This is a genomic window from Actinomadura sp. NPDC049753, assembly GCF_040674655.1.
Classification (GTDB): Bacteria; Actinomycetota; Actinomycetes; order Streptosporangiales; family Streptosporangiaceae; genus Spirillospora; species Spirillospora verrucosospora.
Map to the genome: position 1 here is coordinate 1 of NZ_JBFARL010000043.1, position 46,546 is coordinate 46,546.

Annotated in this window: 40 protein-coding genes and 1 pseudogene; 19 read left to right on the forward strand and 22 right to left on the reverse strand. The window is 74.9% G+C overall.

Annotated elements, in window-relative coordinates; genetic code table 11:
- Nucleotides 1-760 (forward strand): annotated as a pseudogene (locus tag AB0K37_RS14230) (hypothetical protein); the annotation flags it as partial.
- Between the two features lie 21 nt (nucleotides 761-781).
- Here AB0K37_RS14230 and AB0K37_RS14235 read toward each other — a convergent pair.
- The 3 genes from AB0K37_RS14235 to AB0K37_RS14245 all read right to left on the reverse strand — a co-directional run bounded on the left by AB0K37_RS14235 (nucleotide 782) and on the right by AB0K37_RS14245 (nucleotide 4,085).
- Nucleotides 782-2,869, reverse strand: coding sequence for a hypothetical protein (locus AB0K37_RS14235; RefSeq protein WP_363979902.1), 2,088 nt, complete (start codon nucleotides 2,867-2,869; stop codon nucleotides 782-784).
- 86 nt (nucleotides 2,870-2,955) lie between these two features.
- Nucleotides 2,956-3,891: a pyridoxal-phosphate dependent enzyme gene (locus AB0K37_RS14240; protein ID WP_363979905.1), complete on the reverse strand. Its 936-nt coding sequence runs from the start codon at nucleotides 3,889-3,891 to the stop codon at nucleotides 2,956-2,958.
- Entirely contained in the window at nucleotides 3,888-4,085 is a 198-nt protein-coding gene (locus AB0K37_RS14245) for a hypothetical protein (RefSeq protein WP_363980014.1), read from the reverse strand. Before AB0K37_RS14245 ends, AB0K37_RS14240 begins: the two co-directional genes overlap by 4 nt.
- An 18-nt stretch (nucleotides 4,086-4,103) precedes the next feature.
- Between AB0K37_RS14245 and AB0K37_RS14250 the strand changes: the two genes are divergently transcribed.
- Nucleotides 4,104-4,742, forward strand: coding sequence for a hypothetical protein (locus AB0K37_RS14250; RefSeq protein ID WP_363979908.1), 639 nt, complete (start codon nucleotides 4,104-4,106; stop codon nucleotides 4,740-4,742).
- On the opposite strand, the gene AB0K37_RS14255 is transcribed toward AB0K37_RS14250, so the two are convergent.
- Genes AB0K37_RS14255 through AB0K37_RS14270 form a run of 4 tightly spaced genes read right to left on the reverse strand, consistent with a single transcriptional unit; the run spans nucleotide 4,723 to nucleotide 11,189 of the window.
- Complete coding sequence (locus tag AB0K37_RS14255) at nucleotides 4,723-6,909, reverse strand: DUF3488 and transglutaminase-like domain-containing protein (protein ID WP_363979911.1); 2,187 nt, start codon at nucleotides 6,907-6,909, stop codon at nucleotides 4,723-4,725. The two genes, AB0K37_RS14250 and AB0K37_RS14255, sit on opposite strands and share 20 nt — an antisense overlap.
- Nucleotides 6,906-8,036, reverse strand: coding sequence for a DUF58 domain-containing protein (locus AB0K37_RS14260; protein WP_363979914.1), 1,131 nt, complete (start codon nucleotides 8,034-8,036; stop codon nucleotides 6,906-6,908). Before AB0K37_RS14260 ends, AB0K37_RS14255 begins: the two co-directional genes overlap by 4 nt.
- A 1-nt stretch (nucleotide 8,037) precedes the next feature.
- Nucleotides 8,038-9,033: a MoxR family ATPase gene (locus AB0K37_RS14265; protein WP_363979917.1), complete on the reverse strand. Its 996-nt coding sequence runs from the start codon at nucleotides 9,031-9,033 to the stop codon at nucleotides 8,038-8,040.
- Nucleotides 9,033-11,189 carry a fibronectin type III domain-containing protein gene (locus tag AB0K37_RS14270; RefSeq protein ID WP_363979920.1) on the reverse strand — a complete coding sequence of 719 codons (2,157 nt, stop codon included), beginning with the start codon at nucleotides 11,187-11,189 and terminating at the stop codon, nucleotides 9,033-9,035. Before AB0K37_RS14270 ends, AB0K37_RS14265 begins: the two co-directional genes overlap by 1 nt.
- Nucleotides 11,190-11,458: 269 nt before the next feature.
- Here AB0K37_RS14270 and AB0K37_RS14275 point away from each other — a divergent pair, with 269 nt between their 5' ends.
- From AB0K37_RS14275 to AB0K37_RS14300, 6 genes are read left to right on the forward strand one after another with little or no spacing between them, the layout of a single operon-like run.
- Nucleotides 11,459-12,226 (forward strand): M50 family metallopeptidase, encoded by a 768-nt coding sequence (locus AB0K37_RS14275; protein WP_363979923.1) that lies wholly within the window; start codon nucleotides 11,459-11,461, stop codon nucleotides 12,224-12,226.
- A gap of 57 nt (nucleotides 12,227-12,283) precedes the next feature.
- Nucleotides 12,284-13,696 carry an SWIM zinc finger family protein gene (locus AB0K37_RS14280; RefSeq protein ID WP_363979926.1) on the forward strand — a complete coding sequence of 471 codons (1,413 nt, stop codon included), beginning with the start codon at nucleotides 12,284-12,286 and terminating at the stop codon, nucleotides 13,694-13,696.
- A complete protein-coding gene (locus AB0K37_RS14285; RefSeq protein ID WP_363979929.1) occupies nucleotides 13,693-15,204 on the forward strand; it encodes a DUF5691 domain-containing protein in 1,512 nt (503 codons plus the stop codon). Before AB0K37_RS14280 ends, AB0K37_RS14285 begins: the two co-directional genes overlap by 4 nt.
- A 59-nt stretch (nucleotides 15,205-15,263) precedes the next feature.
- A complete protein-coding gene (locus tag AB0K37_RS14290; protein WP_363980011.1) occupies nucleotides 15,264-16,334 on the forward strand; it encodes an AAA family ATPase in 1,071 nt (356 codons plus the stop codon).
- On the forward strand, nucleotides 16,331-18,529 hold the full coding sequence (locus AB0K37_RS14295; protein ID WP_363979932.1) for a DUF5682 family protein: 2,199 nt from the start codon (nucleotides 16,331-16,333) through the stop codon (nucleotides 18,527-18,529). Before AB0K37_RS14290 ends, AB0K37_RS14295 begins: the two co-directional genes overlap by 4 nt.
- Nucleotides 18,526-19,719, forward strand: a complete 1,194-nt coding sequence (locus tag AB0K37_RS14300) for a VWA domain-containing protein (RefSeq protein WP_363979935.1) — start codon at nucleotides 18,526-18,528, stop codon at nucleotides 19,717-19,719. The genes AB0K37_RS14295 and AB0K37_RS14300 overlap by 4 nt, the downstream gene beginning before the upstream one ends.
- Before the next feature lie 5 nt (nucleotides 19,720-19,724).
- Here the strand turns inward: AB0K37_RS14300 and AB0K37_RS14305 are convergent, their stop codons facing one another.
- On the reverse strand, nucleotides 19,725-21,218 hold the full coding sequence (locus AB0K37_RS14305; RefSeq protein ID WP_363979938.1) for a serine/threonine-protein kinase: 1,494 nt from the start codon (nucleotides 21,216-21,218) through the stop codon (nucleotides 19,725-19,727).
- Between the two features lie 100 nt (nucleotides 21,219-21,318).
- Here AB0K37_RS14305 and AB0K37_RS14310 point away from each other — a divergent pair, with 100 nt between their 5' ends.
- The 3 genes from AB0K37_RS14310 to AB0K37_RS14320 are packed head-to-tail and all read left to right on the forward strand — an operon-like array spanning nucleotide 21,319 to nucleotide 23,841.
- Nucleotides 21,319-22,392: a DUF6777 domain-containing protein gene (locus AB0K37_RS14310; RefSeq protein ID WP_363979941.1), complete on the forward strand. Its 1,074-nt coding sequence runs from the start codon at nucleotides 21,319-21,321 to the stop codon at nucleotides 22,390-22,392.
- A 22-nt stretch (nucleotides 22,393-22,414) separates the two neighbouring features.
- Nucleotides 22,415-22,804: a metalloregulator ArsR/SmtB family transcription factor gene (locus tag AB0K37_RS14315; RefSeq protein ID WP_363979944.1), complete on the forward strand. Its 390-nt coding sequence runs from the start codon at nucleotides 22,415-22,417 to the stop codon at nucleotides 22,802-22,804.
- Nucleotides 22,801-23,841, forward strand: a complete 1,041-nt coding sequence (locus tag AB0K37_RS14320) for a cation diffusion facilitator family transporter (RefSeq protein ID WP_363979947.1) — start codon at nucleotides 22,801-22,803, stop codon at nucleotides 23,839-23,841. Before AB0K37_RS14315 ends, AB0K37_RS14320 begins: the two co-directional genes overlap by 4 nt.
- Nucleotides 23,842-23,866: 25 nt before the next feature.
- Here the strand turns inward: AB0K37_RS14320 and AB0K37_RS14325 are convergent, their stop codons facing one another.
- From AB0K37_RS14325 to AB0K37_RS14350, 6 genes are all read right to left on the reverse strand, one after another.
- Nucleotides 23,867-24,325, reverse strand: a complete 459-nt coding sequence (locus AB0K37_RS14325) for a cellulose-binding domain-containing protein (protein WP_363979950.1) — start codon at nucleotides 24,323-24,325, stop codon at nucleotides 23,867-23,869.
- 124 nt (nucleotides 24,326-24,449) lie between these two features.
- Nucleotides 24,450-25,661 carry a transposase gene (locus AB0K37_RS14330; RefSeq protein ID WP_363979953.1) on the reverse strand — a complete coding sequence of 404 codons (1,212 nt, stop codon included), beginning with the start codon at nucleotides 25,659-25,661 and terminating at the stop codon, nucleotides 24,450-24,452.
- A gap of 41 nt (nucleotides 25,662-25,702) precedes the next feature.
- Nucleotides 25,703-25,888 carry a hypothetical protein gene (locus AB0K37_RS14335; RefSeq protein ID WP_363979956.1) on the reverse strand — a complete coding sequence of 62 codons (186 nt, stop codon included), beginning with the start codon at nucleotides 25,886-25,888 and terminating at the stop codon, nucleotides 25,703-25,705.
- Between the two features lies 1 nt (nucleotide 25,889).
- Nucleotides 25,890-27,392, reverse strand: coding sequence for a cellulase family glycosylhydrolase (locus AB0K37_RS14340; RefSeq protein WP_363979959.1), 1,503 nt, complete (start codon nucleotides 27,390-27,392; stop codon nucleotides 25,890-25,892).
- Nucleotides 27,393-27,536: 144 nt separating this feature from the next.
- The gene (locus AB0K37_RS14345; RefSeq protein ID WP_363979962.1) at nucleotides 27,537-28,424 is read right to left on the reverse strand and encodes an amidohydrolase family protein; all 888 of its coding nucleotides are present in this window, start codon (nucleotides 28,422-28,424) and stop codon (nucleotides 27,537-27,539) included.
- Between the two features lie 20 nt (nucleotides 28,425-28,444).
- Nucleotides 28,445-29,461 (reverse strand): alpha/beta hydrolase family protein, encoded by a 1,017-nt coding sequence (locus AB0K37_RS14350; protein ID WP_363979965.1) that lies wholly within the window; start codon nucleotides 29,459-29,461, stop codon nucleotides 28,445-28,447.
- 169 nt (nucleotides 29,462-29,630) lie between these two features.
- Here AB0K37_RS14350 and AB0K37_RS14355 point away from each other — a divergent pair, with 169 nt between their 5' ends.
- On the forward strand, nucleotides 29,631-30,617 hold the full coding sequence (locus tag AB0K37_RS14355; protein WP_363979968.1) for a diacylglycerol kinase family protein: 987 nt from the start codon (nucleotides 29,631-29,633) through the stop codon (nucleotides 30,615-30,617).
- A 33-nt stretch (nucleotides 30,618-30,650) separates the two neighbouring features.
- Here AB0K37_RS14355 and AB0K37_RS14360 read toward each other — a convergent pair whose 3' ends face one another.
- Nucleotides 30,651-31,217, reverse strand: a complete 567-nt coding sequence (locus AB0K37_RS14360) for a PadR family transcriptional regulator (RefSeq protein WP_363979971.1) — start codon at nucleotides 31,215-31,217, stop codon at nucleotides 30,651-30,653.
- A gap of 61 nt (nucleotides 31,218-31,278) precedes the next feature.
- On the reverse strand, nucleotides 31,279-32,133 hold the full coding sequence (locus tag AB0K37_RS14365; protein ID WP_363979974.1) for an aldo/keto reductase: 855 nt from the start codon (nucleotides 32,131-32,133) through the stop codon (nucleotides 31,279-31,281).
- Between the two features lie 94 nt (nucleotides 32,134-32,227).
- Here AB0K37_RS14365 and AB0K37_RS14370 point away from each other — a divergent pair, with 94 nt between their 5' ends.
- On the forward strand, nucleotides 32,228-32,893 hold the full coding sequence (locus AB0K37_RS14370; RefSeq protein WP_363979977.1) for a DNA-binding response regulator: 666 nt from the start codon (nucleotides 32,228-32,230) through the stop codon (nucleotides 32,891-32,893).
- 5 nt (nucleotides 32,894-32,898) lie between these two features.
- Here the strand turns inward: AB0K37_RS14370 and AB0K37_RS14375 are convergent, their stop codons facing one another.
- From AB0K37_RS14375 to AB0K37_RS14390, 4 genes are read right to left on the reverse strand one after another with little or no spacing between them, the layout of a single operon-like run.
- Entirely contained in the window at nucleotides 32,899-33,291 is a 393-nt protein-coding gene (locus AB0K37_RS14375) for a hypothetical protein (RefSeq protein ID WP_363979980.1), read from the reverse strand.
- Entirely contained in the window at nucleotides 33,291-35,624 is a 2,334-nt protein-coding gene (locus tag AB0K37_RS14380) for a DUF4132 domain-containing protein (RefSeq protein ID WP_363979983.1), read from the reverse strand. The genes AB0K37_RS14375 and AB0K37_RS14380 overlap by 1 nt, the downstream gene beginning before the upstream one ends.
- Nucleotides 35,615-36,865: a DUF4132 domain-containing protein gene (locus tag AB0K37_RS14385; RefSeq protein ID WP_363979986.1), complete on the reverse strand. Its 1,251-nt coding sequence runs from the start codon at nucleotides 36,863-36,865 to the stop codon at nucleotides 35,615-35,617. Before AB0K37_RS14385 ends, AB0K37_RS14380 begins: the two co-directional genes overlap by 10 nt.
- Before the next feature lie 49 nt (nucleotides 36,866-36,914).
- Entirely contained in the window at nucleotides 36,915-39,098 is a 2,184-nt protein-coding gene (locus AB0K37_RS14390) for a DUF4132 domain-containing protein (RefSeq protein WP_363979989.1), read from the reverse strand.
- Nucleotides 39,099-39,194: 96 nt separating this feature from the next.
- Between AB0K37_RS14390 and AB0K37_RS14395 the strand changes: the two genes are divergently transcribed.
- The 5 genes from AB0K37_RS14395 to AB0K37_RS14415 all read left to right on the forward strand — a co-directional run bounded on the left by AB0K37_RS14395 (nucleotide 39,195) and on the right by AB0K37_RS14415 (nucleotide 43,704).
- Complete coding sequence (locus tag AB0K37_RS14395; RefSeq protein WP_363979992.1) at nucleotides 39,195-40,670, forward strand: NAD(P)/FAD-dependent oxidoreductase; 1,476 nt, start codon at nucleotides 39,195-39,197, stop codon at nucleotides 40,668-40,670.
- 24 nt (nucleotides 40,671-40,694) lie between these two features.
- On the forward strand, nucleotides 40,695-41,462 hold the full coding sequence (locus AB0K37_RS14400) for an SDR family oxidoreductase (RefSeq protein WP_363979995.1): 768 nt from the start codon (nucleotides 40,695-40,697) through the stop codon (nucleotides 41,460-41,462).
- Nucleotides 41,463-41,584: 122 nt separating this feature from the next.
- Complete coding sequence (locus AB0K37_RS14405) at nucleotides 41,585-42,532, forward strand: DMT family transporter (RefSeq protein WP_363979998.1); 948 nt, start codon at nucleotides 41,585-41,587, stop codon at nucleotides 42,530-42,532.
- 18 nt (nucleotides 42,533-42,550) lie between these two features.
- Nucleotides 42,551-43,315: a serine protease gene (locus AB0K37_RS14410; RefSeq protein WP_363980001.1), complete on the forward strand. Its 765-nt coding sequence runs from the start codon at nucleotides 42,551-42,553 to the stop codon at nucleotides 43,313-43,315.
- Nucleotides 43,316-43,383: 68 nt separating this feature from the next.
- Nucleotides 43,384-43,704: a co-chaperone GroES gene (locus tag AB0K37_RS14415; RefSeq protein WP_345182246.1), complete on the forward strand. Its 321-nt coding sequence runs from the start codon at nucleotides 43,384-43,386 to the stop codon at nucleotides 43,702-43,704.
- Nucleotides 43,705-44,170: 466 nt separating this feature from the next.
- On the opposite strand, the gene AB0K37_RS14420 is transcribed toward AB0K37_RS14415, so the two are convergent.
- Nucleotides 44,171-44,494: an Lsr2 family protein gene (locus AB0K37_RS14420; protein ID WP_345182244.1), complete on the reverse strand. Its 324-nt coding sequence runs from the start codon at nucleotides 44,492-44,494 to the stop codon at nucleotides 44,171-44,173.
- A 241-nt stretch (nucleotides 44,495-44,735) separates the two neighbouring features.
- Nucleotides 44,736-46,031, reverse strand: coding sequence for an FAD-dependent oxidoreductase (locus AB0K37_RS14425; RefSeq protein ID WP_363980005.1), 1,296 nt, complete (start codon nucleotides 46,029-46,031; stop codon nucleotides 44,736-44,738).
- An 80-nt stretch (nucleotides 46,032-46,111) separates the two neighbouring features.
- Here AB0K37_RS14425 and AB0K37_RS14430 point away from each other — a divergent pair.
- The coding region (locus AB0K37_RS14430) for a GntR family transcriptional regulator (protein WP_363980008.1) at nucleotides 46,112-46,546 on the forward strand (435 nt) is incomplete at its 3' end.

Below are 46,546 nucleotides of genomic sequence, written 5' to 3' on the forward strand. Positions count from 1 at the left end.
GGCGCCCCTCGCCGCGCCGACACCACCGCCGGCGCCTCCGCGGTCGCCATGGGCGCCGAACGCCCTCCCGCCCCAGACGCGCGAGACCGTCCTCCCCCAGGAGGGTCCGCGCCCCGCCCCGGAGGCCGCATGGCCCCCGGCCTCGGCGCCCCGGGCGGGCGACCGGCCCGCGAGCGGCTCCTCCACGTCGCCGCACACCTCACCGCACACAGCGCCGCACGGGGGCCCGCACCAGACCACCTGGGACCAGCCGCACCACGGCCCGCGCCGCGGCCTGATCGTGGTGGGCGGGATCGTGCTCGTCGGCGGGCTGTCCCTCGGCATCGGGGCGCTCGCGCTGTCGGGGGGCGGCGACGACAAGGGCGGGACCGCCGCCACGTCGCCGCCGCCCTCCCAGACCGCCCCGCAGGGGCAGACCACCCACACCGCGCCTCAGCCGATCCCGGCCTCGCAGCTCGCGGCGACCCGTCCGCGCAAGGTGGTCGCGCGGCAGGTCGGCCGGACGGCGGCGCTGCTCTGGACGCTGCCGCCCGCCGCGCGCGGGCTGCCGCTGCTCGTCCAGCAGCAGCCCGCCGGGACCCAGCCGATCGTGTCGGTGAGGGCCGGCTCGCAGTCGGCGACCATGCCGGGCCTGCGGCCGAACACGGCGCACTGCTTCAAGGTCGGCGCGGTGCTGCGCCTCAACCAGGGCCAGGCGCCGGACGTGGCGTGGTCGGCGCCCGCCTGCGTCGGCAAGGCCAAGAAGCGCACCAAGCCGTAGCTCTCGCGGAGGGTCCGCGGGTCAGGGCGCGCACGTCCAGACCGCGGGCCCCGCGAGGCTCCTCCAGTCGCCCGGCGTGTTGACCAGGTACCCGATGACGTAGCCGGTCTTGCCGCTCCACGTGATGTTGGCGTACATGTCGCCGGCGAGGCTGGCGTCCCTGGGGTGCCTGTAGTAGACGCCCTTCTTCTGGCAGTTCACGACGACGAGTTCGCCGTTGTTGTCGGTCATGGTGGCGACGGTCGTGCCGTTGTTGGCGTCGGCGGTGGCCCGGATGTAGGCGTTGGAGTTCCCGTTGCGCTCCACCGGGTACCTGGCCGCCGGCCCGGTGAGACTGGCGTCGAGCGTCGCGGCGGCGCCCGTGCCCGCGTCGTTCACGGCGGCGACGGTGAAGGTGTAGGGCCCGTTCGTCCACACCTCCCCGAGCGTCGCGGTCATGGCCGAGCCCGTGGCCGCGGGCACCGTCCGGGCCCCCTTGACCGGGCCGTCCCAGCCGATCCGGTAGGCGGACGCGCCGGGCGGGGCCGTCCAGGAGACCTTCGTCCCGGACGAGGTGGCCTGCGCCTTGAGGCCCGTCGGCGCGCCGGGCGTCACGCACGGGCGGGCGGGGTCGCTGGGCGCCGACACCTGCTCCCGGATGCGTCCGCGGCCGTCCCGGTAGCGGACGGCGACGCGGAAGCGGTACTCGCGGGCGCAGTCGCCGCCGGTGACCGTGAACGTGAAGGGCCCCGCGCCCGGCGCGATCGCGGCCGGGCTCGCCGCGAGGCCGGGCGGGACGTCCTTCAGCGCGTACCCGATGATCCCCTCGCCGTCCGAGGGCTGGAAGTCGATCCGCATCGTGCCCGCCCCGGGCGTGACCGACACGTTGAGCGGCGCGGCGGGCGGCGCGCCGGGACGCGGGCGGCGGGGGTCCTGCGGTGCGGTCCGCGGCGGCTGCGGCGCGCCGCCGCCGCCGGGCTGCGGGATGGCGCGGCGCGCCGGGCCGCCCGGCACCCTGTCCCGGTACTTGTCGATGCCCTTGCGGCCGCCCTGCCCGTCGATCACGACGGCGCGCGGGCCGGACGGGTCGTTCGCCCACAGCAGGCCGTCGCGGACGAAGACGTCCAGCCTGGCGGGCCGCCCGCTGACCGGGACCGGCGTCTCGAAGCGGTTGCCCGCCGAGTCGTACACGAGCAGCGCCCCGGCCGTCTCGTCGGGGATGTAGACCTTGGGCCCGAGCATCTGCGGCGGCCGGTACCGGTGCCTCGGCATGGCGAGCCGCGTGCTGGAGTACCGCCCGGTGTCGGTGTCCACGGTCACCAGCGACCCGGCTCCGGGCACCAGCAGCGGGACGGTCTTGCCCTCGGTGGCGGGCGGGGCGAGCACGCCGCCGCGGCCCGCCTGCCTGACGGTGGCGGGCAGCCCGACCGTCAGGCGCGTCCCCGACGGCTTGACGACGGTGGCGGTGGCGTTCGTGGAGTTCACGACGACCGGGTCGCCCGCGGCCATGGTGAGCGCGAGGTCGTCCCCCGGCCCGCCGACGCGGACCGGCGGCTGCGAGCGGCCGTCCTTGAACGCCGTGACCTGCCCGTCCTTCGCCACGGGCACCCACAGTGCGCCGCGCGCGTCGATGCCCGCCTGCCCGAGGACGGGCGGGAGCGTCGCGGGCGCGCCGACCGGCGTCAGGCCGACCGGGTCGATCTGCTGGACGACGCCCTTGACGGAGTCGACCGTGTAGGCCTTCCCGGCGCCCGCGAGGACCTGGAGGCCGCGGCCGAGGGGGCGGCTCGCGCCGACGTCCAGCTGGGAGGGGTCGAGCCGGCTGACGACGCCGGTGTCCTGGTCGACGATCAGGACGGTGGCGCCGTCCTGGACGATCCTGATGTCGTGGCCGCGCATCTGCGGGGGCACGCCGGTCTTGCCGTCCACCTTGGCCGCGGGCCCGTTGACGTGCACGACGAGGCCCTTGTCCCGCGCGGTGAGCCAGGCGCCGACATCGGCGATCCGGTACTTGGCGCTCGCGACGCCCACCCCGTAGACGACGGCGGCGATGACGAGCACGCCGGTGAGCCCGACGGCCACCTGCCCCGTCAGCCGATCACGTCGGAAGAAAACGCCCAGGCCCGCCATGTCCTGAAATCCCCCACCCATTTCGCAGGGGACACCGTAGCCGCTCGCGTCCCCTCGGCGCCGGTGTTCCCGCGAAACGGCGGCGCTCAGCCTCCGCCGATGGCGGCGCCGTACTCCGCGGCGGTGATGTTGCGCCCGGACACGACCACCACCAGGCGCCCGGCGGCCTCGACCTTGCCGGCCATGACGGCGGCGACCGCCGCGCCGCCCGCGCCCTCGGCGACGAGGCCGTGCTCGTGGAACAGCAGGCGCAGCGCCGCGCGGATCTCGTCGTCGGTCACCGACGTCAGCTCGGCGGTGTCCCCGATGACCCCGGGGGTGACGCAGCCGGGTTCGAGGTTGCCGGGCAGGCCGTCGGCGAACGTGTCGCCGACCTCGACCCGGGTGACCCGCCCGGCCGCCACCGACGCCGAGACGCCGCGCGACACCGCCGACTCCACGCCCACGACCCGCACGTCGCCGCGCTCGCGCGCCCACAGGCACAGGCCGGCGACGAGCCCCCCGCCGCCGACGGGCGCGACGACCGTGAGGGGGCCGTCCGCCTGCGCGTCGAGTTCGCGCCCGATGGTGCCCTGCCCCGCGATGACCGCCGGGTCGTTGTAGGGCGAGACGTAGCGGCCGGGCAGCGTCATCGCGTGCGCCTCGGCCTCGTCGTAGGTCGTCCCGTGCTGGACGAGGCGCACCGGGAACGCGCGGATCCTGTCGACCTTGACCTGCGACGCGCGGGTCGAGACCACCACGGTGACGTCCGCGCCCGCCCTCGCGGCGGCGTACCCCATGCCGAGGCCGTGGTTGCCCGCGCTCGCCGTGACGGCCGGCTCCCCGGCGGGGAGCGCGGCGACGGCCGCGAGCGCGCCCCGCACCTTGAACGCGCCGACCGGCTGGAACGTCTCCAGCTTCAGCAGCGCGCCCGGCGCCACGCCCGACGGGACCAGCGGCGTGGGGGCGAGCTCGGCGGACACGGCGCGCCAGGCGCGGTCCAGGTCGTCCGGGCCGGGCGGCCGGACGGGGCGCACCGTCATGCCGGCTCCTCCGGCGGCCCGTCCAGCCGCTCGTGGAGGCGCTCGCGGATCTCCTCGGGGGTGTAGGAGCGGCGGCGGCGCTCGGCGCGCACGATCACGGCCCCGGTCGCGGCGACCCCGAGGAACCCCGCGACGCCCAGTGCCTTCCAGAGATTCGATGCCTTCACCAGGCCGGACCCTCGCAACGTGCGCATACGGCTACCGTAGCGACCATGCCGGGCACGAGCATCTCCCTCGCCGAGGCCGCCGAACTGACCCGCACCGGGGACGTGTGGCTGTTCCGCGGCCGGACGGTCGCCGACCGCGCCATCCAGATGACCACCAACAGCCCCGTCAACCACGTCGGCATGGCGGTGGTGATCGACGACCTGCCCCCGCTGATGTGGCACGCCGAGCTCGGCCGCTCGCTGCGGGACATGTGGACCGGCGGGCACCACCGCGGCGCGCAGCTGCACGACCTGCGGGACGCGGTGCTGGCCTGGGGGAACCGCTACGGGCAGCGGGCCTGGCTGCGGCAGCTCGACCCGCCGCCGACCCGGGCGATGGAGGACGCGGCGCTGCGCGCGGTGGCGCGGCTGGACGGCACGCCGTTCCCCTCGACGTCGAAGCTGGCGACGCGGTGGCTGCGCGGGCGGGTGCCGATCCGGCGGCCGGCCGAGCGGGACGCGAACCTGGAGACGGCGTTCTGCGCGGAGATCGTCGCGGTGACGTACCAGTCCATGGGGCTGCTGCCGAAGGGGCGCCGCCCGAACTGGTTCGACCCGGGCCGGTTCTGGAGCGGGGACGACCTGGAGCTGGAGACGGGCGCCGTGCTCGGCGGCGAGATCGCGGTCAGCGTCCCCGCGTCCTGACGGCCCGGCGGTCCCGCAGCGACCGCGGGTGCAGGCGGCGCCGGAACCGGCGCAGCCGCCCGGCCCTGGCGGTGACGAGGCGGCCGAGCTCGTCGGTGTGCCGCCACGCGCGGTCGGCGGCGCCGGGGTCCGGCTGGGACGCGGCGAACCGGCTGCGGTTGACCAGGTCGGCGAGCGGCCCGAGGTGGCCGTGGGCGTCGTCGCCGACGGCGGACGCCCCGAAGCGGGCGACCTCGTGCGCGGTCAGCGTCCGGGCCGTGGACAGGCCGACGTCGGCGAGGTGGTCGAGCGCCTGGTGCCACGCGCCGGTGATGCGGGCGGCGGGCGGCCCGGCCCTCCGGCGCCGCTTCCGCAGGGCGGGGGCGAGGAGGACGGCGCCCAGGTAGCCGACGGCGAGCGCCCCCGCCGCGAGCGCGGCGAACACCCACCACGGCGCGGGACCGCCCTCCGAGGCGGCCGGCTTCCGCGGACCCTTCTGCGTCGTGTCGCCCGGCCCCTGGCCGCGCTGCTGGGAGGCCGCGTTCTTCTGGGCCTGCTCCAGCTTCTGCTCGGTCTCGCCCGCCGCGACGGAGTCGTTCTTCTTGGAGCGGCGCGCGCTGTCGGGCAGCGGGTTGAACCGGATCCAGCCGAGCCGGTCGAACTTGATCTCCGGCCACACCATCACGTCCCCGGACCGGACCTGGACGGTGTCGCCCGCGCGGTCGCCGCCGTCGAAGCCCACCGTGACGCGGGACGGCAGGCCGATCGTCCGGGCGAGCAGGGCGTAGGCGGTCGCGAAGTGCTCGGGCGTGCCGCGCCTGCCCTCGCCGAGGAAGTAGTCGAGCTGCCGGTAGCTGTGCCCGGGCGGGGCGGTGACGTCGTACCTGGCGTACCGCTTGAGGTACTCGGCGAGCATCGCGGCCTTCTGGATGGGCGACACGGCGCCCCGCGTCGCGGCCTGGGCGAACCTGCGGAACTCGGCGATCTGGACGGGCGGCTCCTTCGCGCCCGGCCCCCACGGCAGCTCCCGCGCCGCCCTGGCCTCGGCGTCGCCGGCGACCTCGGCCCCGGCGAGGTCGTCGGCCGTCCACTCGGGGACGACGGAGTCGACGCGGTAGGTCTGGCCGGGGCGCAGCGGCTGCGCGGCGGCCAGCGCGCCGCTGCCGGGGTCGACGACGACGGGGAGCCCGGTGACCTCCCGCGGCCGGTCGGCGGCGGGCACCCACACGCCCGGCAGGTCGCGGATGGTGATGCGCTGCGCGACCTCGTGCTCGCGGTCCGGCTCCGGCCCCTGCGGCACGCGGCTCCCGGTGGGGACGAAGCGGGCCGTGGACGACCAGGTCACCCCGTCGAACCGGTCCAGGACGGCGAGCCGCTCGATCTCGCCCCGCTTCGCCTGGACGGTGAACATCACCTGGTCGGGGCTGAGCAGCCAGCCGCCGACGCGGTCCAGCGGGCTGACGCCGTCGCGCTGCTGCGGCGGCGGCGCCTGCACCTGCTCGCGCGGGTCGTAGGGGTCCGCGCTGACCGGGACGACGGGACCGGCGGCGAACGCCAGCGCCCCGAGGACGGCCGCGGCGGGGACGCCGATCAGCAGGGGCCGCCACGCGACGCCCGAGCCCGGCCCGTCCGCGCGGACGAGGACCAGCACGGCGATGAGCACGACGGTCGCGGCGGCGAGCGGCAGGTTGGATCCCGGGCCGTCCACCCCGAGCAGCAGCGCGACCGCCCAGACGCCGAGCGCGGGCACGCAGGGCAGGGCGCGCAGCGAGGTGCGCAGCGCCAGCTCCGCCGCAGCGAACGCCGCCAGCCACACCACCACGTGGACCAGGACGAGGTACTCCGGCTTCGCGGGGGCGGGCAGCAGCGTGGTCAGGATCGACTTCCACGCGCCGAGCACCCCCTCGCGCAGCGTCTGCGGCAGCGTCCCGTCCCCGAGGGCGGGACGCAGGACGGTCGCCGAGACCGTCGCCGCCCAGGCGAGGACGGTCAGCACCAGCGAGATCCACAGCGGCCAGGGGCCCTTGTCCTTGCGCGGCCCCGACAGCAGCCCGCACAGCAGCGTCGGCGCCGCCGCCGCGACGGCGGCGACGGGCACGACCGGCCCGAGCCCGAAGACCCGCTGGAACGCCAGACCGGCGACGGCGACCAGGCAGGCCGTCACGGCGATCGACGCGTACCGCGTCACCGGGCGCTCCCCAGCCGGTGCCACGCCTCCGCCAGCCCCTCCAGGTCGGCGAAGTCGACGAGCTGGACGCCGGGCGGCACCGACGCGGGAGCCTTCGGGCGGACCCGCAGCACGACGATCCGGTCGAACCGGCTGCGGACGGCCGCGATGCGCCCGAGCTCGGCGGCGTCCGGGGTGATGACGACGAGCGACCCGCCCGGGCGCACGCGGCGCACCGCGTCCACGACCGGGCGCGCCCCCTCACGCGTGCGGACGGAGGTGAGCCGGTCGAGGAGGACCTCCACGTCGTCCGGCCCGCCCCGCGTGTCGGCCACCTGACCGTCGCCGGCGAGGATCCGGACGGGGAAGCTCGCCGACGCCGCCCCGGCCGCGACCGACGCGGCGGCGTCCACGGCGAGCTCGAAGTCGTCGGGTTCGGACCACGAGCCGGGGCGCGCCTCCAGCACGACCGTCGTCGTGGGCAGGCTGGCGTCCACGAGCTGGCGGACCATCAGCGTCCCGGTGCGCGCCGACGACTTCCAGTGGATGTGGCGCAGCTCGTCCCCGATCACGTACTCGCGCAGCGCGTGGAACGTCGCCGTCCCCGCCGGGGACCTGTCGCTGGTCGGGCCCTCCAGGTGGTAGGCGCGCCCGGACGGCAGCAGCGACAGCCGCACCGTCCTCGGCCGGACGAGCAGGACCCGCGGCGTCCCGTACTCGCGCACCCGGCGCGCCAGCCGGAGGGGGTCGGCGCGCACCAGCCGCAGCGGCCCCACCGGGATCTCGCCGCGCCGGGACGTCGGCAGCCGGTAGGTCACGGTGCGCCCGCCGCCCGGGCGCAGCCGCGGGATGTCGACCGCGACAGGCGTGGAGCCCGCCGCGTCCTCGGCGCTGAGCCCGCGCACGCCGCGCCCCTTGTTCGTCACGTGCAGGACCCCGACGGCGGGCTCGCCGCGCGCCACCCGCGCCGGCGCGATCTCCCTGGCGACCTCCAGCTTCGGGCGCGGCAGCGTCCACAGCGCCGCCGCCCCCACCGCGGCCAGGCCCGCGACGGCCAGCACGGCGGGCTCGGGATAGCCGAGCCACCAGCCCGCCGCGTACAGCAGGACCGAACCGGCCGCCGTCCCCCATCCGAGCGGCGTCAGCACGTCACACCCCGGCGGCCTGCGGCGTCGGCACGTCGCCCAGCGCCTCGGCGACCACGTCGGCGCCCGAGCGCCCGCGCAGCTCGGCCTCCGGCGTGACGATCAGCCGGTGCGCGATGACGGGGACCGCGAGCGCCTTGACGTCCTCGGGAACGATGTAGGAGCGGCCGGCCGCCGCCGCCCGCACCCGCGCGGCGCGCAGCAGCGCGATCCCGGCCCGCGGGCTCGCGCCGAGCCGCAGGTCCGGGTGCTCGCGGGTGACCGCGACGACGCGCACGAGGTAGTCGTACAGCGGCGGCGCGACGTGCAGCCGCTGCGCGAACTCGATCATCCGGGCGAGGTCCTCGCGGCTCAGCACCGGCGGCATCTGGTCGAGCACCGCGCCGGTCGGGGCGCCGGCGAGCAGCGCCACCTCGGCCTGGTGGTCGGGGTAGCCCATCGAGATGCGCATCAGGAACCGGTCGAGCTGCGCCTCCGGCAGCGGGTAGGTGCCGTCCATGTCGACGGGGTTCTGCGTGGCGATCACCATGAACGGGCGCGGCACCGGATGCGGGACGCCCTCGACGGTGACCCGGCGCTCCTCCATGACCTCCAGCAGCGCGGACTGCGTCTTGGGCGAGCCGCGGTTGATCTCGTCCGCCACGGCCAGGTTCGCGAAGATCGGTCCGGGGTGGAACTCGAACTCGCCCGCCCCCTGGTTGAAGATCGACACGCCGGTGATGTCGCTGGGCAGCAGGTCGGGCGTGAACTGGATGCGCGCCCACTTGGCCTCGACGGACGCCGCGATCGCCCGCGCCAGCGTCGTCTTGCCGACGCCCGGGACGTCCTCGACCAGCAGGTGCCCCTCGGCCAGCAGGCAGGTGAGCGCCAGCTCGACCTTCTCCCGCTTGCCGCGCACGACCCGCTCGATGTTGCCCGCCAGCGCCGCGAACATCTGCGCGAACCGCCCGGCCAGCGCGTCCGCGTCCACCGCCGCGGTCGTCCCGGGGTTCTCGGTCATCAGGTGCACTCCCACAGTGACGAAGAGAACGTCCCCGAGTTCGAGCCGGGGGTGTTCACGTACAGATCGCTGACCCAGCGCGTCCGGCCCTCGTACTCGATCTTGTCCCAGACGTTGCTGACGAGGCTGGGGTTGTTCTCGTCCCGGACCAGGTCGGATCTCTGCTGGCAGTACACCGTCACCTGGCCGGTGAAGCCCTTGGGGAACTGGCCGTCGCGCGGCGTGCCGGTGCCCGGACCGGTGTGCAGCCACGTGTTGGTGTTGTCGTTGTTGTGGCCGGAGTAGGGCTGGGCGTGCGCGTCCGGGTTGAGATCCGCCGACGCGCTCACCGCCGTGGACGATCCGGCGCCGTTGCGGGCGGTCACCTTCAGCGTGTACGTCCTCGCGTTGGCGAGGTTCCTGACCTGGTGCGAGGTGGCCTTGGTCGAGGCCGATCCGCCGTTCCAGGCGATGTCGTAGGTGACGTCGAAGCCGGACGAGGCGGCCCATCTGAGGTCCGCTCCGTGGTTCACGGGGGTCGCTCTGAGGCCGGTCGGCGGGCCGGGGGCGGTGCAGGCGGTGGCGGCGACCTCGCCGGACTCGCTGTAGGCGGGCTTGCCGTCCTTCCCCTTGTACTCGGCCGCCACCTTGTAGGCGTGGGTGGTCGTGTCGCAGGTCAGGCCGCCGACGGAGAACGTCCCGCCCTGGACGGCCCCGGCGAATCGCGCCGGCCTCGCGCCCGCGACCGGCTTGCCGTTCTGGCCGAGCAGGACGAACCGCGTCACCGGGTAGACGCCCTGCGGCTGTACGGCCGCCGTGAACCGGACCTTGATCGAGCCGTTGTCACCGGACGCCGCGGGCGTGGGCGGGTCGGGCGCGGTGGGGTCCTTCTTCACCGGCGGCCTGGCGGGCCTGCTCGGCGGCGTGGCCGTGCGGGTGCCGCCGTTGCCCGCACCGCCGCCGTTGCGGTTGCCCTGGCCGCCTCCCGGGTTGGCCTGGACGGGCAGCGGGCGCCGCGCGCTGCCGGGGACCTTGTCGTCGTACTTCTCGATGCGCTTGACGCCGCCGTCCGGGCCGAAGGCGAGGGCGGTGGGGCCGTCGGGGTCGTTCACCCACAGCATGTGGTCGCGGACGAGCATCTCGATCGTGCCGCCGGGCCGCGCGGCCGCGACGGGCCGCTCCCAGGCGTTGCGCTCGGTGTTGAAGACCAGCAGCCGGCCGGACGTCCGGTCGGGCAGGTAGACGCGCCGCCCGAGGACGTGCGGGGGCTCGAAGGCGTGGTCCGGCACGCGCAGGGCCACCGAGTCGACCCGCCCGACGCCCGTGTCCAGCAGGTAGAGGGAGCCGCCCGCGCCGAGCATCGGGACGATCTGCCCGTCGGCGACCGCCGGGACCTTGACCCCGTCCGCGGCACGCGCGACGGGCGCGGGCAGGTTGACGCGCTGCGTGCCCTCGGGGCGGACGATCAGCGCCGTGGCGGACGTGCTGTCGGTGATCACGGGCCGTCCGGCGGCGATCGTCAGCGCGAGGCGGTCGCCGGCCTTGCCCGCCGCGACGGGCTCGCCCTGGCGGCCCGACCTGAACGGGACCACGCGGCCCGTCTGCGGGACGGGCACCCACAGCGCGCCGTCGGCGTCGATGCCCGCCTGCCCGAGCGGCGCGGTGAGGGTCGCGGGGCTGCCGACCGGCGCCAGGGTCACCGGGTCGATCTGCTGGACGGCGCCCTTGAGGAGGTCGACGGTGTAGGCGGCGCCGGCGCCGGAGAGCACCTGCATGCCCGGCCCGCCGGCCTGCCGGCTTTTGGTGATCTTGAGTTGGGAGGGGTCGATCCGGCTGACGACGCCGGTCTCCTCGTCGACCAGCAGCACCGTGGCGCCGTCCTGGACGATCCTGATGCGGTGGCCGCGCATCTGCGGCACCACCGGGGTCTTGCCGTCGACCTTGCCGGCCAGCCCGTTGGCGTGCACGACCAGGCCCTTGCCGCTCGCGCTCAGCCAGGCCCCCACGTCCGAGAGCCGGTACCGCGCGCTGGCCGTGCCCACGCCGTAGACGAGCGCGCCCACGGCGAGCACGCCGACCAGTCCGGCGGCGAGCTGGCCCGTCAGCCTGTCACGCCGGAAGAATCGGAAATGACCGCGCGGGCCGGTGGTCCGCGCGGAGGATCGGTCCCCGTTCAATCCCCGTTCACCCTCTCGGCGCGCCGGGAGCAGGGAGCCGCTGACCCGGGGCGCGAAGGCACCTTAACGGCAATACGGGGCGCTCCGGAATGGGTTTGCGGAGATCGGCCTGGTAGATCGATGCCGGTCCGGCGGATTACGGGCGATCCGTCATGACATCGAGCAGATGTGGGGCGGGATTGTGGCTTGCCCCGTCCGTCGGCCTGAGATCCGAACGCGAACGTTATCCGGGACGTCCTAATGTTGGGCATCGCGACGACGACTCCGAGGTGGACGTGGAAAACGTGAGCATCGCCGACCTGTGGCACCGGGTGACGGGAACGCAGCCGGATCCGCCGTGGTGGCTGGTGGCCCTTGTCGGCCTCGTGGCGCTCGCCTCGGTGGTGCACGGCCCGACCTGGCGGATGGCGCGCAACACCGTCACGATCGCGCACGAGGGCGGGCACGCGCTGGTCGCGCTGCTCACCGGCCGCAAGCTGGACGGCATCAAGCTGCACTCCGACACCTCGGGCGTGACCGTGTCGCGCGGCAAGCCGCACGGCCCCGGCATGATCTTCACGGCGATGGCGGGGTACGTCACGCCGCCGCTGCTCGGCCTGCTGTTCGCGCTGCTGCTGGAGGACGGCCGCATCACGCTGATGCTGTGGTTCACCCTGGCCCTGCTCGCCGCGATGCTCATCATGATCCGCAACGCCTACGGGGCGCTCTCGGTGATCGTCACGGGCGCGATGGTCTTCGCGGTGTCGTGGCTGGGCAGCGCCACGGTGCAGGCCGGGTTCGCCTACCTGGCCGCCTGGTTCCTGCTGCTGGCCGGCACCCGCCCGGTGATCGAGCTGCAGCGCATGCGGGCCCGGCACATGGCGCCGAGCTCCGACGCCGACCAGCTCCACCACCTCACCGGCGTCCCCGGGCTCGCCTGGGTGGGCCTGTTCGCCGCCACCGCCCTGCTGGCCCTGCTGGCGGGCGGCGCGCTCCTCATCCCGGACGTCTCGCTGCCCGACCTGCCCACCCCGCCCGGCTTCGGCGGGGTGGGCTGACGCCGGACCGGGGCCGCATGGCGCCGACTGTCCGAGGGCGCCGATAGTTTCGGCTGTGTGAGGGATCGGTGGTCTCGTGAGCAGGTGCTCGGGCTCGCGCCCGACGCGTCGTCCGCCAGAGCGGCGGGCGGCGTCGCCAAGCCCGCCAAATGGGCGGGGACGGGGTGCGACGACGAGGCCGTCTGGGGCGAGTGCCAGGGCAGCGGCAAGTCCTCCTACCGGACGTGCGCCGACCTGACCGGCCCGGCGTTCCGGTGCACGTGCCCGAGCCGCAAGTTCCCGTGCAAGCACGCCCTGGCGTTGCTGTTCCTGTGGGCCGACGGCCTCATAGAAGAAGCCGAAGGCGCTCCGGGGGGTGCGGGGGGTCGTCCCCCCGCAGAGGTAGAAGAAGCCGAAGGCGCTCCGGGGGGTGAGACGGGCCGGCCCCCCGCGGGGGAGGGCGTCGGGGGCGGGTCGCGTCCCGCGTGGGTCGCCGAGTGGCTGGAGGACCGCCGAGAGCGCGCCGGCCGGGCGGCCGAGCGGCGGGCCGCCCCGGCGGCCAAGGTCCGCGATCCGAAGACGGCGGAGCGGCGGTCCAGGCGGGTCGACGACGGGCTCGCCGAGCTCGACCAGTGGCTCCGCGACCAGGTCGCGCATGGGCTCGCGCAGGCGGAGAAGGCCCCCTACCGGTTGTGGGACGACGCGGCGCGGCGACTCGTCGACGCCCAGGCGGGGGCGCTCGCGGGGCCGGTCCGGGGCCTGGCCGCGATCCCGCGCCGGCCCGGCTGGCCCGGGCGCCTGCTGGAGGAGTACGCGCTGCTGCGGCTGCTCGTCCGCGCCTACCAGCGGCGGGAGGAGCTGCCCGAGGGGCTGCGCGAGACCGTCCGCTCGCGGGTCGGGTTCACCGTCCCCCAGGAGGAGGTGCTGTCCGGCGGGGAGCGGGTGCGCGACCTGTGGTCGGTGACCGGGTCGCGCGACACCGCGCAAGACCTGATCACCACGCGCAGGGTGTGGCTCCGCGGGAGCCGCACGGGGCGTCCCGCGCTCGTGCTCTCCTTCGCCGCGCCGGGCACGTCCTTGGACGGTTCGCTCGTCGTGGGTATGCAGATCGATGCGGAGCTGACCTTCTACCCGGGCGCGCAGCCGCTGCGGGCGCTGGTCGCCGAGCGGTACGGGGCGCCCATGCGGGGCACGCCCGCGGGGACGTCCGTCCGGGGCTTCCTCGACGAGCACGCGGCCGCCCTCGCGCTCGACCCGTGGCTGGACCGCTGGCCCGCGACGCTGGAGGACGTCCGCCTGGCGCGCACCGAAGAAGGAGACCTGTACGTCATCGACGGCGCCGGAGACGCGCTGCCGCTGCGGATCGGCGATCCGTGGCGGCTGCTCGCGCTGTCGGGCGGCGGGCCGGTCACCCTGGCCGGCGAGTGGCGCCCGCGCGGCCTGCGCCCGCTGGCCGCCTGGCACGAGGACGAGGGGACGGTGGTCCTGTGACCGCGTGGGACGAGCACGTCACCGCCGCGCTGCTGGGCACCGAGCGCCGCGACCCGCCCGTCCTGGCGGAGGCGCCCGGCGACGGCGGCGACGACAAGGCGGGCCGCCTGCTCGACCAGGCGGCGCTGCTGACCGTCCGGCGGCGGGCGGGGCAGTCCCCTTCGGGCGCGGCGCCCGAGCCGGTGGCGCTCGCCCCGGTGGAGGACGTCCCGGCGGTGCCGAGGGCGGCGGCGGCCCGGCTGCGGCGGATCCTCGGCGGCGAGCAGATCCGGGTGCTGCCCGAATGGCTGGACGCGGCGGCCGCCCGGGGCCTGCGGGTGCCCGCCCAGTCGCTTCCCGAGCTGCTGGAGCGGGGGCGCAGCGACCGGATGCTGCGGCCCTCGATCACGCGGGCGTGCGGGCGGCGCGGCGTGTGGCTGGCCCTGCAGAACACGGACTGGGCCTACCTGGTCGGCTCCGGCGACGACCCCGGCGGCGGCCCCGAGGTGTGGGAGACCGGGACGCGCAACCGGCGGGTGGCCTACCTGACCATGCTCCGCGAGACCGAGCCGGAGCGCGCGCGGGAGCTCCTCCGGGGAACCTGGGCCAAGGAGCCGGCCCCCGACCGCGCGGCGTTCCTCGCCACGTTCGGGCACGGGCTCTCCCTCGACGACGAGGAGTTCCTCGAGGCGGCCTTGGGCGACCGCGGGAAGGACGTCCGGCAGATCGCGTCCGACCTGCTGGCCCGCATGCCGGGCTCGGCGTACGGGGAGCGCATGGCGGCGCGCGCCCGAGCCTGCCTGACCGCCGAGGAGCGCACGGTCCAGGGCCGGAAGCAGACGTGGATCCGGGTGGAGCCGCCGCACGCCCACGACGAGGACATGGCGCGCGACGGCGTCCCGTTCCACCCGACCGGGTCGTTCGCGCCGCGCGGCGGCGGCGCTCCGGTGGGGACGCGCGCCGCGTGGCTGCGCGAGATCCTGGCCCGCACCCCCCTGTCCACCTGGACGGAGCTGTTCGGGCTGCCGCCCATGGAGATCGTGTGCCTGCCCGTCTCCGACTCCGACGGGCGCGACGTCCACATCGGCTGGGCCCGCGCCGCTCTCGGCCAGCGCGACACCGGCTGGGCGCGGGCGCTGCTCAAGGGCGGCGTCATGGTGGACGAGCCGGAGGCCCTCGCCGACCTGCTGTCGGTCCTGCCCGGCCCGGAGCGCGACCCGGCGGCGGCCGACCTGATCCGCTGGGTGGAGGGGCGGCCCGGCCTGCTGCGGGTCCTGGAACGGGTGCCCGGTCCGTGGGCCGGGCCGCTCGCCGCCGCGGTGGTCGAGACGCTGAGCGCGTCCGCCGAGCGCCCCACCCGCCGCGACGAGCACTTGATCACGCAGCTGTGCCGGCTCGCCGACCAGCGGCTCGACCCGGCCGCCGCGGTCCGCCTGGCGGCCCTCGGACCGGCCGCCCCGCGGGCCGTGACCGACCTGGTCGCGACCCTGCGTTTCCGCGACGAGATGCTGAAGGAGCTTGACCAGTGACCGAAGAGGCAGGCCCGGCGGGCCTCGGGGACGGTTCCCCCGCGCCGACCGCGGGCGCCGTGCTGCGGCCGCACGCCGAGCAGGAGCACGCCGGCGAGCTGGCGCGGCTGGCCGAGCACGACGACCGGCCCCGGCCGCCCGGGTGGCGGCTGTCGCCGTGGGCCGTCACCGCGTACCTGCTCGGCGGCGAGCTGCCGGACGGCACGGCGATCACCCCGAAGTACGTGGGGCCGCGCCGGCTGATGGAGGTCGCGGTGGCGACGCTCGCGACCGACCGGGCGCTGCTGCTCCTCGGCGTCCCCGGCACGGCGAAGACCTGGGTGTCCGAGCACCTCGCCGCCGCGATCAGCGGCGACTCCACGCTGCTCGTGCAGGGCACGGCGGGCACGGCGGAGGAGGCGATCCGCTACGGCTGGAACTACGCGCGGCTGCTCGCCGAGGGCCCCTCGGAGCGGGCGCTCGTGGAGAGCCCGCTGATGCGCGCGATGCGGCGCGGCTCCGTCGCCCGCATCGAGGAGCTGACCCGGATGCCCTCCGACGTCCAGGACACCCTCATCACCGTCCTGTCGGAGAAGACGCTGCCCGTGCCCGAGCTGAACACCGAGGTGCAGGCGCGCAAGGGCTTCACGGTCATCGCGACCGCCAACGACCGCGACCGCGGCGTGAACGAGCTGTCCAGCGCGCTGCGCCGCCGGTTCAACACGGTCGTGCTGCCGCTGCCGGAGTCCGTCGAGGACGAGGTCGCGATCGTCGCGCGCCGCGTCGACCAGATCGGCGCCGGGCTGGAGCTGCCCGAGAGCCCGGCGGGCCTGGAGGAGATCCGGCGCGTCGTCACGGTGTTCCGGGAGCTGCGGTCCGGGGCCACGGCCGACGGGCGCACCAAGCTGAAGTCGCCCAGCGGCACCCTCAGCACCGCCGAGGCCATCTCGGTGATCACCAGTGGGCTGGCGCTGGCCGCGCACTTCGGCGACGGCGTGCTGCGCGCCGCCGACGTGGCGGGCGGGATCGTCGGCGCCGTCGTCCAGGACCCGGTGTCCGACCGCGTCGTGTGGCAGGAGTACCTGGAGGCGGTCGTCCGGGACCGCCCCGAGTGGCGGGACTTCTACCGCGCCTGCCGGGAGGTCTCTTGAGCCAGGTCGAAGTCTTCGGCATCCGGCACCACGGGCCGGGGTCGGCCCGCGCGTTGCGGGGTGCGCTGGAGGACTTCAAGCCGGACGCGGTGCTCGTCGAGGGGCCGCCCGAGGCCGACGCGATCGTGGAGCTGGCGGGCGACCCGGGGATGGTGCCGCCGGTCGCCCTGCTCGCCTACTCCCCCGCCCCCGCCGACGGCGACCGCAGGGCCGCGTTCTGGCCGTTCGCCGAGTTCAGCCCGGAATGGCAGGCGATCAGGTACGCGCTGTCGGCGGGCGTGCCCGTCCGGTTCTGCGACCTGCCCGCCGCGAACCAGCTCGCCGCGGCGGAGGAGGAGCCGCCCGAGGAGGGCGTCAGGCTCGACCCGCTCGGCTGGCTGGCGAAGGCCGCCGGGTACGACGACGCCGAGCGCTGGTGGGACGACGTGGTCGAGCACCGCCACGGCGGCCCGTCCCCGTTCCCCGCCATCGCCGAGGCCATGGCGGAGCTGCGCGGCGAGCTCGGACCGGCCGCCCGGGAGGAGCAGCGCGAGGCCCACATGCGCCGGACGGTCCGGCGCGCCCTCAAGGAGGGCCACGAGCGGGTCGCCGTGGTCTGCGGGGCGTGGCACGTCCCGGCCCTGCGCGCCAAGGTCCCGGCGAGCCGCGACGACCAGACGCTGCGCGGCCTGCCGAAGACCAAGGTCGCCATGACGTGGGTGCCGTGGACGCACGGGCGGCTCGCCGGGCGGTCCGGCTACGGCGCCGGTGTGCGCTCCCCCGGCTGGTACCACCACCTGTTCGCGGCCCGCGACCGCCCGATCGAGCGCTGGCTGACCGCCGCCGCCCGCGTCCTGCGCGAGGAGGACCTGCACGTCTCCTCCGCGCACGTGATCGAGGCCGTCCGGCTCGCCGAGGCCCTGGCCGCCCTGCGCGGGCGCCCCCTCGCCGGGCTGGACGAGGTCACCGAGGCGACCCGGGCCGTCCTGTGCGAGGGCGCCGAGCTGCCCGTCCGGCTCATCCAGGACCGGATGGTCGTCGGCGAGCGGCTCGGCGCCGTCCCGGATCGGACCCCGATGGTGCCGCTGCAGCGCGACCTCCAGGCCGAGCAGCGGCGGCTCAGGCTCAGGCCGAGCGCGCTCGAGAAGGAGCAGGACCTCGACCTGCGCAAGCCCACCGACCTGGAGCGCAGCCGCCTGCTGCACCGGCTCCGTATGCTGGACGTGAACTGGGGCGTCCCGTCGGAGAGCCGCTCCAAGGGCACGTTCCGCGAGACGTGGACGCTGCTCTGGCGGCCCGAGTTCGACGTGGAGCTGATCGAGGCGAGCGCGTGGGGCACCACCGTGCGCGGCGCGAGCACCGCCCGGGCGCGGGAGGCGGCCGAGAGCGCCGCCGCCCTCCCCGACCTCACCTCCGTGGCCGAGCGCTGCCTGCTCGCCGACCTCGGCGACGCGCTCCCCGCGGTCATGCGCGCCCTCGCCGACCGCGCCGCGGTCGACACCGACGTCGCGCACCTGATGGCGGCGATGCCCGCGCTGGTGCGCGCGCTGCGCTACGGCGACGTCCGCGGCACCTCCACCGGCCCGCTCCGCACGGTGGTCGACGGCCTCGTCGTCCGCGTCTGCGTCGGGCTCCCGCCCGCGATCACCGGGCTGGACGACGACGCCGCCCGCGAGTTCCTCGGGCACGTCGACGCCGTCCACGGCGCCCTGTCCCTGCTCGCCGACGAGGGCCACGTCGAGCGGTGGCGCCGCGCCCTGGAGGGCCTGCTCGACCGCCCCGGCACCCTGCACGGCCTCATCGAGGGGCGCCTCACCCGCCTGCTGCTGGACGCCGGGCGGCTGCACGACGTCCCCGACCGGATGGCGCGGGCCGTGTCCGTCGGCGCGGCGCCCGACCGCGCCGCCGCCTGGGTCGAGGGCTTCCTCGCCGGCGGCGGCCTCCTGCTCATGCACGACGAGGCGCTCCTGCGGCTCGTCGACGAGTGGATCGCCGGTCTGCCCGCCGACTCGTTCACCGACGTCCTTCCCCTTCTGCGCCGCACGTTCGGCGCCTACCCCGCCGCCGAGCGCCGCGCCATCGGCGAGCGGCTCCGCCGCCGGGGCCGCGCCCCCGCCGGGCGGGACCGGCCGCCGGAGGACGACGTCGACGAGGCCCGGGCGGCCCCGGCGGCCGCCACGGCCCTGCGGATCCTCGGATGGGAGAGCCCCTCATGACGAACGAGAGCGCGACCGAGGAGGGCGCGGACGACCGGCTGCGGCGCTGGCGGCTGGTGCTGGGCGGCGACCAGGCCGACGGGACCGGCGTGACGCTGGACGGCGACGACGTCCGCATGGACGGCGCGCTGGAGCGGCTCTACGGGGCCGGGGGCGGCGAGGGGCGGCCGCGGCCGGGGCGGCGCGGCGCCGGGCTCGGCGACTCGGCGCCCTCCGTGGCCCGGTGGCTCGGCGACATCCGCGCCTACTTCCCGTCGAGCGTCGTGCGGGTGATGCAGAAGGACGCGATCGAGCGCCTCGACCTCACCCGGCTGCTGCTGGAGCCGGAGATGCTGGACGCGGTCGAGCCCGACGTCCACCTCGTCGGGACGCTGCTGTCGCTGAACCGGGTGCTGCCCGACAAGGCCAGGGAGTCGGCGCGCGCGGTGGTCCGCACGGTCGTGCGCGACCTGGAGCGGCGGCTCGCGCAGAAGACCCGCTCGGCCGTCGGCGGGGCCCTGGACCGGTCGGCGCGGGTGCTGCGCCCGAGGCGGCTCGCCGACGTCGACTGGGACCGCACGATCCGCGCCAACCTGCGCCACTACCTGCCCGACCAGGGCACCCTCGTGCCGGAGCGGCTGATCGGGTACGGCAGGCGGCGGCAGGCCGTCAAGCGGGACGTGGTGCTCGCGATCGACCAGAGCGGCTCGATGGCGGCGTCGGTGGTGTACGCGAGCGTTTTCGGGGCGGTGCTGGCGTCGATGCGGTCGCTGCGCACGTCGCTGGTGGTGTTCGACACCAGCGTCGTCGACCTCACCGACCAGCTCCACGACCCGGTGGAGGTGCTGTTCGGCACGCAGCTCGGCGGCGGCACCGACATCAACCGCGCCGTCGCGTACTGCCAGGGCCTGGTGACGCGACCGGCCGAGACGACCCTCGTCCTGATCAGCGACCTGTACGAGGGCGGGGTCCGCGACGAGATGCTCCAGCGGGTCGCGGCGCTGACGGCGGCGGGCGTGCAGGTCGTCGTCCTGCTCGCCCTGTCGGACGAGGGCGCGCCCGCCTACGACCACGACAACGCGGCGGCCCTGGCCGCGATGGGCGTCCCGGCGTTCGCGTGCACCCCCGACGCCTTCCCCGGGCTGATGGCCGCCGCCATCGAGCGCCGCGACCTCAAGGAGTGGTCCGAGCGCGCCGCACAGGACCGGTGAGCGCGTCAGACCGGTGAGCGGGACAGGCCGCGGACCAGGAACAGCACCACCAGGGCGGTCACCACGGCGTGGCCGGCCAGCGCGGACGGCTGGATCTCGACGAGCGCGCCCCAGGCCGCCCACATCGCGACGCGGGCGACACGCGCGGCCATCACCGTCCCTGCGGCGGCGCGGCTGCCGCGCCACGCGAGGATCACCCCGACCAGCGTGACGACGGCGACGACCGCGAACGACGAGGCGACCACGGGCAGCAGGCCGCCCCGGTGGCCCTCGCTGAGGGACGGCCGGGCGATCAGGATCGCGAGGGCGGCGACGTCCAGGGCGGCGAGCAGGCCGGCGAGGAGCAGGCCGGTCACGACCGCGGGGCCGCGCCGCAGCGTCCGGACGCCTCGGGGCGACCGGGGCAGCGGGCCCGGTGCGGGCGCCGGCCCCTGCGTCGGCGTGGGCGCGGGAGCCGGTGCGGGCGAAGGCGGTCCAGGTGAAGGCGGTGCGGGTGAAGGCGGAGCGGGCGCCGACGTGGGCGGGCCGGGCCAGGTCGGCGTCTGCTCCCAGGACCCCTGGGCGGACGTGTCGGCGGCCGGCTGCGGCGCGACCTCGGTCGCGGGCCCCGGGACCGGCGACGTCGGGCCGGCGAAGTCCTCCGTGAGGTGCTCGGAAGGGATCTCCAGCCGGGCGTGCCGCTCGCTCTCGCCGAGCAGCCACAGCAGGACGTCCTCGGAGGTGGGGCGGGCCTGCGGGTCCTTGGCGAGGCAGGCGGCGGCGACCTCGGCGAGCGGGCCGGGCAGGGCGCCGAGGTCGGGCGTCTCGTGCAGGATCCGGTACATCACCGCGGGCAGCGGGCCGCCCGCGAAGGGATCGCGGCCGGTGGCGGCGAACAGCAGGGTGCTCGCCCAGGCGAACAGGTCGGCCGACGGCCCGACCCGCCCGGTGAACTGCTCGGGGGCCATGTAGGCGGGGGTGCCGACCACCTGGCTCGTCATCGTCGCGCTCGCGTCGAACGCGCGGGCGATCCCGAAGTCGATCACGCGCGGCCCGTCCGGGCCCATCAGCACGTTCTGCGGCTTGAGGTCGCGGTGCACGACGTTCGCGCGGTGGATCGCCGACAGCGCCGTCACGGAGCTGATCGCCAGCCGGTCGAGCGCCGCGCCGGTGCGCGGCCCCTGGTCGCGGACGAGGGCGCGCAGCGACGGGCCCGGCACGTACTCGCTGACGATGTAGGGGCGGTCGCCCGCCACGTCGGCGGCGAGCATCTGCGCGGTGCAGAACCCGGCGACCCGCTCAAGGACGGCCATCTCGCGCACGAACCGCTCCCGCGCGCTGGCGTCTCCGGCGAGCTGGGCGTGCAGCAGCTTGACGGCGACGCGGGACGGCCCGGGCCCCGGCTCGGCGGGCCGGCCGAGGTAGACCGCGCCCTGGCCGCCGGCGCCGATCCGGCCGAGCAGCTCCCACCGTCCGAGCCGGGTGGGATCGGCCGCTGTGAGGGGAACAGGACCCGCCATTCGCACCCTCTCGAAAAAAATTGAGCATTCCCGCGGGCACAAAACCGCTCCGCCCGGCATCGAAGAGTATAGGTTCGGCGAGCCCGAAGCGGGAGAAGAGATGCTGCAGATTCGTTCGACGATTGCGCGGTCCAGGGCCGGCGCCGTGCCGCTGGCGGGGTGCGTCGCGGCCTTCGTGGCGGCCGGCGCGCTGACCGGCTGCGGGGACGCCGGCGCGACCATCACGCGGCTGACGGTGGGATCGCCGGGGCCCGACCCGTACACGCTGGTGTCCGGCACCGACAGGGTCGACGTGAAGGCGCGGCCGCAGGCGGGCGGCACCAAGGAGGGGGACGCACCGGGACTCTACGGCGGCACGCGCCGCGCTTCGACCTGCGACAGGGCGCGGCTCGTCGCCTTCCTGCGGACTCATCCCGACAAGGCGCGGGCGTGGGCGCGCGTGCAGGGCATCCCGGTGGGCGACATCCCGCAGTACGTGTCGCGGCAGACGCCGGTGCTGCTGCGCACCGACACGCTCGTCACCAACCACGGGTACCGGGACGGGGAGGCGGTGAGCGACCCCGCCGTCCTTCAGGCCGGAATGGGCGTTCTGGTCAATGGTTACGGAGTGCCCACGGTGAAGTGCAATTGCGGCAATCCCCTCAGTCCGCCCGGCAAAAAGATCTCCACCCGGAACGCGTCGTACAGTGGCCGGTCCTGGCCGGGATTCGAGAAGGGGAATGTCACCCGGGTCCAGCCGCGGGATTCCCATAAGGGGCCGATCGCCACTTTCGTCCTTGTCGACCCGGAGGCCACGATGGGATTCGCCCGGCCCCGCGCCACCGGAGGGGCCTCGGACGGGCCGCCGACCGCGCTGCCGCCGGCGGAGACCGAGGTCGTGGCGAGCGACTCGCCCGCGCCGTCCGACTCCGGCCTGGAGACGCCCGGCGCCGAGTCCCCCGGTACGGAGTCGCCCGGCACCGAGGCGCCCGGGCCGGAGTCGCCCGGCGCGCGGTCGCCGGGGACCGAGTCGCCCGGACCGCAGACCCCGGGCCCCGCGCTCTCGTCCCCGTCGCCGGGCGTGGTCACGCAGGACCCGGGTACGGGCGCCGGCGGGAAGGAGACACCGGGCGACGAGGCGCACGGGCCCGTCTCCCTGCCGCCGTCGAGGGAGCCCGCGCCCGCGACCTCCTGACACGTGCGCTATCTTTGCTCATATGAGCAGTGCTTCAGATGTCATCGCCCCGGACGCCTGCGCCGTCCGGGTGGTCGACGCCGCGAAGGTCGCCGCCGTCTCGGCCTCCCTGCCGGACACGGAGACGATCACCGAGCTGGCGCAGGTGTTCGGGCTGCTGTCCGACCCCGGCCGGCTGCGGGTGATCACCGCACTGCTCGAGGGGGGAGAGATGTGCGTGTGCGACATCGCCGCGTCCTGCGGGCACTCGGAGTCGGCGGTCTCGCACGCGCTGCGCCTGCTGCGCGCCAACCGCGTCGTGCGCGTCCGCCGCGCCGGCCGGATGGCCTACTACCGGCTGGACGACTCGCACGTCCGGCTGCTGCTCGATCTCGCCCTCACCCACGTCGGCCACGGGGAGGAAGGCACATGATCGGGGACCGCGAGGACACGCCCGGGAAGCGGGGGCACGGGGCCGACCGGCACGGGGGGCACGGCCACGGCCACGGGCACGCCGTCTCCGCCGGCGCCGACCGGCGGCTGCTGACCGGCGCGCTGGTGCTGATCATCGCCTACATGTCGGGCGAGGTGGTCATCGGCCTGCTCGCCGGGTCGCTGGCACTGATCACCGACGCCGCGCACATGATGACCGACGCGTTCGCGATCGCGCTGGCGCTGGTCGCGATGCGCATCGCCGCGCGCCCGCCGAAGGGCGGGTACACCTTCGGCCTGCGCCGCGCCGAGATCCTCTCCGCGCAGCTGAACGGGCTGACGCTGATCCTGCTCACCGTCTACTTCGTGTACGAGGGGGTCCGGCGGCTGGTCGAGCCGCCCGCGGTGGAGGGCCAGTTCGTCTTCTGGACGGCCCTCGCGGGCATCGCCGTCAACGTCGCGGCGACCATGCTGATCAGCCGGGCGGACCGGCGCAGCCTGAACGTCGAGGGCGCGTTCCAGCACATCCTGAACGACCTGTTCGCGTTCGTCGCGACCGCGGTCGCCGGCCTGGTCGTGTGGACGACGGGCTTCGCCCGCGCGGACGCGATCGCCTCGCTGGTGGTGGCCGCGCTGATGCTCAAGGCCGGGTACCGGCTGCTGCGGGACGCGGGCCGGGTGCTCATGGAGGCCGCGCCCGCCGGGATCGACCCGTCCGAGCTCGGCGCGCGGCTCGCCGGGCGCCCCTGCGTCGAGGAGGTCCACGACCTGCACGTGTGGGAGGTCAGCTCGGGCTACCCGGCCCTGTCGGCGCACGTGCTCGTGGACTCCCAGGGCGACTGCCACGCCGTCCGCCGGGACCTGCAGGAGCTGCTGCGCGACGCCTACGCGATCACGCACACGACCCTGGAGGTCGACCACGTGGACGAGCCGTCCGGCGGCGGCCACGTCCACTGCGACGACGCGCACGGCCCCCGCCATGTGGCGGAGGCCGCCGAGCCCCACGAGCACGCGGGCGGCGCGCCGTGCGACCACTAGGCCGCTCGGGCGCGCCGCCCCGTGATCAGCGGGTGGTGCAGGCGGCGCCGTTCACCGTGAAGGCGCTCGGGGGCGGGTTCGTCCCGCCGCTCGATCCGTTGAAGCCGATCGTCACCGAGCCTCCCGGCCGGATCGTCCGGTTCCAGTCGAGGTTGCGGGCGGTCACGTCCGGGCCGTTCTGCGACCAGGCGGCGTTCCAGCCCTGGGTGACGCGCTGCCCCGCGGCGAACGCGAATCCCAGCGTCCAGCCCTCGATGGGCGAGGTCCCGGTGTTGGCGACGGTGACCTGCGCGGTGAAGCCCGTCCCCCACTGGCTCTGTACCGAGTAGCCGGCCGCGCACGCCGGGGCGGCCGGGCCGCCGCCCGCCGGGATCTCGACCAGTGTGATCGAGGACGCGGGGAACGTCGAGGTGAACCCGTCCGCCCCCGGCCTGTGGCGGGGGGCGACCCGCGCGAGCACGCGGGCGGCGCATCGTGCGACCACCAGCCCTTCGCAGGGTCCTGCGCCATGCCTGACAAGTTCTCGGAGTACCAGCCCGAGCCCCGGTCGGCGGTCCGTCGTCGTAGAGGTAGTTTTGACGCGCTCTCCAGCTTGAGGGGCTGGGGGTTCAGCCTGTACCGCATGTGCGGCGCTTCTGTGGCTTCCTGTTTCGCCGGGTCCTGCCTCCCTGGGCGGGAGGTCTTGCGGTCCCTCCGCAGGCGTTTAGCCTGTCCGCCCGTCCGGCGGCCAGGATGTTGTTGGCGGCGTTGACATCCCGGTCGTGGACTGCGCCGCATGCGCAGGCCCACGTGCGGATGTTCAGCGGCATCGACTCGGCGACCGTCCCGCAAGCCCCGCATAGCTTCGAGGAGGGGAACCAGCGGTCGACCTTGGCGAAGGTGCGTCCGTGCCGGGCGGCCTTGTACTCCAGCATCGCCAGGAACTGGGCCCAGCCCGCGTCGTGCACGGACTTGGCGAGCCGGGTGCGGGCCAGACCGTTCACGCACAGGTTCTCCACATAGACCGCTTGGTTGTCGCGGACCAGTTGTGTGGACAGCTTGTGGTGGTGGTCACGCCGCGCGTCGGCGACCCGTACGTGCAGCCGGGCGGCCCTTGCGGCGGCCTTGCGCCGGTTGGCCGACCCCTCGGTCTTGCGGGACAGAGCCTGCTGCGCCTTGCGGAGCCTGCGCTCGGCGCGGCGCAGGAACCTGGGGCTGCTGATCTTGCGGCCGTCCGACAGCACCGCGAAATGCGTCAGCCCCAGATCGACGCCGACCTCGGCCGCCGTATCCGGCAGCGGCTCGTCGGCGGTTTCGACGACGAAGGAGGTGAAGTACCGGCCTGCCGCGTCCCGGATCACCGTCACCGACGATGGCGCCGACGGCAGCGTCCGGGACCACCGCACCGGTACGTCCCCGATCTTGGGCAGGCGCAGCTTCCCGCCCGCGGTGATCTTCCAGCGGGCGTTGCGGGTGAACCGGATCGCCTGCCGCCGGTCCTTGCGGGACCGGTACCGGGGCGCCCCGACCACAGGGCCCTTCCGCATCCCCGACACCGACGCGAAGAAGTTGCGGTGGGCGGCGTTCAGATCAGCCAGGGCCTGCTGCAGGACGACAGCCGAAACCTCGCCCAGCCACACCCGCTCGGGAGTCTTCTTCGCTTCGGTGATGACCCGCTTGGACAACTCCCCGTCCGACGGGTACGCCAGCCCGGCCGCGCGCGCCTGCTCGCGTGTGCGCAGGGCGTCGTTGAACACCACCCGCGCACACCCGAACGCCCTGGCCAGCGCCTGCTGCTGGCCAGGGGCCGGGAAGAGCCGGAACCGATACCTGAGCTGCACACCCCGATCCTAGATTCCGTCTATGACAGGCCGAAGCGATATTAGGACTGCATGCACTGTGCATTCGTGCAGCACGCCCGCCCGCAGAATGCTCCACAAGTGATCGCGTGCCGGGACGCGGACGGGTCGACGGTCAGCGCGGGCCCGTCCGCGGCCTGCGCCGGGGGCGCGGCCCACGGCAGGAGCGCGGCGGCCGCGAGGACGGCGGGCCAGGCCTTCCTGGTCATGTCATACCTCGCATGCCTTGTCGTTCACCTCGAACGCGGCGGGCGCGCCGCTCGCCGCACCGGTCGCCTGGAACCCGACCGAGAGCGAGGCGCCGGGCGTGATCGAGGCGTTCCAGTCCAGGTTCTTGGCCGTGACGGCGGCGCCGCTCTGCGACCAGGCCGCGCTCCACCCCTGGCCGACCTTCTGATCGCCGGGGAAAGCGAACTCCAGCGTCCAGCCGTTCAGCGCCGACGACCCGGTGTTGGTGATGGTGACCTGGGCGGTGAAACCGCCTGACCAGCTGTTCTGCACCGTGTAGGCGACCTTGCACGACGTCGCCGGCGTGCCCGGGTCGCCGGGGTCGCCGCCCGGGTCGCCCGCGCCGAGCAGGTAGGGGTCGAGGTAGGCCTGCTTCGCCGTGTTCACGGTCGTCCAGTCGTCGTTGAGGATGCCGCCGGTGTCGCCCGAGTTGGGGTTCCACGACCAGTAGGTGAAGGAGACACCGCCCGCGCCCTTGCCGAGGTAGGCCATCAGGGTGCGCAGCCACGTCTGGTCGCGCGGGTCCCGCAGCGTCGTCCCGAACTCGCCGAGCAGGACCGGCGCGACGTTGTTCTTGTAGAGGTAGCCCCAGTTCTTGTCCCAGATCCCGGCCAGGTTGGACGGGAAGGACGGGTCGTCGAACCACGGCTGCGGGTACACCGACGTGGCGTAGTCGTGGGCGGAGTAGACGAGCCGGTTCGCGACGTTCAGCCGCACCGGGTACTGCGCGGCGCCCTGGAGGTTGCCGCCCCACCAGTAGTTGTCGCCGTTCTGGTCGTTGACGCCCTCGACGATGATCAGCCAGTCGGGGTTGGCCGCGAGGATCGCGTTGCCCGCCCGCTCGGCGGCCAAGCGCCAGTCCCTCGTCTGGTCGCCGCAGCCCCAGCACGCCGGGGAGTGCGGCTCGTTGTGCAGGTCGGCCCCGATGACCGTGGTGTCGCCCGCGTAGTGCCGGGCGAGCATCGTCCAGTCGGAGATCCAGCGGGACTCGGGGTAGGCGGCGGTGTACCAGAGCGCGGACTGGCCGCCGGAGTCCGGGCGGTGCCGGTCGAGGACGACCTTGAGCCCGATCCGCCCCGCATAGGCGATGATCTTGTCCAGGATCTGCAGCCCGTTCAGCCCCTGGAGGTCGGGGTTCTTGGAGTAGTCGATGCTGTTCGGGACGCTTCCGGAGTCGAACAGCTGGCTGCTGTAGGGCAGCCGCAGCGTGTTGTAGCGCAGGCTCTTGATCTGGTCGAGCATGTCCTTGTAGCCGCGCGACCAGAGGCCGTGCGGGGCGTAGTTGGACGTCTCGGCGCCGAACCAGTTGATGCCCGTCATCCGCACCGGCTGCCCGGCGGCGTCGAGCAGTTGCCGGCCGCTGGTGTGCCAGTAGCCGGCGCCGGCCGCGCGGGCGGGGCGCGGCGCGGCCTGGACGAACGCCAGCGCCAGCAGCACGGCCATGATGATCGGGACGAGGCGGGTCCGCCGGAGTCTCAGGGTCACGGTCGTTCTCATACGGGGTCCTCGATCGACGGGGTGGGAGCGCTCCCACGGTCGGCCCCGACACCCGGCCTGTCAAGGACGGCTCCACCCGTCCCGCGCTGACCAGGCACCCGGCGTGAAAGCCCGTGAAACGGCGGCCGGCGTCTAGGAGAGGGCGAACAGGCCGGCGGGGCCGTGCCAGCAGACCGAGCGCAGCCAGTCGTCGCCGAGGCCGAGCGCGGCCAGCGACTCCAGCTGGTGCGCGTACTCGTAGGGGATGTTCGGGAAGTCCGTGCCGAGCAAGATGCGCCCCTCCAGGCCGAGGTCGCGCAGCCGGGGCAGCAGCGCGTCCGGGAAGGGCGCCAGGGCGGCGAAGCGGGTGAAGATCATCGTCGTGTCGAGGTGGACGCGCTCGTGGGCGTCGGCGAGGGCGACGAAGCCCTCGAACTCCGGCGCGCCGAGGTGGGCGACGATCGCCGTCAGACCCGGGTGGCGGGCGAGCACCTCGCCGAACGGGCCGGGCCCGGTGAAGCCGTTGGCCACCGGCCCGGAGCCGGCGTGGACGAGGGCGGGCACGCCGGCGTCGGCGAGCATCCCCCAGACGGCGTCCAGCTCCTTGAGGCGCGGATCGAAGCCGCCGACCTGGAGGTGGACCTTGAAGACGCGGGCGCCCGCGTCCAGCGCGCGGCGCACGTACTCCTCGACACCGGGCTCGGGATAGAACGTGGCGGACTGGAGGCATTCGGGGACCCGGGCGGCGAACCGGGCGGCCCACTCGTTCAGGGACTCGGCCATTCCGGGCCGGTGCGGGTAGGCGAGCGAGGTGAACGCGCGGACGCCGAGCCCGCGCAGGAAGTCCAGCCGCTCCTGCTCGGAGTCCCGGTAGCGGATGGGCCACTCGGTGCCGATCAGCGGCCCGGCCTCGTCGAAGTAGTCCCACACCGCGCTCATCAGCCGCTGCGGCATGAAGTGGACGTGGACGTCGATGATGCCGGGCAGCCCGAGCGACCGCCAGAACGCGGGGACAGCTGAATCAGAACGAGGTTCGGCCACGCCCCGACCCTAGCCGCCGCTCAGGTGATCTCGGCGAGCAGGGCGGGCAGCGCGGCCCGCAACTCGCGGCGCCAGTACGGCCAGGTGTGGGTGCCGCGGTAGAAGTGCGTGGAGACGGGGACGCCGAGCTTCTTCAGCTTGCCCGCGAACTCGCGGGAGACGGTGTGAACGAGGGCCTCCAGCGCGTCGTGCGGGACGGCGTCCCGCCCGCCCCGGCCGGGGTGGTCGAAGGGGCCGGGGCCTCCGTCCCCCGCACTGACGTGCACCCGGACGCCCGCGAGGCGCCCGGCGAGGTCGTAGGGGTTGTGCTGGCGCCACACGACGCGCTGCTCGTCGGGGTCGCCCCACACGTCCGTCCAGTCGAGGGACGGCGCGCCGATCGCGACGCTCAGCTCGACGAGGTCGGCGACGTCGAGCCCGGCCGGGTCGCGGTGCAGCGTGTGCACCGGCCCGCTGAACGACGCCGCCGCCCGGAAGAGGCCCCGGTGCCGGGCCGCGTACGCCAGCGCGCCGAGCCCGCCCATCGCGTTGCCGGCGACGGCGCGGTCCGGACCCGCGCGGTATCCGCGCTCCAGGATCTGCCGCAGCTCGGCGAGGTGGAAGGTCTCCCACTTCGGGGCGCCGCCGCCGCCGCGGTTCCACCAGTCGGTGTAGCTGCCGCACGGGCCGCCGTCCGGCATGACGACGATCACATCGGCGTCCTCGGTCAGCTCCTCGATGTCGCTGTGCTCGCTCCACGCGGTGTGGCCGTCCCGGCCCGCGGAGGCCCCGTGCAGGAGCCAGAGCACCGGCCAGGTGCGGGAGGCGTGGCGCGACCAGCCGGGCGGCAGCAGGAGGCGGACGTGGGCGACGCCCCCCAGGACGGGGGAACGCACGGCCAGGTCGAGGACGCGGCGGCGCGGGCGGCGCTCGCCGACCACGGCCGCGCCGTCGTCGGCCGGGGCGCCGGGCGGGGCCGTGCCGCCCGCGGCGATGGACGCGGTCAGCCCGGCGACCGCAACGATGAGTCCCGCCCCCGCCAAGCCGCGCAACCGCATGATCTCCCCCGGTCGTCCAGAGGTGCCTGCTGGTAAAGGTTCCCTCTGACGGGAATGTTTCAACGCTGTGTAATCGGTTTATAAAATGTCGGGCCGGGAGTTCCGGTCCACGTACCCTCCAGGGTGGCGCGGACGAAGGGGGCGACCGGAAGAGATGCGGAGCGTCCAGATGCGGAGCAAGGCTGAGCTGGAGTCGGCGATCGCGGGCGGCGGGCGCGCGGCCCTGGTGATCAACTCCCGCTCCCGGCGGGGCCGGCGGCTCTACGGCACGGCGCGCCGGCTGCTGCGCGAGGCGGGCCTGGAGTTCCCGCACGTCTTCCCGGTGACCGACCCTGCCCGCCTGCGGGAGCTCTTCGCCGACGTCCTCGCCCTGGAGCCCGACCTCGTGGTCGTCGGCGGCGGGGACGGCACGGTCGCCGAGGCCGTCGGGCACCTGGCGCACCGCGACATCGCGCTCGGGGTGCTGCCGCTCGGCACCACCAACAACTTCGCCCGCAGCCTGGAGCTGCCGCTCGACCTGCCGGGCGCGGTCGCGACCCTCGCCCTCGGCCGGCCGGGCGGCGGGAAGGTCGCCGACGTCGACGTCGGCTGGTTCGAGTCGACGGGCGACCCGCAGGGCGAGGGGCCCGGCGCCGACCGCGAGCACATCTTCGCCAACATGGTCAGCCTCGGCCTGTCGGTCCAGGTCGCCGAGCACGTCCCGCACACGCTCAAGCGGTTCATCGGCCGCCCCGCCTACGCGCTGACGGCGGCGGGGCTGCTGCCCCGGCACGAGGCGTTCACCGCCCGGATCACGATCGACGGCGAGACGCACGAGGTCTCGACGCACCAGCTGAACGTCGCCAACGGCGCGCACCACAGCGGGCAGCGCATCGCCCGCGACGCCAGCCCGGACGACCGGCTGCTGGCCGTGTACCGGCTCGGCGACGAGCGGCGGCTGCGGCTGGCGTCGGCCACGGCCCGGCACGTCCTCACCGGCCCGTGGCGGTCGCTGGACGACGACGCCTTCCTCACCACGGCGAACGTGGAGATCGAGACCGACCCGCCGATGCAGGTGGACGTGGACGGCGAGGTCCGCGGCCGCACCCCCGTGTCGATCAAGCTGCGCGGCAACGCGCTGCGGGTGATCGTCCCCCGGACGTTCGTCGACACCTGACCGGCCGCGAGACGCCGCGGGCGGCCGGGCCCGTCAGCCGGTCGCGCCGCGCTCGTCGGCCATGACGTAGGCGCCCGCCTCCAGGCGCTCGATCACGCCGAGCGTCCAGGTCCTGGCGGAGTCGGCGGAGTGGACCCACCAGCCGAGCAGCTCGCGCAGGTGGTCGGAGCGGTCCAGCTCGTCCAGGGGCGGGGCGACGGAGGCGCGCCAGGCGGCCAGGCCGTCGAGGCGCTCGCGCAGCAGGGCGAGCGCCTCGGCGCGCGGCAGCTCGGTGAGGAACCCGAGGCCCGCCGTCAGCATCTCCGGATGCCGGACGTCCACCGTGGAGAGGGCGGAGCGCAGCAGCCGGTGGAACTCCGCCCGGCCGGCCTCGGTGATCTCGTAGTCGGTGTGCGGCGGGCCCGCCTCGCTCTCCTCCACCTCGTGGGCGTGCAGCAGGCCCTCCTTGGCCAGCTGCCTGAGCGCGTGGTAGATCGAGCCCGGGTTGACGTGGGCCCACTCGTCCGAGCCCCAGGAGAGCAGCTCGCGGCGGACCTCGTAGCCGTGCGCCCGCCCGAACCTGCGCACCCCGCCGAGCACCAGCAGCCGCGTCGTCGACATCCTCTCCCCCTGATCGCAAACCCGTTCAGGGTAGAGGCTCCGGCGGCCGCGCGCGCGGTCCTCAGCGCTTCAGGGCGTCGAGATCCTCCGGGGCGAGCACCAGATCCGCGGCGGCGACGTTCTCCTCCAGGTGGTCCGGGGAGCCGGTGCCCGGGATCGCGAGCATCACCGGCGAGAGCGCCAGCAGCCCGGCCAGCAGCACCTGCGGCACGGTGGCGCCGTGGCGGGCGGCGACCGCGTTGACGCGCGCGTCGTCGGGGATGCCGAACCCGCCGAGCGGGAAGTAGGGGGCGTAGGCGATGTGGTCGCGCTCACATACGGCGAGGAGCTCGGCGTCCTGCGGCCGCGTCACGTCGAACCGGTTCTGGACGGCCGCGACCGGCGCGATCCCGCGCGCCTCCTCCAGCTGGGCGAGGCTCACGTGGCTCAGCCCGAGATGCCTGATCAGCCCCTCCTCGCGGAGCGCGGCCAGGACGGCGAAGCGCTCCCCGACCGGCTCGTCCCCCGGGGCCTCCAGCCCGCCGGGCCGCAGGTAGACCAGGTCGAGACGGTCGAGCCCGAGCTCGGTGAGGTTGCGCTCCACCTCGGCGCGCAGCTCCGACGCCGGGAGCTGCCCGGACGGGAAGGGGTCGCCCGGGCCCCGGTACGGGCCCACCTTCGTGGCGACGACCAGGCCGGGCGGGTAGGGCGCGAGCGCGGCGCGGATCATCTCGTTGGCCGCGGGGCCGCCCTCGTAGTAGTAGAACGCGGCCGTGTCGACGTGGTCCACGCCCAGCTCGACGGCCCGCTGGAGGATCTTGATTCCGGTGTCCCGGTCGTTGGCGGGGCCGCCTCGGGTGCTCGCGGGCAGCCGCATCGCGCCGAAGCCCATCCGGGAGATCCGCAGGTCGCCGCCGAGGTCGAAGTGTCGTGTCATGCGGTCCACTGTGCTGCGCCCGCCGGTCCGCGGCGAACGGCTGGCAGCTTGCTGCCACGGCGGCGGGCGGCGGGCCGCGTGGCAGACTGGGTCCGTGAGCGTCGATCTGGACCGCAACGTCGTGCTGCGCGGCGAGGAGGAGCTGGTCGAGCGCGCCGGACGGCTGTTCTTCGCGTGCGAGGAGTTCGCGTGCGCCGCGACGGACCAGAACACGTGGGCGCTGCCCGGGCTGCGGGAGTGGATCGTCGCCGAGCGGCGCCGGATCCGGCCCGCCCCGGCCGTCCGCAAGCTGTACAACCCGGCGGCCCTGGCCGACGAGGAGTCCGAGCGGCGGCTCCTCGCGATCGCCGCCGCGGGCGCGCGGGTGCGGATCTGCCCGGCGCCGCTCCCCCACGAGACGATCATCGTGGACCGGAGGGTCGCCATCCTCGCCGGCCCGGCCGAGGGCGGCGTCCGCGAGTACACCGTCGTCCGGTCGCCGGGCGTGGTGAAGGGCGTGGTCTCGCTCTTCGAGGCGACGTGGGAGACGGCGGCCGACCTGGCCGACCACCGGCGCGGCCGCCCGCCCGCGCTGAACGAGGAGAGCCTGCGCATCCTGCGGCTGCTCGGCGGCGGGCTGAAGGACGAGGCCGCCGCGCGCCGGCTCGGCATGTCGCTGCGCACCTACCGGCGCCGCGTCGCGGAGATCCTGACCCTGCTGGACGCCGACTCACGCTTCCAGGCGGGCCTGCGCGCCCACGAGTTCGGCCTGGTCGGCTGAGCCCCTCAGCCGCCGACGAGCGGGACGAGCCTGATGAAGACCAGGTCGGGGTCGCCGGTGAGGTCGATCTCCTCGTCGAGGTCCTCGACCTGCCGGTCGGCGGCGAGGACGAAGAACCCGTTGCCCAGGAAGGCGCGCTCGGCGATGTCGGCCTGCCGCTCCCAGTCCAGGCGGCGGGGCTCGCGCAGCCGGTAGCCGTTCAGCTCGGCCTCGGCGCCGTCCGGGCGGACCAGGCCGTGGAACCGGTCGGAGGGGCGGGCGTTGTGCCGGGCGACCTCCTCGCGGACCCGGAGCCTGATCAGCTCCCGGAGGGTCATCCGGTCGGGCAGCCCGGCGACCTGGAACCCGGCGACCGGCGCGCCGGCGGCCGTCTCGTCGCGGAAGTGCACGGCGGGCATCAGGCGCCTCGCTTGATCTGCGTCAGGATGGACTCGTCGTCGATCGCGGCGTCGGCGGCGAGCAGGAACGCCTTGCTGAGGATGAGGGAGAGCCGCTCGTCCTCGAACGGCAGGAAGACCTTGGCGCCCGCGGCGCGGCGCTCCGGGACGACGCACAGGAACGTGTCGTCCGGCTCCATCACGATGTTGGCCGAGCCGAGGTGGATCCTGTAGGTGCGCAGGTCGCCGCGCACGACCAGGTGGCGGCCCTCGATCGAGCAGCGGTCGGCGATCTTCGTGCGCGGCAGGACGCGTTCCAGGGCGTTCCCGCGGGTCCGGGCCGACTCGCCGAGGTCGGCGTACCACGCGCGCACCCAGTACTCGTGGGCCTCGCCGTCCTCCCACATGGGGTCGGCGGCGATGGAGGTGACGCCGACGAACAGGTCCACGTCCCGCATCGCCTCGCTGAACACCAGCGGCGGGACGTCGGCGAGGGCCGCCTCCCGCCAGCCGTCGCCGTCGCCGCGGCGGTCGAACACCACCCGGTTCGTGCCGGCGATCTCATGCTCGCCCTGCCAGTCGGCCAGGACGTGGGAGAACCTGACCCGCCACTCCCCCGCCGCGAGCGTCCGGGCCGCCTCGTCGGAGCCTCCGCCGTCCCAGGGGCCGAGCAGGGCGCTCGTCCAGCCGCGGGCCCGGAACAGGGCGAACATCCGCCGGTAGTGGACGAGGTGCGCGGCGAACCGGTTGGAGTAGGTCCCGGTCTCCTCTTCCGCCGGGGTGAGGAGGTAGATCTCGCGGAACGCCTGCTTGAAGGGCTGCCGGATGCGCCGCTCGACGAGCAGGTCGCGCCAGGCGCGCACCTCCTCCGGCCGCGACCTGATGGGGTGCCACAGCCGGACGGACGCGTCGTCGGCGGCGTCCGGCAGTCCGTCGGTCTCGGGCAGGACGGTGCGCCACTCGCCGGGCGCGGCCTCGATCTGCCAGAGGAGGGTGCGCACCGCCGGCCCGGCGATCGGATGGCGCAGCAGCGTGTCCCGCCACCGGCCGAACGGGTGGACGGCGTCGACGGTGAAGCCGCCCTCCAGCGCCCGCGCGAGCGTGACGAGCTGGGCGTTGACGCGTGCGACGAGGTCGCGGAGCTCCTTGACCTCGTCCTTGTGGTCGCGGCGGACGGGCACGGGGACGCCCTTCAGCGCCGTGCCGCCCTTCTCGAAGGTCAGCTCGGCCTTGCCCGTGGTGATCGTGACGAGGGCCGTGTAGTCGCCGAGTTCCCTGCGCAGGACGCCGCCGGGGCCGAAGCCGAGGTCGGGGAGGCGCAGCGCGACCTCGGTCCGCTCGGCCAGGGCGGCCTCGACCTTCTTGAGCATCTTGTCGAGCTGCTTGGGCACCCCGGCGTGCCGGACGATCCCGCGAACGGTCCGGATCGCGGTGACCAGCTCGGGCGTGGGGAACTCCTGCGCGGCCCGGACGATCTCGTACAGCAGCGCCTGTGACGGCAGCGTCCTCGCCTGCGTCGGGGCCACCGAGACGCCGGGCAGGAGCCGGTCGAACAGGGCGGGCAGCCACGGCTCGTCGCGCAGCAGCGCGATGCGCGCGGCGAGGCCGACGGCGGCGACCTCGTCCCCGGTGAACGCCCTGTCCGCGCGGAACGGGATCTCTCCCTCCTGGACGGCGCGGGCGCGGGCCGCGGCGGCCTCCAGGGCGCGGCGGGCGAACTCGGCGCAGGCGGGGACGGCGGCGACGCGCTCCCACACCTCGGGCGGGACGGGCGGGGAGTTGAACGACCGGCTCTCGGCCACTTGGGCGAGCAGCACCCGCTCCACCGGAGCGAGGCGCACGACGGCGTCCAGTTCGTCCTGCACGATCGGTCCCTTCCATTTCTGGCGCAGGCGTCCGGCGACCGCGCGCAGGACGTCGTCGCCCGCGAGCCCGCCGACCGCGAGCAGCGCGAACGGCTGGTCGAGGCGCTCGCGGGCGAGAAGGTACTCGACCAGCTTCCGGGCGGGCCCGGCGAGGTCGGGCCACGGCCCCGTGCAGCGGACCAGCGTGCCCGCGCCGAGCACGAGGTCGGCCCAGTTGCGCTGGGCCAGCCCGCCGACGAGCGCCTGGAACATCCGCTCGCACGCCTCCGGCGTGTAGCGCGGCTGCCGCTGCTTGGCCTCGTCCTCGATCCTGAGCCGGACGGACATCGACACGAACGGCGCCTCCCGGCCGACCGAGTAGGCGGCGGGCACGAGGTCTCCGAGGTCGCGGTCGGACAGCGCCGACAGGTCGGGATACCAGGTGCGGAACTCCTCGTCCTCCGCCGTCGGGTCGGTCATGGCGCGCAGCAGCCGCGCGGTCAGTTCCATCGGGCGTCCTTCCTGATCTGCCGCAGGACGGCCTCGTCGGTGATCCGGTGGTCGGCGGCCAGCAGGAACGCCGTGCCGAGGACGCGTGCCAGCACCTCGTCCTCGAACGGCAGGAACAGGCCCTTCTGCCCCGTCCGGCGGGACGGCTCGATCCGCAGCCGGTCGCCGCCCGGCTCCATCAGCACGCCGCCGGAGCCGAGGTGGACGCGGTAGGTGCGCAGCCCGCCGCGGACGACGAGGAACCGCCCGTCGACCGCGCAGCGGCCGGCGAGCCTCGTGCCGGGCAGGATCCGGCGCAGCACGTCCGCCCGGATCTCGGCGGTCGCGGACGGCGCGCCGAACGGGTCCTCCTCCGCGGCCGGGACGAGGTGCAGGAACAGGTCGGCCTCCCGCATCCCCTCGCTGAACACCGGCGGCGGAACGGCCCGCGGCGGCTCCTCCCGCCAGGACCCGGCGACCCGCCGCTCGAACGTCACCCGCGCCCGGCCCTCGCGGCAGCCGACCCGCCACGCGCCCCCGGCGAGGACGCGCCGTTCCTCCCCGTCGAAGCGGCCGCGGCGCAGGTCGGTCTCGGCGCCGGGCGGGCCGGGCCGGTAGGTCTCCCGGAACGCCTGCCGGAACGACTGCGCCATCCGGTTGCCGGTCACGAAGCTCCGCCAGGCCCGGACGGCGCCCGGGAGCGCACGCACCGGATGCCACAGCCGCACCCGCGCGCCGCCCGGCGGCACGGGCAGGGCGCGGCCGTCCACGGTGACCAGCACGTCCTCGCCGGGCGTGGCGGCGTGCCAGTGCCCGTCCGGCTCCTCGAACTCCCAGATCAGACCGTGCGCGACCCGTCCGGTGACCGGATGGTCGCGGTAGTGCCGGCACCACTGCCCGTAGGGCCAGGTCCGCTCGGCCGCCATCAGCGCCTCGACCCGGGCCCGCTCGGCGGCCAGCGTCGCGCGGACCCGCCTCGCCAGCGCCTTCGTCTCCTTGACCTGCGCGGCGAAACCCGTCCTGAGCGCGCCCGGGACGGTCGGCAGCGGGCGGCCCTCCGCGCCGATGAAGGTGAGCCGGACGGTCATCGGGTCGGCGATGGCGAGGACCGCCTGGTAGCCGCCGATGTCGCGGGCCAGCGAGCCGTCGCGGCCGAGCCCGTGCGCGGGCACCCCGGACTCGGCGGGGCCGGCGGGCCCGGCTGAGGCGGGCGGGCGGTCCAGAAGGTCGAGCGCGGCCGGCGGCCGGTGGTCGTCGGACATGAGGTGATCTTTCCAGATGGAAGCGCCGGTTCCGGGACGGTTCAGGTGATCACACGCCGATCTGCCGCCGGATCGAAGGGTCGGTGATCTTGTGGTCGGCGGCCAGCAGGAACGCCTTGCTGAGGATGAGCGAGAGCCGCTCGTCCTCGAACGGCAGGTACAGCGTGCCGGGGGGCCGGCGGCCCTGGACGACGCACAGGTAGGCGCCGTCCGGTTCCATCAGCACGTTCGCCGACCCGAGATGGATCCTGTAGGTGCGCAGCTCGCCGCGCACCACCAGGTGGCGGCCGTCCAGGGCGCAGCGGCCGGCGATCCTCGTGCGCGGCAGGATGCGCTCCAGCGCCGCGCGGCGGACCTCGGCGCTCGCGGTCAGCGCCCCGAAGCCCGCCTCGCGCCGGTAGGCGGCGTGACGGTCCTCGCCCCGGTCGGCCCAGTCCGGGTCGGCGGCGATGGAGGTGACGCCGACGAACAGGTCCACGTCCCGCATCGCCTCGCTGAACACCGGCGGCGGGACGTCGGCGAGCGGCGCCTCCCGCCAGCGCCGGCCGTGCCTGCGCTCGAAGCGGACCTGGTCGGTCGTGGCGTGCTCGATCGCCCAGTCGCCGTCGTCGTCGACCGGCTCGTGGTAGAAGCACGCCCGCCATTCGCCGCCGCCGAACTCGCCGCGCGCCTCGCCCTGGCGGCCGCCTTCGTGCCGGCCGAGGAAGTTCGACTGCCAGCCCCGCTCCTTGAACAGCGCGTACAGCCGCCGGTAGTGGACGATGTGCGCCGCGTACCGGTTGGAGTAGGTCGCGGTGCCCTCCTCCGCGGGGGTGAGGAGGTAGATCTCGCGGAACGCCTGCTTGAACGGCTGCCGGACCTGCTGGTCGACGACGCGCTCCCGCCAGGCCCGCACCTCGTCCACGGCCGCCCGGATGGGATGCCAGAGCCTGACCCGCGCGGCGTCGCCGCCGGGAGCGCCGAGGGACGCGCGCCAGCGGCCGTCCTCGCCCTGGAACTCCCAGATGAGGCCGTGGACGACCGCCCCGGTGATCGGGTGGTCGCGGTAGAACTCGCGCCATTCGGCGTAGGGCCAGGCGCGGTCCTCGGACAGGAGGCCCTCGACGCGCGCCCGCTCGCCCGACAGCGTCGCCCGCACCTCCTTGGCGAGCGCCTTCAGGCGCCTCAGCTCGTCGGGGAAGCCGTCCTTGACCGCGGCCGGGGCCGTCCGGGAGACGCGGCCGTCCGGGCCGGTGAAGGTGACGCGGACGGCCGCCGCGCCTTCGACCGCGACGCGCGCCGTGTGGTCGCCGAGGACCCGCTCCGCCGAGCCGTCCGGGCCGAGGCCGTGGGCGGGGACGGTGCGCTCCACGAGCTGCGCCCGCGTGATGCCCTGCCGCTCGGCCGCCGCCTGGAGCGCCGTGTCGAGCTGCTTGCGCAGCGCGCGGTTGGTGACCGGCGCGCGGAGCCGCCAGAGCGCGTCGAGCGCGCGCGGATCGTCGACCGCGCCCAGCGCGTTGATCGCCGCGCCCGCGACCTTGGGGCCCTCGTAGAGGTCGCGGCCGGCCGTCCCCATGCGCAGGGCGACCGCGTGGAGCCGGGGCACCGCCTCCGGGCCGCCGGTGAGGGCCGCCGCCCAGACGAGGCCGCGCGCGACGTCTCCGTGGTGCGGATGGACCAGATGGTGGTACCCGCAGGACGACTCGGTGTGCGGGCCGTCCTCTCGGGGGCAGTGCGGCTCGTCCTCCGCCAGCACGCGGAGGCACTCGGCGACGTCCTCCCGCGCGGCCGCCTCGTCGGCGAGGGCGACGCACGCGCGGTGCCACGCGCGCGAGGGCCGCGGCGCCGACAGGCTCGCCAGGTGCCGGACGAGCCGGGTCAGCTCGGCCGACGGCGCGTCCCGCACCCGCTCGCGGAGCGGCGCGGCCCAGGCGTCGTGGGCGGGGAGCACCCCCTCGGGCAGGTACGTCTCGTCCACGCTCGCCAGCAGCGCCCGCAGGCGGCGGTCGACCCGCTGCCGGTACCCGATCGGGACGTCGGTCCGCGCGAAGAGGCCGTTGACGTGCTTCAGCAGCGGCGCCATCTCGCGCAGGGCCCCGGCGCCGAGGCGCTCGGCGCCGGGGAGGGCCTCTTCGATGAGCAGGGCGAGCCGGTAGCCCTCCTCCCCGGACTCGCAGGCGCGCGCCATCAGCGCCTGGACCGTTCCGGGACCGTCGTCGGCGCGCGCTTCGGCGGCGAGGGCGTCGTCGGGCATGCCGGGATGCTGGCAGAACCGACCGACAAAACGCGCCGCGGCGACACCTTCTCAGTGACTTCATGGTCACCTACGCTCGTGGGGTACCGATACAGAATGAGATTCGGGACTGCCATGACGCACAGCGTGGTGATCATCGGGAGCGGGTTCGGCGGGATCGGGATGGCGATCCGGCTGCGGCAGGCCGGCGTCCGCGACGTGGTGATCCTGGAGAAGGCCGGCGACCTCGGCGGGACCTGGCGCGACAACACCTACCCGGGCGCGGCCTGCGACGTCCCGTCCCACCTGTACTCGTTCTCGTTCGAGCGCAAGACCGACTGGTCGCGCCGCTTCCCGCCGCAGGCGGAGATCCTGGAGTACCTGCGGCACTGCGCCCGCGAGCACGGCGTCCTGGACCGGATCCGGTTCGGCGCCGAGGTGACCGAGGCGCGGTTCGACGAGGACGCGGCGCTCTGGCGGATCTCCACCACGACCGGGGACCTCGCCGCGCGGGTGCTGGTCTCGGCGTGCGGGCAGCTCAACCGGCCCGAGCTGCCGCCGATCGAGGGCCGCGAGTCGTTCACCGGACCGGCCTTCCACTCCTCCCGCTGGGACCACGGCGCCGACCTGCGGGGCAGGCGCGTCGCGGTGATCGGGACGGGCGCGAGCGCGGTCCAGATCGTCCCGGAGATCGCCCGGGAGGCGGCGGAGCTGCTGCTGTTCCAGCGGTCCGCCCCGTACGTGATCGACAAACCCGACCGGCCGTACCGGGACTGGGAGCGGGCCGCGCTGCGGGCCGTGCCGGGGCTGTACGCGCTGAGCCGCGCCCGGATCTACGCGCTGTTCGAGGCCCGCGCGCTCGGCTTCATCCGGTACCCGCGGCTGATGGGGATCATGGAGCGCGGCTTCCGCCGCCACCTGGCCGAGCAGGTCGCCGACCCCGCGCTGCGCGCCGAGCTCGTCCCCGGCTACCGGATGGGGTGCAAGCGGATCCTGCTGTCCGGCGACTACTATCCGGCGCTGAGCAGGCCGGACGTCCACCTGATCACCGACCCGATCGAGCGCGTCACCCCGACGGGCATCCGGACCGCGCGCGGCGCGCACGAGGCCGACGTCATCGTGTACGCGACCGGGTTCCGCTCCACCGAGTTCCTGTCCCCCATGAAGATCGTCGGACGGGGCGGGCGGGAGCTGAACGAGGCCTGGCGGGACGGCGCGCAGGCCCACCTCGGCATCACCGTCAGCGGCTTCCCCAACCTGTTCCTGCTGTACGGGCCCTACACCAACCTCGGGCACAACTCGATCATCTACATGCTGGAGTCGCAGTTCCGGTACGTCCTCGGATGCGTGGAGGCGCTGCGCGGCGCCGGCCTGGCCTGGATCGAAGTGAAGCCCGACGTGCAGGACGCGTTCACCCGGGAGATGCAAGAGCGGATGCGCTCGACCGTCTGGGAGGCGGGCTGCCGGAGCTGGTACATGACGGAGGGCGGGAAGGTCGTCAACAACTGGCCGGGCTACACCTTCGCCTACCGCCGCGCGACCCGCCGCCCCGACCCGCGGCACTTCCGCGCGCGGCGTGCCGCCGCCCGGTAGGGAACGCGCCCTAGGCTCGGTGCCATGCCGACCGCCTTCATCACCGGCGCGACCGCGGGGATCGGTGCCGCCTTCGCCCGCCGCCTCGCCTCCGACGGGTTCGACCTGGTCCTGCTGGCCCGCGACGCCGAACGGCTGGAGCGGACCGCCGCCGAGCTGCGCGCGGCCTACGGCGTGCGCGCCGAGACGCTGCCCGCCGACCTGTCCGCCGAGGAGGGCCTGGCCGCGGCCGAGGAGCGCGTCCGCAAGGACGTCGACCTGCTGGTCAACAACGCCGGGTTCGGCAATAAGGGAGTGTTCCTGGACGTCCCGGTGTCGGACGAGCTGACCATGCTGCGCGTGCACTGCGAGGCCGTCCTGCGGCTCACGCACGCCGCGCTCCCGGGGATGCTCGCGCGCGGCCGGGGCGGCGTCGTCAACGTCTCGTCGGTCGCGGCGTTCGCGACGCGCGGCACCTACGGGGCGTCCAAGGCGTGGGTCGTGAACTTCAGCCAGGGCGTCGCCGCCGACATCCGGAAACGGTCGCGGGGCCGCGTCCGGGTGATGGCGCTGTGCCCCGGTTTCGTGCACACCGAGTTCCACGACCGCGCCCAGATGGACATGTCGGACGTCCCGGACTTCATGTGGCTGGACAAGGACGACGTCGTGGCCGCCGCCCTGCGCGACCTGCGCCGCGGCGTGCAGGTCAGCGTCCCGGGAGCGCAGTACAAGGCCGTCGTCGGGCTCACACGGCTCCTGCCCCGGGGGCTCGTCTCCCGCCTGTCGTCCACCCGCGGCCGTCAATACGATTGATCATGTAGTCAAGGGTCACGGCCTTGTCACGGGCGGTGCGAGAGGGCATCGTGGCAGGGCGAGTCGCTTCGAGGCGCGCCGGACGACTCTTCCCGCCCCCGTCCGCCGAAGGGTCTTTCCCGATGGGTCACGACCTGGGCTACGCCGCCCTCGCCCTGCTCGCCACCACCGTCTACTACATCGCCTTCCTCGTCTTCCGCGTCTCCGCGCGCCGGATGGAGCCGCTGCGGGGCAGCCGCCCGTTCCGCGTCGCCCGGCTCATGCTGACCGACCCCGTCTGGCTGGGCGGCGGCCTGCTGCTGTTCCTCGGCCTCGGCTACGAGGTCGTCGCGTTCTCCGCGGTGCCGCTCGCCGTCGCGCAGCCCGTCTTCGCCCTCGGCCTGGTGCTCCTCGTCGCCTTCGCGGCCGGGGTCCTCGGCGAGCGGCTGAGCCTGCGCGAATGGGCGAGCGTCGCGCTGTTCGTCCTCGCCACCGGGCTGATCGGCCTGTCGGCCACGACCGAGGGCGAGCCGCACGCCGACGCCACCCTCGCCGGGACGCTCGCCCGGCCCTGGACGATGCTCGCCGTGTGCGCCCCGGCGGTGGTCGCCGCGGCCCTGGTGTGGCTCGTCGGCGACCGCCGCGCGGGCGGGCGGCACGCCCGCAGGCTCGCCGGGGTCGCCTACGGGATCGGCGCCGGGGCCTGCGCCGGGCTGGCCGAGGCCGGCATCCGCGGCATCTCGCTCGTCTACCAGGACACCGGCAGCGCGCGGGCGGTCCTGGAGTCCCCCTACCCGTACCTGACGATCGGCCTCGCCGCGATCGCGCTCGGGCAGCTCCAGGTCGCGCTGCAGCGCTGCCGGATCGCGATCGTCGCGGTCGTGCTCACCGTCATCGGCCGGACCTACCTCGTCCTCAGCAGCACCGTCCTGTTCGACGAGCAATGGCCGCGCGACACGGCGCCGTTCGCGCTCCGGGCGGGCGGATTCGCGCTCGCGCTGGCCGCGCTGGCGCTGTTCCCCCGCTACGAGGACCCGTCCGCGCAGACGCGACGGGCCACCGCCGGCAAACGGGTGCGCGCCGCCCCCTGATCGCCTACAGTGCGGCCCATGGCCCTGCCCTCCCGCCGGTCCGTCGGTCTCGCGCTGCTCGGAGCCTGCCTGGGGCTCGCGCCGCTCGCCGCCACCGCCACCCCCGCCGACGCCGTCGTGGGCGGCGCCCCGGCGCCCGCCGCCCGGTACCCGTGGATGGCCGCCGTGGGCTCCCCCATCTTCTTCGTCCGCCCGGCCGGGCAGTTCTGCGGCGGCGTCCTGGTGAAGCCCGACCGGCTGCTCACCGCCGGCCACTGCGTGTCGATGTTCCGCCGGGTCCCCGGCGTCCTCACCGCCACCTTCGGCCGGGACGACCTCGCCGGCCGCGGCGGGGAGACGGTCACGGTGAAGTCCGTGCGCATGCACCCGAAGTACCGCGAGACGACCTTCAAGGACGAGACCGTCAGCCACCACGACCTCGCCGTCCTCACGCTCGCGCGCCGCGTGAACCGCCCGCCCGCGCCCCTCGGCGCACCCGGCTCCGCCCGCACCGGAGAGATCGCCGGGTGGGGCTTCACCTCCGAGAACGACCTGTTCAACACCCGCCTTCGGGCCGCCCGCGTCCCGCTCCCCGGCGACGCGGCGTGCCGGCGCGCCTACGGCGACTCCTTCGACCCCTCCGACATGCTGTGCGCCGGATCCGCCAAGGCCGACTCGTGCCAGTTCGACAGCGGCGGCCCGCTCATCGCGGGCGGGCGCGTCGCCGCGCTCGTCTCCTGGGGCTACGGCTGCGGCAAGCCCGGTTACCCCGGCGTCTACGCCAGGCTCACCTCCCTGCCCTGACCCCGCCCCGCCCGCCCCCGGCGCAGCGCGGAACGTTCCTACCCGCGCGGACGGATAAACTCGCCCGCGTGTCCGAGCCCAAGTTCGAAGTCCAGATGCTGCACGACCGCGTCATGATCAAGTCCGAGAAGGACAGCGGCGAGCGCCGCAGCACCGGCGGCATCGTCATCCCCGCGACGGTCGAGCAGCAGAACCGCCTGGTATGGGGAGAGGTCTGCGGGGTCGGCCACCACGTGCGGATCGTCAAGCCGGGCGACCGCGTCCTCTTCCACCCCGCCGACCAGTACGAGGTCGAGATCCAGGGCGAGAACTACCTGATCATGCGCGAACGCGACCTCCACGCCATCGCCAGCGAACGCCCAGAGCACGGCACTGGGTTGTATCTATAGCCTTTTTCTCCTCCTCGGGCCTGGCGGCCCTCCATCGTCGAAAAACGCGGCGATCGCTGGCATCGCTCCGGCTCGCCTTGCGGCTCGCTGCGCGATCAGATTCTTGCTTCGCTCGAATCTGCCTTCGGACGCGATCGCGGGCCCCGGGTTGTCGCGGGGTGCTGTGGTGGCTGAGGTCGTCGCAGTAGTGGGTGCTGGTCCGCGGTATGGCTGCCGGACTTCATCTGCTGATGGGCCGCCAGTGCCCGCTGGGCGGGCGTGACAGGCCCTATCGCGCTTCCGCCGTCGCCCAGCCTCCCGAGAGCGACCGGCGGTCGCTTTGCCTCGGCTCGAATTCCGCGCGGGACCTGCCAGGCGGCCGCGAGTGCTCCGGAGATCTCGCCGCATGGCGTTCAGCGCCGGATGCGGAGCGGCCCGGAGCCCGCAGCCGCCTGGAAATGGGCATCTGCCTGGCCGGAGTGACGCGTCAGTGCGCGGCCTCGAACTTCTGGAGCACATCGGCGGGAATACGCCCGCGGTCGTTGACGGGGATTCCCGCCGACCTCGCCCACCGGCGGATCTCGGCGCTGCGCTCGCGGCTGCCCGCCGTGCGCGTGGCGCTCCTCGCCGCGGTGCGGCGCGCCTTGCGGGCGTGCTCCCGGTAAGGCTCGATGACCTTGCGCAGTTTGGCGGCGTTCTTCTTGTTCAGGTCGATCTCATAGGACCTGCCGTCCAGCGAGAACGACACGGTTTCCACCGCCTCCCCGCCGCTGATGTCGTCGACCAGGCGAACCTTGACCTGCTGCGCCATGAATTGCCTTCCCCCTCGTTCACTGACGAATGACGGTCCCGTCTTCATACTAGGCCGCCGGGGAACAGGCCAGGTCATCGCAACCGCGCCGCCACGGCCGCGTCCGGGCGAGGCACCGCCCCCATGTTCCGGTATAAAGGCAGCAGACCGGCGCGGACACGATGCTTCTGCAATTCGGACCCTGTCTTGGCAATTTCTTGTGCCCAGGGTGTCTATTGCGGTGCTCTTCTCGGCCGGACTCTCAGGGGGTGACCGGGAAGTTGCCGCGGAAGGTGTCGTGCGGGTCGTGGTGGGCCTTGACGCGGCGGAGGCGGGCCAGCGCCTCGGGGGCGAAGGCGCTCGCGGCGGTCTCCTCGGGGTTGAGGAACGTGAAGGGCTTGCGTCCGCTGGCGGGCAGCAGGCCGGCGAGCGCCTCCTGCTTCGCGGCGACCGCCTCGGCGGTCGCCGGATCGGCCGGAATGCCGAACATGTACAGCGCGTAGGGCTCGGTGAGCGGCCCGTGCGGGCTGTCGGAGGGACGGGCGAACGCGCCCTCCAGGTGCCGGATCTGCACGCTCAGCAGCGGGGCGATGGGATCGGCCAGCAGCGCCTTGGCCGCGCGGTCGTCCAACTCCGTGAGCAGTTCGGCCCGTGAGCGGCCGGCGCCGGGGTCGGTGGGCTCGGCCGTGATGGCGCCCAGCTCGGAGACCGGCATGGTCGCCCTGCCGTCGGACAGGGGGCGGGCGAGCCGGTCCAGGGGGCGCAGCAGGTCGCGCGCCTCGTCCGCCGGGCCGAGGTGGGTGACGTCCACGGCGACCATCGGGTCGGCGCCGGGGAAGTGCAGCAGGTCCAGCCAGACGGTCAGCTCGTCCGGGGCGACGGCGGTGATCTGCCGGTAGGCGTCCATCACCTCGGGCGCGTGCGCGGCCGGCCACAGCATCCGGCCGCCGTACAGGTGCGGCGCCGGGTGCAGCTCCAGATCGAGGGACGTCACGACGGCGAGCCCGCCGCCCCCGCCGCGCAGCGCCCAGAACAGGTCGGGGTCGGCGTCCGCGGTGACGCGCCGGCGGCGGCCCTCGCCGTCCACGACCTCGAAGGCGGTGACGCTGTCGGCGACCCACCCGTGGGCGCGGCCGAACCAGCTCAGCCCGCCGCCGAGGGCGACCCCGGCGACACTGACCACGGGAGAGCTTCCCGGCAGCCCGGTCAGGCCGTGCGGCGCGGCCGCCGCCTGGAGCCGCCCCGAGGCGACGCCCGCGCCCACCCGGGCCCGGCGGGCCGCGGGGTCGATCTCCAGGCCGTCCAGCCGCCGGGTGCGCAGCAGGATCGCGCCCTCGGTGCGGCCGGTGGCGCCGTGCCCGTTGGGCTGCGTGGCGATGGCCGTCCCGGCGGAACGGGCGTACCGGACGAGGGCGGCGACGTCATCGGCGTCGGCGGCCTCGACCACGGCCTCCACCGGCTGCTCCACGGCCAGGTTCCAGGGACGCCGAGCGGCGTCGAATCCGGCGTCGCCGGGCAGCAGGACCCGTCCGCGGACAGCGGCGCGCAAGTCGTTCATCATTTCCTCCGATTCAGCAGGTCATCAAGCCCTGCACCAGAATCTAGAAGGAGAAGCGACCGGCGATAAGGTGCAATCCCATGACGGAAAACTGGGTCAATCTGGCGGAGCGGATCGGGGCCGACCTCCACCTCGACCTGCCCGGCGGCGGGCGGCGGGCAGCCCTGACCCGCGCGCTGCGCGCGGCGGTCCGCTCCGGGCGGCTGGCCCCCGGCACCCGGCTGCCGCCCTACCGTTCGCTGGCCGCCGACCTGGGCCTGGCCCGCAACACCGTCGCCGACGCCTACGCCGAACTCGTCGCCGAGGGCTGGCTGACCGCCCGCCAGGGCTCCGGGACGAGGGTGGCGCTCGGCGCGCAGCCCCAGGCCCGCCCCACCGCCCGTTCCATCGGGCGCCGTCCGTCCGAACCGGCGCACGACCTGCGGCAGGGCCAGCCGGACGCCTCGTCGTTCCCCCGCGCCGCCTGGCTGGCGTCGGCGCGCCGGGCGGTCACCGCGGCGCCGAACGAGGCCTTC

Excerpts from the sequence above, each read along its gene's own strand:
- AB0K37_RS14390 (WP_363979989.1), bottom strand. The coding sequence starts at position 39,098 with ATGCCCGACGACGCCCTCGCCGCCGAAGCGCGCGCCGACGACGGTCCC.
- AB0K37_RS14375 (WP_363979980.1), bottom strand. The coding sequence starts at position 33,291 with ATGCCCGCCGTGCACTTCCGCGACGAGACGGCCGCCGGCGCGCCGGTC.
- AB0K37_RS14365 (WP_363979974.1), bottom strand. The coding sequence starts at position 32,133 with ATGACACGACACTTCGACCTCGGCGGCGACCTGCGGATCTCCCGGATG.
- AB0K37_RS14395 (WP_363979992.1), top strand. The coding sequence starts at position 39,195 with ATGAGATTCGGGACTGCCATGACGCACAGCGTGGTGATCATCGGGAGC.
- AB0K37_RS14405 (WP_363979998.1), top strand. The coding sequence starts at position 41,585 with ATGGGTCACGACCTGGGCTACGCCGCCCTCGCCCTGCTCGCCACCACC.
- AB0K37_RS14425 (WP_363980005.1), bottom strand. The coding sequence starts at position 46,031 with ATGAACGACTTGCGCGCCGCTGTCCGCGGACGGGTCCTGCTGCCCGGC.
- AB0K37_RS14250 (WP_363979908.1), top strand. The coding sequence starts at position 4,104 with ATGCCGGGCACGAGCATCTCCCTCGCCGAGGCCGCCGAACTGACCCGC.
- AB0K37_RS14420 (WP_345182244.1), bottom strand. The coding sequence starts at position 44,494 with ATGGCGCAGCAGGTCAAGGTTCGCCTGGTCGACGACATCAGCGGCGGG.
- AB0K37_RS14355 (WP_363979968.1), top strand. The coding sequence starts at position 29,631 with ATGCGGAGCAAGGCTGAGCTGGAGTCGGCGATCGCGGGCGGCGGGCGC.
- AB0K37_RS14310 (WP_363979941.1), top strand. The coding sequence starts at position 21,319 with ATGCTGCAGATTCGTTCGACGATTGCGCGGTCCAGGGCCGGCGCCGTG.
- AB0K37_RS14380 (WP_363979983.1), bottom strand. The coding sequence starts at position 35,624 with ATGGAACTGACCGCGCGGCTGCTGCGCGCCATGACCGACCCGACGGCG.
- AB0K37_RS14385 (WP_363979986.1), bottom strand. The coding sequence starts at position 36,865 with ATGTCCGACGACCACCGGCCGCCGGCCGCGCTCGACCTTCTGGACCGC.
- AB0K37_RS14305 (WP_363979938.1), bottom strand. The coding sequence starts at position 21,218 with ATGGCGGGTCCTGTTCCCCTCACAGCGGCCGATCCCACCCGGCTCGGA.
- AB0K37_RS14360 (WP_363979971.1), bottom strand. The coding sequence starts at position 31,217 with ATGTCGACGACGCGGCTGCTGGTGCTCGGCGGGGTGCGCAGGTTCGGG.
- AB0K37_RS14410 (WP_363980001.1), top strand. The coding sequence starts at position 42,551 with ATGGCCCTGCCCTCCCGCCGGTCCGTCGGTCTCGCGCTGCTCGGAGCC.
- AB0K37_RS14400 (WP_363979995.1), top strand. The coding sequence starts at position 40,695 with ATGCCGACCGCCTTCATCACCGGCGCGACCGCGGGGATCGGTGCCGCC.
- AB0K37_RS14320 (WP_363979947.1), top strand. The coding sequence starts at position 22,801 with ATGATCGGGGACCGCGAGGACACGCCCGGGAAGCGGGGGCACGGGGCC.
- AB0K37_RS14235 (WP_363979902.1), bottom strand. The coding sequence starts at position 2,869 with ATGGCGGGCCTGGGCGTTTTCTTCCGACGTGATCGGCTGACGGGGCAG.
- AB0K37_RS14350 (WP_363979965.1), bottom strand. The coding sequence starts at position 29,461 with ATGCGGTTGCGCGGCTTGGCGGGGGCGGGACTCATCGTTGCGGTCGCC.
- AB0K37_RS14245 (WP_363980014.1), bottom strand. The coding sequence starts at position 4,085 with ATGCGCACGTTGCGAGGGTCCGGCCTGGTGAAGGCATCGAATCTCTGG.
- AB0K37_RS14300 (WP_363979935.1), top strand. The coding sequence starts at position 18,526 with ATGACGAACGAGAGCGCGACCGAGGAGGGCGCGGACGACCGGCTGCGG.
- AB0K37_RS14240 (WP_363979905.1), bottom strand. The coding sequence starts at position 3,891 with ATGACGGTGCGCCCCGTCCGGCCGCCCGGCCCGGACGACCTGGACCGC.
- AB0K37_RS14315 (WP_363979944.1), top strand. The coding sequence starts at position 22,415 with ATGAGCAGTGCTTCAGATGTCATCGCCCCGGACGCCTGCGCCGTCCGG.
- AB0K37_RS14265 (WP_363979917.1), bottom strand. The coding sequence starts at position 9,033 with ATGACCGAGAACCCCGGGACGACCGCGGCGGTGGACGCGGACGCGCTG.
- AB0K37_RS14335 (WP_363979956.1), bottom strand. The coding sequence starts at position 25,888 with ATGACCAGGAAGGCCTGGCCCGCCGTCCTCGCGGCCGCCGCGCTCCTG.